This window comes from Agrobacterium sp. CNPSo 2736, assembly GCF_004005385.1.
In the GTDB taxonomy this organism is placed as follows: Bacteria; Pseudomonadota; Alphaproteobacteria; order Rhizobiales; family Rhizobiaceae; genus Agrobacterium; species Agrobacterium leguminum.
In genome coordinates, this window is sequence record NZ_RZTX01000001.1 from 1 (window position 1) to 57,671 (window position 57,671).

The 57,671-nt window shown below is 59.8% G+C and carries 47 protein-coding genes and 1 pseudogene (1 of these 48 running past the window's edge); 33 read left to right on the forward strand and 15 right to left on the reverse strand.

The window, feature by feature from the left end:
• Positions 1-479 precede the first annotated feature (479 nt).
• Both hutC and EM858_RS00015 read right to left on the reverse strand, forming a co-directional pair.
• The gene (gene hutC, locus EM858_RS00010) at positions 480-1,205 is read right to left on the reverse strand and encodes a histidine utilization repressor (RefSeq protein WP_080819735.1); all 726 of its coding nucleotides are present in this window, start codon (positions 1,203-1,205) and stop codon (positions 480-482) included.
• Positions 1,206-1,256: 51 nt separating this feature from the next.
• Positions 1,257-2,603: a formimidoylglutamate deiminase gene (locus EM858_RS00015; protein WP_127755399.1), complete on the reverse strand. Its 1,347-nt coding sequence runs from the start codon at positions 2,601-2,603 to the stop codon at positions 1,257-1,259.
• A gap of 114 nt (positions 2,604-2,717) precedes the next feature.
• Here EM858_RS00015 and hutI point away from each other — a divergent pair, with 114 nt between their 5' ends.
• The gene (hutI, locus tag EM858_RS00020) at positions 2,718-3,977 is read left to right on the forward strand and encodes an imidazolonepropionase (RefSeq protein WP_127755400.1); all 1,260 of its coding nucleotides are present in this window, start codon (positions 2,718-2,720) and stop codon (positions 3,975-3,977) included.
• Complete coding sequence (gene hutH / locus EM858_RS00025; RefSeq protein WP_127755401.1) at positions 3,974-5,518, forward strand: histidine ammonia-lyase; 1,545 nt, start codon at positions 3,974-3,976, stop codon at positions 5,516-5,518. Before hutI ends, hutH begins: the two co-directional genes overlap by 4 nt.
• A 30-nt stretch (positions 5,519-5,548) precedes the next feature.
• Here hutH and EM858_RS27670 read toward each other — a convergent pair.
• Positions 5,549-5,704, reverse strand: a pseudogene (locus EM858_RS27670) (riboflavin biosynthesis protein RibD); the annotation flags it as partial.
• Positions 5,705-5,728: 24 nt separating this feature from the next.
• Between EM858_RS27670 and hutG the strand changes: the two are divergent.
• The 3 genes from hutG (at position 5,729) to EM858_RS00045 (ending at position 8,850) form a co-directional block, all read left to right on the forward strand.
• Positions 5,729-6,532, forward strand: coding sequence for an N-formylglutamate deformylase (hutG, locus tag EM858_RS00035; protein ID WP_127755402.1), 804 nt, complete (start codon positions 5,729-5,731; stop codon positions 6,530-6,532).
• Positions 6,533-6,543: 11 nt separating this feature from the next.
• Positions 6,544-8,217 (forward strand): urocanate hydratase, encoded by a 1,674-nt coding sequence (gene hutU / locus EM858_RS00040; protein ID WP_065656680.1) that lies wholly within the window; start codon positions 6,544-6,546, stop codon positions 8,215-8,217.
• Positions 8,218-8,280: 63 nt separating this feature from the next.
• A complete protein-coding gene (locus EM858_RS00045; protein ID WP_127755403.1) occupies positions 8,281-8,850 on the forward strand; it encodes a HutD family protein in 570 nt (189 codons plus the stop codon).
• 58 nt (positions 8,851-8,908) lie between these two features.
• On the opposite strand, the gene EM858_RS00050 is transcribed toward EM858_RS00045, so the two are convergent.
• From EM858_RS00050 to EM858_RS00065, 4 genes are all read right to left on the reverse strand, one after another.
• On the reverse strand, positions 8,909-10,387 hold the full coding sequence (locus EM858_RS00050; protein WP_127755404.1) for a M81 family metallopeptidase: 1,479 nt from the start codon (positions 10,385-10,387) through the stop codon (positions 8,909-8,911).
• A gap of 71 nt (positions 10,388-10,458) precedes the next feature.
• Positions 10,459-11,547 carry a D-TA family PLP-dependent enzyme gene (locus EM858_RS00055; protein WP_127755878.1) on the reverse strand — a complete coding sequence of 363 codons (1,089 nt, stop codon included), beginning with the start codon at positions 11,545-11,547 and terminating at the stop codon, positions 10,459-10,461.
• A gap of 31 nt (positions 11,548-11,578) precedes the next feature.
• Positions 11,579-11,974 (reverse strand): RidA family protein, encoded by a 396-nt coding sequence (locus EM858_RS00060; RefSeq protein ID WP_059758295.1) that lies wholly within the window; start codon positions 11,972-11,974, stop codon positions 11,579-11,581.
• A 379-nt stretch (positions 11,975-12,353) separates the two neighbouring features.
• The gene (locus EM858_RS00065; protein ID WP_127755405.1) at positions 12,354-13,739 is read right to left on the reverse strand and encodes an FAD/NAD(P)-binding protein; all 1,386 of its coding nucleotides are present in this window, start codon (positions 13,737-13,739) and stop codon (positions 12,354-12,356) included.
• Positions 13,740-14,173: 434 nt separating this feature from the next.
• Here EM858_RS00065 and repA point away from each other — a divergent pair, with 434 nt between their 5' ends.
• The 6 genes from repA (at position 14,174) to EM858_RS00095 (ending at position 20,119) form a co-directional block, all read left to right on the forward strand.
• On the forward strand, positions 14,174-15,388 hold the full coding sequence (gene repA, locus EM858_RS00070) for a plasmid partitioning protein RepA (protein WP_080819719.1): 1,215 nt from the start codon (positions 14,174-14,176) through the stop codon (positions 15,386-15,388).
• Entirely contained in the window at positions 15,385-16,398 is a 1,014-nt protein-coding gene (gene repB / locus EM858_RS00075; RefSeq protein ID WP_080854050.1) for a plasmid partitioning protein RepB, read from the forward strand. The genes repA and repB overlap by 4 nt, the downstream gene beginning before the upstream one ends.
• A gap of 227 nt (positions 16,399-16,625) precedes the next feature.
• A complete protein-coding gene (repC, locus tag EM858_RS00080; protein ID WP_348628174.1) occupies positions 16,626-17,861 on the forward strand; it encodes a plasmid replication protein RepC in 1,236 nt (411 codons plus the stop codon).
• 458 nt (positions 17,862-18,319) lie between these two features.
• Positions 18,320-18,532: a hypothetical protein gene (locus EM858_RS00085; protein WP_127755407.1), complete on the forward strand. Its 213-nt coding sequence runs from the start codon at positions 18,320-18,322 to the stop codon at positions 18,530-18,532.
• Between the two features lie 68 nt (positions 18,533-18,600).
• Positions 18,601-18,885 carry a hypothetical protein gene (locus tag EM858_RS00090; RefSeq protein WP_127755408.1) on the forward strand — a complete coding sequence of 95 codons (285 nt, stop codon included), beginning with the start codon at positions 18,601-18,603 and terminating at the stop codon, positions 18,883-18,885.
• A 46-nt stretch (positions 18,886-18,931) separates the two neighbouring features.
• Positions 18,932-20,119: a low temperature requirement protein A gene (locus EM858_RS00095; protein WP_127755409.1), complete on the forward strand. Its 1,188-nt coding sequence runs from the start codon at positions 18,932-18,934 to the stop codon at positions 20,117-20,119.
• A 7-nt stretch (positions 20,120-20,126) separates the two neighbouring features.
• On the opposite strand, the gene EM858_RS00100 is transcribed toward EM858_RS00095, so the two are convergent.
• Complete coding sequence (locus EM858_RS00100) at positions 20,127-21,596, reverse strand: glycosyl transferase family protein (RefSeq protein WP_127755410.1); 1,470 nt, start codon at positions 21,594-21,596, stop codon at positions 20,127-20,129.
• 147 nt (positions 21,597-21,743) lie between these two features.
• On the opposite strand from EM858_RS00100, the gene EM858_RS00105 reads away from it, so the two are divergent.
• Complete coding sequence (locus EM858_RS00105; protein ID WP_127755411.1) at positions 21,744-23,852, forward strand: TonB-dependent siderophore receptor; 2,109 nt, start codon at positions 21,744-21,746, stop codon at positions 23,850-23,852.
• 160 nt (positions 23,853-24,012) lie between these two features.
• On the forward strand, positions 24,013-24,468 hold the full coding sequence (soxR, locus tag EM858_RS00110) for a redox-sensitive transcriptional activator SoxR (protein WP_080819708.1): 456 nt from the start codon (positions 24,013-24,015) through the stop codon (positions 24,466-24,468).
• Between the two features lie 30 nt (positions 24,469-24,498).
• Here soxR and amyA read toward each other — a convergent pair whose 3' ends face one another.
• From amyA to EM858_RS00140, 6 genes are all read right to left on the reverse strand, one after another.
• Positions 24,499-25,986, reverse strand: coding sequence for an alpha-amylase (gene amyA / locus EM858_RS00115; protein ID WP_080819706.1), 1,488 nt, complete (start codon positions 25,984-25,986; stop codon positions 24,499-24,501).
• 110 nt (positions 25,987-26,096) lie between these two features.
• Positions 26,097-27,830, reverse strand: coding sequence for a biotin carboxylase N-terminal domain-containing protein (locus EM858_RS00120; protein ID WP_127755412.1), 1,734 nt, complete (start codon positions 27,828-27,830; stop codon positions 26,097-26,099).
• Positions 27,827-29,443: a 5-oxoprolinase/urea amidolyase family protein gene (locus EM858_RS00125; RefSeq protein WP_127755879.1), complete on the reverse strand. Its 1,617-nt coding sequence runs from the start codon at positions 29,441-29,443 to the stop codon at positions 27,827-27,829. Before EM858_RS00125 ends, EM858_RS00120 begins: the two co-directional genes overlap by 4 nt.
• Before the next feature lie 7 nt (positions 29,444-29,450).
• Complete coding sequence (locus EM858_RS00130; RefSeq protein ID WP_112766851.1) at positions 29,451-30,260, reverse strand: putative hydro-lyase; 810 nt, start codon at positions 30,258-30,260, stop codon at positions 29,451-29,453.
• An 11-nt stretch (positions 30,261-30,271) separates the two neighbouring features.
• Complete coding sequence (locus tag EM858_RS00135; protein ID WP_127755413.1) at positions 30,272-31,039, reverse strand: 5-oxoprolinase subunit PxpA; 768 nt, start codon at positions 31,037-31,039, stop codon at positions 30,272-30,274.
• A 21-nt stretch (positions 31,040-31,060) separates the two neighbouring features.
• On the reverse strand, positions 31,061-32,317 hold the full coding sequence (locus tag EM858_RS00140) for an NRAMP family divalent metal transporter (RefSeq protein ID WP_080819701.1): 1,257 nt from the start codon (positions 32,315-32,317) through the stop codon (positions 31,061-31,063).
• Positions 32,318-32,684: 367 nt separating this feature from the next.
• On the opposite strand from EM858_RS00140, the gene EM858_RS00145 reads away from it, so the two are divergent.
• The 19 genes from EM858_RS00145 (at position 32,685) to glpK (ending at position 56,187) form a co-directional block, all read left to right on the forward strand.
• The gene (locus EM858_RS00145) at positions 32,685-33,350 is read left to right on the forward strand and encodes a GntR family transcriptional regulator (protein WP_080819699.1); all 666 of its coding nucleotides are present in this window, start codon (positions 32,685-32,687) and stop codon (positions 33,348-33,350) included.
• A 101-nt stretch (positions 33,351-33,451) separates the two neighbouring features.
• The gene (locus EM858_RS00150) at positions 33,452-34,039 is read left to right on the forward strand and encodes an ANTAR domain-containing response regulator (protein WP_003519752.1); all 588 of its coding nucleotides are present in this window, start codon (positions 33,452-33,454) and stop codon (positions 34,037-34,039) included.
• A 35-nt stretch (positions 34,040-34,074) separates the two neighbouring features.
• Positions 34,075-35,361: a CmpA/NrtA family ABC transporter substrate-binding protein gene (locus EM858_RS00155; protein WP_127755414.1), complete on the forward strand. Its 1,287-nt coding sequence runs from the start codon at positions 34,075-34,077 to the stop codon at positions 35,359-35,361.
• 380 nt (positions 35,362-35,741) lie between these two features.
• Positions 35,742-37,034 (forward strand): CmpA/NrtA family ABC transporter substrate-binding protein, encoded by a 1,293-nt coding sequence (locus EM858_RS00160; protein ID WP_127755415.1) that lies wholly within the window; start codon positions 35,742-35,744, stop codon positions 37,032-37,034.
• A 114-nt stretch (positions 37,035-37,148) separates the two neighbouring features.
• Positions 37,149-38,042 carry a nitrate ABC transporter permease gene (gene ntrB, locus EM858_RS00165; RefSeq protein WP_127755416.1) on the forward strand — a complete coding sequence of 298 codons (894 nt, stop codon included), beginning with the start codon at positions 37,149-37,151 and terminating at the stop codon, positions 38,040-38,042.
• A 70-nt stretch (positions 38,043-38,112) separates the two neighbouring features.
• Positions 38,113-38,910, forward strand: coding sequence for an ABC transporter ATP-binding protein (locus tag EM858_RS00170; protein ID WP_127755417.1), 798 nt, complete (start codon positions 38,113-38,115; stop codon positions 38,908-38,910).
• A 5-nt stretch (positions 38,911-38,915) separates the two neighbouring features.
• The gene (gene nirB, locus EM858_RS00175) at positions 38,916-41,363 is read left to right on the forward strand and encodes a nitrite reductase large subunit NirB (RefSeq protein WP_127755418.1); all 2,448 of its coding nucleotides are present in this window, start codon (positions 38,916-38,918) and stop codon (positions 41,361-41,363) included.
• 5 nt (positions 41,364-41,368) lie between these two features.
• Positions 41,369-41,704 carry a nitrite reductase small subunit NirD gene (nirD, locus tag EM858_RS00180; RefSeq protein ID WP_003519747.1) on the forward strand — a complete coding sequence of 112 codons (336 nt, stop codon included), beginning with the start codon at positions 41,369-41,371 and terminating at the stop codon, positions 41,702-41,704.
• Positions 41,705-41,918: 214 nt separating this feature from the next.
• Positions 41,919-44,567, forward strand: a complete 2,649-nt coding sequence (locus tag EM858_RS00190) for a nitrate reductase (RefSeq protein ID WP_127755419.1) — start codon at positions 41,919-41,921, stop codon at positions 44,565-44,567.
• Positions 44,539-46,017, forward strand: a complete 1,479-nt coding sequence (gene cysG / locus EM858_RS00195; protein WP_164865259.1) for a siroheme synthase CysG — start codon at positions 44,539-44,541, stop codon at positions 46,015-46,017. Before EM858_RS00190 ends, cysG begins: the two co-directional genes overlap by 29 nt.
• A 119-nt stretch (positions 46,018-46,136) precedes the next feature.
• Positions 46,137-46,910: a DeoR/GlpR family DNA-binding transcription regulator gene (locus tag EM858_RS00200; RefSeq protein WP_127755421.1), complete on the forward strand. Its 774-nt coding sequence runs from the start codon at positions 46,137-46,139 to the stop codon at positions 46,908-46,910.
• Between the two features lie 108 nt (positions 46,911-47,018).
• Entirely contained in the window at positions 47,019-48,542 is a 1,524-nt protein-coding gene (locus EM858_RS00205; RefSeq protein ID WP_127755422.1) for a glycerol-3-phosphate dehydrogenase, read from the forward strand.
• A gap of 36 nt (positions 48,543-48,578) precedes the next feature.
• On the forward strand, positions 48,579-49,649 hold the full coding sequence (locus EM858_RS00210; RefSeq protein WP_127755423.1) for an ABC transporter ATP-binding protein: 1,071 nt from the start codon (positions 48,579-48,581) through the stop codon (positions 49,647-49,649).
• 12 nt (positions 49,650-49,661) lie between these two features.
• Positions 49,662-50,732: an ABC transporter ATP-binding protein gene (locus tag EM858_RS00215; RefSeq protein ID WP_059758107.1), complete on the forward strand. Its 1,071-nt coding sequence runs from the start codon at positions 49,662-49,664 to the stop codon at positions 50,730-50,732.
• Between the two features lie 2 nt (positions 50,733-50,734).
• Positions 50,735-51,601 (forward strand): sugar ABC transporter permease, encoded by an 867-nt coding sequence (locus tag EM858_RS00220; RefSeq protein ID WP_003519739.1) that lies wholly within the window; start codon positions 50,735-50,737, stop codon positions 51,599-51,601.
• Between the two features lie 3 nt (positions 51,602-51,604).
• Positions 51,605-52,525, forward strand: coding sequence for a carbohydrate ABC transporter permease (locus EM858_RS00225; RefSeq protein ID WP_003519737.1), 921 nt, complete (start codon positions 51,605-51,607; stop codon positions 52,523-52,525).
• A 2-nt stretch (positions 52,526-52,527) separates the two neighbouring features.
• On the forward strand, positions 52,528-52,821 hold the full coding sequence (locus EM858_RS00230) for a DUF2160 domain-containing protein (RefSeq protein ID WP_003519736.1): 294 nt from the start codon (positions 52,528-52,530) through the stop codon (positions 52,819-52,821).
• A gap of 75 nt (positions 52,822-52,896) precedes the next feature.
• A complete protein-coding gene (locus EM858_RS00235) occupies positions 52,897-54,618 on the forward strand; it encodes an ABC transporter substrate-binding protein (protein WP_003519735.1) in 1,722 nt (573 codons plus the stop codon).
• 69 nt (positions 54,619-54,687) lie between these two features.
• Positions 54,688-56,187 (forward strand): glycerol kinase GlpK, encoded by a 1,500-nt coding sequence (gene glpK / locus EM858_RS00240; protein ID WP_127755424.1) that lies wholly within the window; start codon positions 54,688-54,690, stop codon positions 56,185-56,187.
• 5 nt (positions 56,188-56,192) lie between these two features.
• Here glpK and EM858_RS00245 read toward each other — a convergent pair whose 3' ends face one another.
• A complete protein-coding gene (locus tag EM858_RS00245) occupies positions 56,193-57,053 on the reverse strand; it encodes a LysR family transcriptional regulator (protein WP_127755425.1) in 861 nt (286 codons plus the stop codon).
• Between the two features lie 98 nt (positions 57,054-57,151).
• Between EM858_RS00245 and EM858_RS00250 the strand changes: the two genes are divergently transcribed.
• Positions 57,152-57,671 carry the 5' portion of a bile acid:sodium symporter family protein gene (locus EM858_RS00250; RefSeq protein ID WP_127755426.1) on the forward strand. Its footprint extends 500 nt past the window's final position, so the window shows 520 of its 1,020 coding nt (coding positions 1-520); its start codon is at positions 57,152-57,154; its stop codon lies beyond the right edge, outside the window.

Consider the following 57,671-nt stretch of genomic DNA (forward strand, 5'->3'; position numbering starts at 1 on the left):
GGTGTATTCTCTTGTTCAAAACGTGACCGTCAAAGTCTATTCCTGAGATCCAAATTCCTTCAGACCCCGCAAGCTTCGCCGCCCACGTTTCTCTTTCTTCTCATATTCAATTGTCAAATAACAGACCGCCCAAAGCAGTCACAAAATCAATCGCCCCAAAGCCATAAGCCCCGAAACCCAACAAGCAATCCGCTCATCAACTTGATTTCTTGAGAACGAAAGTCGCCGTCGCCAGCAGCGCCGCTCGCCCTCGTTCAGTGAGCGGACTTATAAATCCACACCCTCAAACAAGTCAACACAGCAAAATCAAAAAAAACAAGAAATGTGATATGTTGCTGATTGTAAAAGGGAATTTGAAAATTATCGTATAAATGAACGACTTTTAACGGTTTTCCTGTCGGTGTCCGTCAAGCCTGATGGGCCTTCCTTTATATAGGGGCTCAGTATCGCAATAACAGGGGGCGAAGGCCTTGCCGATATCAGTCGGAAGACGGGCTGAAGCGGGCGACCAGCGCATGCGCATTGCCGGGATAGGTGAAGCGCACATAGGTGACAGCGCCCGAATTGCTCCAGGTACGGCGCTCCACGACAAGACACGCCTGCCTGTCGGAAATGCCGAGCAGGCGCGCGATCTCCTTCGACGGTGTTTCGGCACTGATCCGGTGTTCGGCAGTGCTCCACGGAACATGGCCGAGCAGCCAGGGGCCTGGCGCAATTTCGGTAAAGTCGGTTTCAGCCGCTTCCGGCACGGCCGTCAGATTGATGAGGCGCTGTTCGACACAGAATTCGCGCGCACCGGCGAAATGGATGCAGAGAATGTCGAGCAAAGGTGTCCCGACCGAAACGTCGAGCCGCTCACGATCCGCGCCTTTCGCGCTGCGCCTTTTGCGCTCCAGGATTTTGAAGCCATAGTCGAGGCCAAGGGATTCGACCTCGGCCCCGATATCGTGAATTTGAAGAACGGCGGACTGGATCTGCGGCTGGCGGACGAAACTGCCGGATTTCTTGCGGCGCTCGATCAAACCGGCCTTGGCGAGCTGGCCCATGACCTTGTTCACCGTCATGCGCGAACAGTGATATTGATCGGCGAGGTCGACCTCGAAAGGCAATCGATGGCCCGGCGGCCATTCTCCCGAAACGATCCGCCCCTCGATCTCACTGAGGATACGCTGGTGCAGGGTCTGCCCGGCTGATGCTTTCGTCACGTCCGCAATGCCTTTCCCCGCTGGCTTTTTCCCGTTTCTGCCGAGCCCATATCAGCTATCGAGAAGTTCAGCCATGACCTTGTTGAAACGATCGGATATTTCACGGCGATGGGTATGCCGGCCGGCCTGCACACACTTTTTGCCGCGCACCCAAACGGAATCGACAGAAACGCCACCCGCGAATATCCACTGATCGAGAATCTGGGGTATCGGAAGATAAGAAACGGCGGAAACATCAAGAGCGACGAAATCGGCGCTTTTTCCACTTTCCAGACCGTTTCGCGACGCCAGAGCCCTGCCGCCGCCTTCGAGCGCCTGCCGGAAGAGTTTTTCGCCCGTGGAATGACCGGCATCGGCGATGACATTGCGTGCGCGGTGAGAGAGTCGCTGCGAATATTCGAGCGTTCGCAATTCTTCCGGTACGGAAATCAGAATGTTGGAATCGGATCCGACGCCATAATGACCGTTTTCAGCGAGAAACGCCGGAGCCGGGAAGATGCCGTCGCCGAGATTGGCTTCGGTGATCGGGCAGAGGCCGGCAACAGCACCGCTTTTTGCCATGCCTCGCGTTTCGGTTTCCGTCATGTGTGTTGCATGGATAAGGCACCAGCGGCCATCGACCGGCGCGTTTTCAAGCAGCCATTCCACCGGTCTCGCACCGGAAAAGGCGAGCGAATCTTCCACTTCTTTCGTCTGTTCCGCCACATGAATATGGATCGGCCCGCCTTTTGCCAGCGGCTCGATGGCTGCCAGCTCGTCGCCGGTCACCGCACGCAGGCTGTGCGGCGCTATGCCAAGGGTGGCGCCCGGCAGCCTGTCCACAACGGCCTGCGCCCCCTGCATCAGCTTTCCGTAGCTGTCGAGCGAATGGATGAAGCGCTTCTGCCCGTCGATTGGCGTCTGGCCACCGAAACCGGAATGGGCGTAAAAGACCGGCAGCAATGTGAGGCCGATACCCGTCTGCGAGGCGGCCGCGCCGATACGTTCAGCCATTTCGGCGATATTACCGTAATGCGAGCCATCCCTGTCATTATGCAGATAATGAAATTCTCCAACCCGCCCAAAACCGGCCTCGAGCATTTCCATATAAAGCTGGGCGGCAACGGCCTCGACATGGTCAGGCGTCATGGAGAGCGCGAATTTATACATGACGGTGCGCCAGCTCCAGAAACTGTCATCGCCGGGACCACGGATTTCGGCAAGCCCCGCCATGGCACGCTGAAAGGCGTGGCTGTGAAGATTGGGCATGGCCGGGACAATGACGGCATGTCGCTCATCCTGCGGCTGCGGGGAAACGCCGGTTTCCACGGATAAAATAGCGCCTTCATCGCAGACGATGCGAACATCCTTCGCCCATCCATCCGCCAGAAGCGCTGCGCCCGCGTGAATTGCCGTCATGCCACCCTCTCCTTTGGTTCTGTCCGGCAAGGCCATTTCAAACACGAAATTGCGGCTTGCCAAGCCGATTATTATGTATATACATTTAACTCACAAAGGAAAGGCGAAAAGCAAATGCCAGGGAACAAATCTGCAAACGGAACGGCGACTGGGAACGCCACGGCTTTGTGGCGCAACGCCCGGCTGACAACCTTCGATCCCGCCATGGAAGGCATCGGCGCCGTCGAAAACGCCGTCATTGCCGTGCGTAACGGCCGCATCGCCTTTGCCGGCCCTGAAAGCGATCTGCCCACCGATCTGGCGAAAGCCGACGAGACCAACGATTGCGGCGGCCGCTGGATCACCCCTGCCCTGATTGACTGCCACACCCATCTTGTCTTCGGCGGCAACCGCGCCATGGAATTCGAGATGCGGCTGAATGGGGCGACCTATGAAGAGATCGCCAAGGCGGGCGGCGGCATTGTTTCTTCGGTGCGCGACACGCGTGCGCTTTCGGAAGATGCTCTGGTGGCGCAGGCTTTGCCGCGCCTCGACACGCTTCTTTCCGAAGGCGTTTCCACGGTTGAAATCAAATCCGGTTACGGTCTCGACATTGAAACCGAGCTGAAAATGCTGCGCGTCGCCCGCAGGCTCGAGACGTTGCGGCCGGTGCGCATCGTCACCAGCTATCTCGCCGCACATGCGACACCTGCAGACTATAAGGGGCGCAACGCCGATTATATTGGCGATGTCGTTCTGCCGGGGCTGGAAAAAGCCCGTGCGGAAGGGCTGGCGGATGCGGTTGACGGTTTTTGCGAAGGCATCGCCTTTTCCGTCGAGGAGATCGACCGGGTTTTCAAGGCTGCAAAACAGTATGGCCTTCCGGTCAAACTGCATGCCGAGCAGCTTTCCAACCTTGGCGGTTCCGAGCTTGCGGCATCCTATAACGCGCTTTCGGCCGATCATCTGGAATATCTTGATGAGGCCGGTGCGACGGCGCTGGCGAAAGCGGGAACCGTGGCCGTGCTTCTTCCCGGCGCTTTCTATGCGCTCAGGGAAAAACAATTGCCGCCGGTGCAGGCCCTGCGCGATGCCGGGGCCGACATTGCGCTGGCAACGGACTGCAACCCCGGCACTTCGCCGCTCACCTCCCTGCTGCTGACCATGAATATGGGCGCAACACTTTTCCGCATGACCGTGGAAGAGTGCCTGACGGCAACGACACGCAACGCGGCAAAGGCGCTCGGCCTGCTTACGGAAACCGGCACGCTGGAGGCTGGAAAATCCGCTGATTTCGCCATCTGGGATATCGAGCGTCCGGCAGAACTCGTCTACCGCATCGGTTTCAATCCGCTCCACGCCCGCATTTTCAAGGGAGAGAAGGTTTGCCCATGACCATGAAGACCATCACGCTTCACCCCGGCGATGTGAGCTTAGCCGATCTCGCCGAGATATACTGGGAGAACGGCAGCGCCAAACTCGACTGCAGCTTCGATAAAGGCATTGAAAAGGCGGCGGCCCGCATCGCCGAGATCGCTGCCGGCAATGCGCCGGTCTATGGCATCAATACCGGTTTCGGCAAGCTCGCTTCCATCAAGATCGACGCGGCCGATGTGGCGACGTTGCAGCGCAATCTCATCCTGTCGCATTGCTGCGGAGTCGGCGCACCGCTTCCTGAAAATGTCGTGCGGCTGATCATGGCGCTGAAGCTGGTTTCGCTCGGTCGCGGCGCATCCGGCGTGCGGCTGCAGCTGGTGCGGCTGATCGAAGCCATGTTGGAGAAGGGCGTCATCCCCGTCATTCCCGAAAAGGGTTCGGTCGGAGCTTCCGGCGATCTTGCGCCGCTTGCCCATATGGCCGCGGTGATGATGGGCGAAGGCGAGGCCTTTTATGCGGGTGCGCTTCTGCCAGCTGGCGAAGCGCTTGCGAAAGCCGGACTGACCCCGGTGGTGCTTGCCGCCAAGGAAGGGCTGGCGCTGATCAACGGCACACAGACCTCGACGGCGCTGGCGCTCGCCGGTCTTTTCCGCGCCCATCGCGCGGCGCAGGCGGCGCTGATTACCGGAGCGCTTTCCACCGATGCCGCCATGGGCTCATCTGCACCTTTCCATCCCGATATTCACAGCCTGCGCGGCCATAAGGGCCAGATCGACGCGGGAGCGGCGCTTCGTAATCTGCTGGAAGGTTCGGAAATCCGCGTCAGCCATATCGAGGGCGATGAGCGGGTGCAGGATCCCTATTGCATTCGTTGCCAGCCGCAGGTGGATGGCGCCTGCCTCGATCTTCTGCGGCAGGTGGCCCGCACGCTGGAAATCGAAGCCAATGCCGTGACCGACAATCCGCTGGTGCTTTCAGACAATTCCGTCGTCTCCGGCGGCAATTTCCACGCCGAACCGGTGGCCTTTGCCGCCGACCAGACGGCGCTTGCCATTTGCGAGATCGGCGCGATCGCCCAGCGCCGTGTGGCGCTGCTGGTCGATCCGGCCCTTTCTTATGGTCTTCCGGCCTTTCTTTCGAAGAAGCCGGGCCTGAATTCCGGTTTGATGATCGCCGAAGTCACCTCCGCCGCGCTGATGAGCGAGAACAAGCAGATGGCGCATCCGGCCTCGGTCGATTCGACGCCGACTTCCGCCAACCAGGAAGATCATGTCTCCATGGCCTGCCATGGCGCGCGCCGTCTGCTGCCGATGACGGACAATCTCTTCGCCATTCTCGGCATCGAGGCACTTTCGGCCGTACAGGGCGTGGAACTGCGTGGGCCGCTGAAAACGAGCCCCGAACTGCAAAAGGTGATTGCGGCATTGCGCGCCGCGGTCCCTTCGCTGGAGGAAGACCGCTATATGGCGCCGGACCTGAAGGCTGCGGCGGAATTGATTGCCTCCGGCGCGCTGGTGGCGGCAATTTCGGATGGCATCCTGCCGAAGCTGGAGGTTTGAGATGATGAGTACTCTATCCTCCACTGTCGTGGGGTTACCCCCCTCTGCCCTGCCGGGCATCTCCCCCTCAAGGGGGGAGATCAGATGCCGCACCCGCTCGTTCCCAGATATTGTGGCGCAAGGTATTCGCCGCTTGCCGATCTCCCCCCTTGAGGGGGAGATGCCCGGCAGGGCAGAGGGGGGTAACCCCACGGCAGAAGAGGCCGATCGATGAACAGACCCTTCACGCTTCACCAGGGCGCCTCGCCCATCATTCTCGGCCTGCCCCACACCGGCACGGATGTGCCGGCGGATATCTGGCAACGCCTGAACGATAACGGCAAGATTCTCGCCGATACGGACTGGCATATCCATGAGCTCTATGCCGGCCTTCTCGAGAATGCGACAACCGTAAGGGCGACCTTCCACCGTTATGTGATCGATGCCAACCGCGACCCGGCCGGGGTCAGCCTTTATCCGGGCCAGAACACGACAGGCCTCGTTCCGGAGACCGATTTCGACGGTGAGCCGATCTGGAATGAAGGACAGGAACCCGCGGCGGACGATATCGCCTATCGTCTGGAAAACTTCCACGCGCCCTATCACGCGGCCCTTGCGGCGGAAATCGAGCGGGTCAAATCCATCCACGGCATCGCCATTCTCTATGATTGCCATTCGATCCGTTCGCATATTCCCTTCCTGTTCGAAGGCAAGCTGCCGGATTTCAACATCGGCACGGATATGGGCAAGACCTGCGATCCGGCCATCGAAAAAATCGCCGTCGAGGTGACCGCCGCAGCGGAGGGCTGCGACAGCATCCTGAACGGTCGTTTCAAGGGCGGCTGGACGACGCGCCATTACGGAAAACCGCAGAGCGGCGTGCACGCCATTCAGATGGAGCTGGCGCAATCCACCCATCTTCAAAGCGAGACGCCGCCTTTTGCCTATGACACGGGCAAGGCCGAACGGCTTCGCTCCCATCTCAAAACCATTCTCACGCGCATGGAAAAATTTGCGCTCGACACGAAACGATAAGGGGAAAACACATGAACAATCCACGCCACAATATTCGCGATGTCCGCTCGCCGCAGGGCACTGACCTCAATGCCAAAAGCTGGATGACGGAAGCGCCGCTGCGCATGCTGATGAACAATCTCGACCCTGATGTGGCCGAGCGCCCGCATGAGCTGGTGGTTTATGGCGGCATCGGCCGTGCCGCCCGCACCTGGGACGATTTCGACCGTATCGTCGCGACGCTGAAGGATCTGAACGAGGATGAAACCCTCGTCGTGCAGTCCGGCAAGCCGGTCGGCGTGTTCCGCACCCACAAGGACGCGCCGCGCGTGCTGATCGCCAATTCCAACCTCGTGCCGCACTGGGCGAACTGGGATCATTTCAACGAGCTGGATAAGAAGGGCCTTGCCATGTACGGCCAGATGACGGCCGGTTCGTGGATTTATATCGGCACGCAGGGCATCGTGCAGGGCACCTATGAAACCTTTGTCGAGGCCGGCCGCCAGCATTACGACGGCAACCTGAAGGGCAAGTGGATTCTTACCGGCGGTCTCGGCGGCATGGGCGGCGCACAGCCGCTCGCCGCCGTCATGGCCGGCGCCTGCTGCCTCGCCGTCGAATGCGATGAAACCCGCGTCGACTTCCGCCTGCGCACCCGTTATGTCGATGCGAAGGCGCATACGCTCGATGAGGCGCTGGCGCTGATCGACCAATGGACCAAGGCGGGCGAAGCGAAATCCGTCGGCCTGATCGGCAATGCGGCGGAAATCTTCCCGGAACTCGTCCGTCGCGGCGTTCGTCCCGATATCGTTACCGACCAGACCTCGGCGCATGATCCCGTCCATGGTTACCTTCCGGCCGGATGGACCGTTGCCGAATGGCGCGCCAAGCAGGAAAGCGACCCGAAGGCCGTTGCTGCTGCCGCTCGCGCCTCAATGAAGGTGCATGTGCAGGCCATGGTCGATTTCTGGAATGCCGGCGTTCCGACGCTCGATTACGGCAACAATATCCGCCAGGTCGCCAAGGATGAGGGCCTGGAAAACGCCTTCGCCTTTCCGGGCTTCGTGCCGGCCTATATCCGCCCGCTATTTTGCCGCGGCATCGGCCCGTTCCGCTGGGCGGCCCTTTCCGGCGATCCGGAAGACATCTACAAGACCGACGCCAAGGTGAAGGAACTGCTGCCAGACAACAAGCACCTGCACAACTGGCTGGACATGGCGCGCGAGCGCATCGCTTTTCAGGGCCTGCCCGCGCGTATTTGCTGGGTCGGCCTTGGCGACCGCCACCGTCTGGGCCTTGCCTTCAACGAAATGGTCAGGAACGGCGAGCTGAAGGCGCCGATCGTCATCGGCCGCGACCATCTGGATTCCGGCTCCGTCGCCTCGCCCAACCGCGAGACCGAGGCCATGAAGGATGGCTCGGACGCCGTTTCCGACTGGCCGCTTCTCAATGCGCTGCTCAACACCGCATCCGGCGCGACCTGGGTGTCGTTGCATCACGGCGGCGGCGTCGGCATGGGCTTCTCGCAACATTCCGGCATGGTCATCTGCGCCGATGGCACCGACGATGCCGCTCGCCGGCTGGAGCGCGTGCTGTGGAATGACCCGGCAACCGGCGTCATGCGCCATGCCGATGCCGGTTACGACATCGCCGTGGAATGCGCCAAGGAACAGGGCCTGCGCCTGCCCGGCATTCTCGGCAATTGATCCTCTTTCGGCCGGACAGAGAAACACCTCTTTCCGGCCGATCCCTCTCAAAAGTGGAAAACCATGACCCTGCTGCGCGCAAGCGACTACAAGCGAATGCCCTGGAAAAACGGCGGCGGCGAGACGGTGGAAATCGCCATCTTTCCACCCGCGTCTTCCGTTGAGAATTTCGACTGGCGCATCAGCATGGCGACGGTGGCGAGCGACGGGCCGTTTTCGATCTTCCCGGGCATAGACCGCACCCTCTCCATTCTTGAGGGAAACGGCATGGCGCTGGCAATTGCGACGGACGATCCGCTGTTGCTGACAATGGAAAGCCCACCCCTGCCCTTTCCGGCCGATGTTCCCGTGAATGCGACCCTGCCCGATGGCGCGATCACCGATCTGAACGTCATGACCCGCCGCTCGCGCTTTCGTCATGTCGTTAAAAGGCATTCCGGCCCGTTCTCGGGAAAAGCCGCCGGAAACACGTCGCTTGTTCTGGCGCTCGACCCGCTGACGATTTTAACCGGTGAAGGCAAGGACCGATTGGGGAAGCTGGATGGTCTGCTGATCGAAGGCGGTTTACCGTTCACCGTCGAAGGAGATCAAAGCGAAAGCACGTTTTTCCTGATCACCCTCGAGCGTCTCTGAAGCCTTCCGGAAAAGGCTTCACAAATTCCGTCCAGATAACGCTCAAACCGCTGCCGCCTCAGTCCAGGCCCAGCGGATCGGCCACCCGTGGCCAAAGCTCAAGGCTCGCCTTGCGATAGGGCGTTTTCGCCGGATCGGTCGGATAAGATGTCGGGGCCGCGATATAAACGATCTCGGAGGCGACCGGCGCAAATCCCGCATGGAAATGGTTGGTGGACTTGACCAGCAGCACGTCTTTTTTCGCGAAATCGACTCCGAGATTGGAAAAGATATCCGGCTCATAAGTTTGCGTGCGGCTGGTGATGAGGATGATATCGATCTGCGTACGGAGCGGCCGAACGACGGCGGCGCGGCCGAGCGTTACGCGGCTGTTGCGGAAACTCTGCCAGCCGGCCTCGGCCGTGCGCATCACCTTTATGCGGAAATCGAGCGGCTCGCCGCCTTCCGGGCTGGATTTGCCGCCGATACGCAGATCGATCTCGGCCCCCTCGCCCGCCGCGTGACAGAAAGACACCGCAATCGGGTCCCAGATCGTCGCGACGGCGATGTTGTCCATGCCGCGCTCCACTATGCGCCGCAGAATATGGGTGGCGTCACCGGCGACACCGCCGCCCGGATTGTCCCAGATATCGGAGACGACGACCGGCCTGTCCGGATTGTTGCTGCGAATTGCAAGAACCTGGTCGAGGCCTGATTCCGTATCCAGCATCGGCATGGCGGTCAGTTTGCGCATGGCATAAAGCTCATGGCCGAGCTTTTCAGCCAGCGCATCGCCCTTTGCCCTGTCATTATCGGTCACGACAACAATGCGCGTTCCCATATCCGGCACATCGCCCGCCATGAAACCGTGAATGACGGAAATCGAAAGGATGCCATCCTTGCCTTCCATCGCCTTCAGCCGGTCGACATAGGAGCGCATCGGCTCACGGCTGGTGGGATAAATGGTGATCATGCGGCAATCGAAGGTGGAGATGACCGGTTTGATCTCCCCCCGAAGCGTGCGCAGTGCCATTTCCACCACATGCTCGCCACGCTCTTCGAAATCCGTATGCGGAAATTCCAGAAACGTCGCCATGATATCGAGATTTTTGACCCGAAGCGCGGTCAGATGGCTGTGCGGATCGAATTCCGCCGCGACCAGTACATCCGGTCCGACCAATGCGCGGACGCGTGACAGGAAATCCCCTTCCGGATCGTCATAACCCTGCGCCACCATGGCGCCGTGCAGACCGAGCACCACGGCATCGACCGGCAGGGCCGCACCGAGTTCGGCGAGAATCGTATCCCGCAGCGTTTCATAGGTCTGGCGCTGGATAAGGCCCGCCGGTTCCGCCCAGCAGGAAGTTCCCTCTATTACCGTGAACCCTTCCGCCTTACCACGACGGCGCAAGATCGGCACTGGCGACGAGCAAAGCGTCGGCGTTTCGGGATGCTCCCCCGGCCCGGCATAAAAAGCCGCACGAAAGGCGTCCATATCCGTCGGGACTGGTGAAAACGTGTTGGTTTCGGTGGCGAGTGACGCCGTGAAGATGCGCATGTCTCTAGATTCTCGTTACCGCAATCTGCCCTTCGGCAGCTTTATTTCAGAATTTAATTAGCCGGGTAATCTTACCAGACGGTGCCGCGCGCCGCCACCTGCTCAACCCTCGTTACAACGCCGTTTCGATGAAAAACCATCCTGTCGAAAAGATTGCTGACGACACAGGTGTGGTTCGGAACGACCTTGACCACGTCGCCGATTTCAGGCCGGCCCGAAGCACAGCCGGATAGATCGACAACCGCATGTTCCTCCGAAAGCGAGATGATTTTCGCGCCTTCGTAGCCTTCGAGCAGCCCGTAATCGCTGAAACCCAGAAGATCCGAGGTCAGGGCCTTGGAGCCGCAATCCAGCACGGCCCGATCGGCTGTCGGTCGCGATACGACGGTGGCAAGAACATGCATGGCGAGATCGCCCGCCGTGCAATGTCCGGCGCGCAGCATGGCGCGATCATTATAGACATAGGTGCCGGCCCGATGTTCGGTGGCGGAAGGAACGAGATGGGCGGCGTAAAAATCTGGAGAACCGCCGCTGGACCGCACCGGGCATTCCATGCCCTTTGCCGCCAGCAACGCCATGGTCTCGCGAAGGAAGTTCTCCACCGTCGCGGCTCCGCCCGGTGCCGGATAGGTCAAAATGCCCTTGAATGTGAGGCCCGGAGCCGCAGCGATCTTTTCCGCAAGCGCCAGTGCCGCTTCCGGCGTCTGCACACCGCAGCGCTTGCCGCCCGTGTCGCATTCGACCAGTACGGCAAGCGGCCTTGCCGCGTCGAATGTATCGGTAAGGCCTGCAATCGTGACCGCACTATCGGCAACCACGCTCAGCCGGCCGATGCGCGCATTCAACGCCTTCAGCCGCGACAGCTTTGCTGCACCGAGAATATTGTAGGTGATTAGAATGTCATCGAAACCGGCATCCGCAAAGACCTCCGCCTCACTGACTTTCTGGCAATTAATGCCGATGGCGCCGGCCTGAAGCTGCTGTTTGGCGACGGCGGGTATCTTGTGCGTCTTGATATGCGGCCGAAAGGCCTTGCCGTGGTCATCCAGATAGGATTGCGCCCTGAGGATATTGGCAGCGAGCCTGTCCTCGTCGATGACAGGCATCGGCGTCGAAATCGCATTGAGGGGTGTGCCCGCATCAGGCCAGGGATAGGTCATCATCTACTCTCAAACATCGAAAACTTGGGCTTCAGGCCAGCGGCTTATAGGCGATAACGTCCATTTCCACCTTGGCATCGACCATCAGCGGCGATTGCACGGTGGAGCGTGCCGGCGGATGATCGATGAAATATTTCTGGAAGACGGCGTTGAAGCTCGAAAAATCCCGGGCATCGTCCAGCCAGACATTGACCTTGACCACATCCGCAAGCGTGCAATCGGCAAGCGCCAGAACATCCTTGATATTCGCAACCACCTGCTCGGTCTGCGCCACGATCCCGCCGGTCACCACCTCACCATCGACGGTCGGCACCTGCCCGGAAACATACACGAAATCTCCGGCCCGGACGGCTTTGGCAAATGGTCGCCGCTGTCCGCCAGCCTGATTGTCCGCCGCCTCATATCGTATCAGTTTCGGCTTTTGCATAAATCCTCGCAAATTATTTTCATAATTTCAGAAATTTTCGCGATTTGTAGCCGATTTTATGACGCATATCCATAAGCAATGTAAATTATTTAGCAATCGCGCACATTACGCGCGAAATCCGCTGCCGTGCTTGCCGCCCATGATTATTGGGAAATATATGGCTCAGGGTCGATATATGGTGTGATTCATGGGGAGCTGCATGCCCATAATGCGGCCCCCTGTGGGCATTCGCGCTGCGTTACACTGGCCAAATTCGGCATCCATGGAGTTTCCAGCACATTATTCAGAGAACAAGTTTGCCGCGGCTAACCTCGGAGAAGAGGTACTAAAAACGATGGAAATAAAGATGTGTCTCGCATCGGCCGATCCTTCAACCAACTCAACCCCGTGCGGAAAGCCTGTCGCTCGCCGTCACTCTGTCCGTGATCTCTTGCGCGATCTTCTGCGCCTGCACACGAATATCCGGAACGGCGGTAATTTCCCAGAAGCGGCCCGCAGTCAGCGCACCGGCAGCGAAAAGACCGGGCCAGCTTCGTCCGTCCGTCCGCAGCAAACGGGACTGGCCATCGACTTCCACCCCGAGCCCGAAAGGATCGAGTAAAATAACGCCATCGCCGCGCATCGTTTCAAGAAGCCGCGAATGGCCGATGCCGGCCCGCTCCATGCCCGTGCAATTGACGACCCAATCGACCTGGAGCTCCTTCAATATCCGCGTATGCCTGCGGCGGTAACGCACGGCGATCCCCTCCTCTCTCTCTTCTATGGAGCGAAGGTAACCCGCATGAATTTCAAGAACACCATCTGAAAGCAACGTCCCGAAAGCGCCAGACACTTCGGGTGCGATACGGTGCCGGTGGATGTTCCACCAGGGCAAAGCATGCCGAAGGAACCGGCTCCGCTGGGAAGGTGTAAGACGTTGCCAAAGCGATTGAGTTTGCGGCCGCAAGCCATCCATGACGGTGCGCCACGGCGCGCCATCGCGCACCTGCTTGCGCAGAGAGTGCAGCAACCAGCTGATCTCCGTCGAGCCTTCAGGTAGATTCGGCCCCACGGGCGGTGATTGGGGGCTGACATGCGGATGCGGCACCAGGCCACGACGGGACAGAACATGGATTGGCCCTTGATGTCCTTTTCCCCGCAGAGTCAAAACCTGATCGATCATCGTCAGGCCCGAACCCAAAATACAGATGCGATTCCCGGCTTTTATTTTTGACAACCATCCCGGCTGCCAGCAGTGGCCAATGATACGTTGCGGACCCTCTTCTTCCTTCGCGACAGTTTGCACCGGCAAACTCGCAGCGCCGACACCCAGACACAGAACGACATTCTGCGCGCGCAGCTGCTCACCATTTTCCAGCGTAAAAGAAAATCCGCCTGTGCCATCCGGTTGGCAGGCCGAAGCCTTGGCCCGAACGAAGTCCACCCGGGCTCGTTGCTCCCTGCTTCTAAGCAGGCCGGCCAGTCTGTCGCGAAGATAAAGACCATAGTCACCGCGCGATGCGAACAGCAGGGGATTGTTCGCGATCCCGTTTTCCGCCAACCAGTCGACAAAGTCATCCGGCTTGTCAGGGAAGACACTCATTCGCCCGGCTGGCACATTGAGACGATGATAGGGCAGTTCCGTGCGATAGGCGGTGCCGCGCCCGAAATCCGACTCATCGCCGACGATAGCGATAGAGGCTTCCGCCGGCAGGGACGATAGAAGATGGGCGGCGGTACAGATGGCCGAAAAACCCGACCCGACGAGAGCGACATCATAGGACATTCATTCCTCCAACCTGCGACAGCTTGAACAGCCAGACGACGGGTGTCGAACCCAACGATACTCTAGTCAACGAGTAGAGATTAAACAGATGTGAATGTCTACCCTTCACTTTCTGGCGCCGGGATTATCGGAGGCATAGAAGATCAACCTCAAAAGTTAGCCGCGGCAAACTCCGGCACAGGGCAGATATTCCGCGCATCAAAAGACGCGACAACGCCCTTCATTATGATCGACAACGAGAAGTTAGCCGCGGCTAACCGTCAAAGCGTCACAAAAAGCAAATGTGATTCTTCCACAATGCTTTAGCGGCACTTTCCAACCTGAGAAAAAAGCCTATTGCGCCAAAAAGAGAATCGGCGCTTATATCTCAGTTGCGGAAAAAACCGCCTTTTTCGAAAAAAACCGCTACTGCAATTTCGAGCGAAAGAAGACCGATGACACAGAGTGCCGATTTAAGACGTGCCGCAGGAGCACCCGACCTGACGAGTCTTATACAACAGCATTCGGCTGCGTTGTCAGCCCAATTGCAGGCTCATAATGCAAATACATTTTCCCCGCACACCGAAAAGAGCATGCGCCATTTTTCACCGGCGGAAACCGCACGGTTGATCGGCATCGGCGAGGCCTATCTTCGCCAGATCGCCGCCGAGCGTCCGGAGCTCGATGCGGCGCAGGCTTCCGGTCGTCGTTCCTATTCTGTCGAGGATATGGACGAGATCAGAAAATTCCTCGATCAGGGCGCGCGTGGCGCACGCCGCTATCTGCCGCATCGCCGTGACGGCGAAGAGTTGCAGGTCATCGCGGTCATGAACTTCAAGGGCGGTTCAGGAAAAACCACGACATCGGCGCATCTGGCGCAATATCTGGCGCTGCGCGGGTACCGGGTGCTTGCCATCGATCTCGATCCGCAGGCCAGTCTGTCCGCTCTCTTCGGTCATCAGCCGGAGATCGATGTAGGTCCGAATGAAACGCTTTATGGCGCGATCCGTTACGACGACGAACGCCGGCCGATCGCCGAGATCGTTCGTGGCACCTATATTCCCAATCTCCATATCGTCCCGGGCAATCTGGAGCTTATGGAATTCGAACACGACACGCCCCGCGCGCTGATGCGTCGCGCGCCAGGCGATACGTTGTTTTTTGCCCGCATCGGCCAGGCGATAGCCCAGGCGCAGAACTTCTATGACGTCGTGGTCATCGATTGCCCGCCGCAGCTTGGTTACCTGACGCTTTCGGCGTTGACGGCTGCCACATCGGTTCTCGTCACCGTTCATCCGCAAATGCTTGATGTGATGTCGATGAACCAGTTCCTTGCCATGACCGGCGATCTTCTCGCCGAAATCGGCAGGGCGGGAGCGCGGTCCGACTATAACTGGATGCGTTACCTGATCACCCGTTTTGAACCGAGCGATGGGCCGCAGAACCAGATGGTCGCCTTCCTGCGCTCGATTTTTGGCGAGAACGTCCTCATCCATCCGATGCTGAAGAGCACGGCCGTCTCGGATGCCGGACTGACCAACCAGACACTTTTCGAAGTGGAAAGAACCCAGTTCACTCGGTCCACCTATGACCGCGCGCTGGAAGCCATGAACAACGTAAACGCTGAAATCGAAGGACTGATTAAAAAAGCGTGGGGTAGGGCAGCATGAGCAGAAAACAGATCTTCGCCAATCTCGGCACGCCGGGCACCGACAGCAACGAGACTGCCACCGAGCGGTCGCGTCCGCGTATCCGGCCCATCCTCGGTTCTCCGGAACTCGTGACGGATGTTCTGAATTCCCCGGTCGGCATGATCGGCCAGTCGCTCAATGAAGTATCGGAACGCGCCAAGCGGGCAGAAGAGATCGAAAAGCAGCTCGCGGAAGGTCTTACGATCGTTTCGCTCAGCCCTGCCGATATCGACCCCTCTTTCATACCGGATCGCATGCCAGCCTCTGAAGAGGCGGATGCAGGTCTGGTAGAGGCCATTCGTGAACAGGGCCAGCAGGTTCCCATTCTGGTGCGCCCGCATCCCGAATTCCCCGGCCGTTATCAGGTCGCCTTCGGCCATCGTCGCCTGCGCGCCGTTTCCAGCCTCGGTATTCCGGTCAAGGCGGTCGTTCGTGATCTCAGCGACGAGCAGCTGGTGGTCGCCCAGGGACAGGAAAACAACGAGCGTCGCGACCTCACCTATATCGAAAAGGCGCGTTTTGCCCAGAAACTGCAGATGCGGTTTCCTCGGGATACGATCATGGCCGCCATGTCGCTGCACAAGGGCGATCTCTCCAACATGCTTTCGGTTGTCGGCCGCATTCCCGAGGATCTGGTCGATCTGATTGGCCCGGCCCCGACTGTCGGCCGTCGTAACTGGATGGATCTTGCCGATCAGCTTTCCTCCTCGCAGGTCAAGGAAGCAGCCCGTGCCTATGTCAAGGATGCATCGGTTGCCGCCTTGCCATCGGAAGAACGTTTCAAGTCGCTCCTGGATTTCCTGAAGCCCAAGGCGCAGGCGAAAAAAACCGGCGTCTGGTCATCGCAAACCGGCGGCCGGCTGGCGAAGGTGGTCGAGAGCGACCGCAAGCTGGATATCTCCATCGACAAGAACGAAGCCCCGGAATTTGCCGAGTTCGTTCTCGAACATCTTCAGACGCTGTTTGCCGAATACCGGTCCAAGCAGTGATTTTTAACTCGAACGACTAACAGGAGACGCATCACAAAAGAAAAAAGCCCCCGAACGTTGCCGCGCGGAAGCCTTTCTTTGATTTAAGCACCCGAAGAATCTCATTTCCGCGAATCATAGTCAAGAGTCTTGGCATCGAATTTTTCGGTGAGCGATTTTCTTTTGCCTTGTGAAAGGTGAAAGACATGGACAGCACATGTGTAACGACGCCCTTTGGGCGGCGAGCGATGTCGTTTGGCGTCCTCGCGACCCAGTTCGCCGCGCAGAAAAACAAGAAAATCGAAGCGGTCGATAAATGGAAACTCTATCGTTCGGTCTGCGAAGCCAGGCCATTGCTCGGCGTGACTGATCGCTCGCTTGCGGTCCTGAACGCGCTTTTGAGTTTTTATCCGAAAAACGAGCTTTCCAGCGAAGCCGGATTGGTCGTCTTCCCGTCGAACACGCAATTGTCGCTCAGGGCCCATGGCATGGCCGAGCAGACATTGCGCCGGCACCTTTCGGCTCTTGTCGAGGCCGGTCTCATCATTCGCAAGGACAGCCCGAACGGAAAACGATACGCCCGCAAGCACAGGGGAGGGGAAATCAGCGAGGCTTATGGTTTTTCGCTGGCGCCGCTTCTCGCCCGCAAAGCGGAAATCGAGGAACTGGCCGAACGCATTGTCAGCGAACGGCTCGATCTTCAGCGGCTTCGTGAAAACATCAGCCTTTGCCGCCGCGATATTCAGAAACTCTGCGAGATGATTGCCGCGAGCGGTGAAGTCGAGACCTTCGAAGGGTTTCAGACCCGCTACAATGCCATTGCCCGCTCTCTCGGCCGCAATTCCAAGCCTGCGGAACTTCGGGAAATCGCCGGATTTTTGGCCTCTTTGCGCGCGGAAGTGACCAACTATCTGGAAAATATTGAAAAATCGGAAAAAACGGGCGGCAATGACTGCCAAAATGAGCGCCTCATAAAGAATTCAGAATCCGAATCCATATCTGAACGGCAAGATTTGCGCGAACCGGCAACCGTTGCACCTGCCAGCACGGCATGCACCCAGCCGGCATATGTGGCACCCGTCAGTGCAAAAGCTTCGCCGCAGTCAGCAAAGCCTGTTCCTCATAAGCAATTTTTTGTTCCTGATATTGTTTTGGTTTTGAAGGCTTGCCCGGATATCTCGCTCTATGCCCCAGGCGGAGCGGTTACCGGATGGCGCGATCTCGAAGTGGCGACATCCGTCATCAAAACCATGTTCAAGATCAGCCAGTCGGCGTATCAGGATGCGCTTGTCACATTCGGCCGACAGGGAACGGCAGCCATTCTCGCATGCCTTTTGCAGAAAGCAGACCAGATAAGCTCGCTCGGCGGATATCTGCGTAATCTGACCCGTAAGGCGCAGGAAGGCGGCTTTGATGTGCAGACAATGCTTCTGGCGCAATTGCGAGGGCATAAGGACGCCGTGGAGGCGAACATGCTTTCGTGAGTTCACACGGCCGTGGAAATGGTCATCGCTTGCGGAAAAAGCAGACGGAAGTTACATTAACGCCGTTTCCGCAAGCAGAAAGAGATTCGCATGAGGCTGCTGCAGCAACAGTGCAGCCGGTGGATTTCTATGGTTAATGCAAGGTAATGAAAACTAAGTCCGATTTAGCTTTCGTTTGCGTTTTTCCATGATTGGTTTCAATCGCTTGAGTCGAGGGTATTTTTCGTCGAAATTGCGACGAGAAGAGCGGAAAAGCGTAATCTGTATGCGCGGAGCAGCTGGCAAACAGGCGTGCGATACTGAATAGAAGCGCATGCCGGGGCGCCGCAAAACCGGGATATGGCCCATCGGAAGTAAATGCACGGTCGACAGACAAAGCCTCGCGCCAAAACAGCGAGGTTGAACTTTCTGCAAGGTCCTGCGTTTGCGCTTGATTGCTTGAACGGATGGCTGAGCTTATGAATTTTCCGAATGATATGGAACTGGCCGTCGCCCTCTACATGGCGGACAACGCCTTGCCCCGGGAAAGGGCGATCGAAAAGCTCCTGAGAGCGGAGCTCGAAAATACTGGCCATCTGCCCGGTGGCGAAGGTCGGCCGCCGGAGATCGTCGATGGGCAACCGAGCGCGGACTATGTTCAATATAGCTCCTACCTCGATGCGGATAGCTGACGAGCGGCGGAACCAAAGCGGGCGAGGGCTGTTTATGGCGCAGATAATTATGCCAGGATATGCGTCCCATGTTTCCCAGATCATTTTTTATCTCAGCCGCACTCGCCGCGATGACGAGCCTGCCGGCAATTGCCCAGCCTCTTGAGGTCAGCACGCTTGCGGTTTCCAGCGCCGGCGGCATTCCACATTCGCCAGAGGCCGCGACCCCCAACTACATTACCGACGTGTCTGGGAAGAAAGTCCGTCTGGTTGGGCCGCGCTTTTATCCCGACAGTGCGCGGGCGCTGGAGTTTCCCGGCCGAAGGTCGAACCCGATTGCATCGGATAGCGAAGAGACTTTGTCGCAACGGTGAGGGGGCGTGGTGAGAAGACCAGTCGAAATATTGCGGCGGAGGTGGAATGAGAACCGGGGGTGAGCTTCAAGGACGAAAAGCGGGTGCGGAAAGCTGGATAAGGCAGGAGGGGCAGGACGCCGGCAAGGCGAGTTTCCCCGAATTGTTCTTCGATCTGGTTTTTGTCTTCGCGCTGATCCAGCTCTCCCACGCGCTGGCCAAGGATTTTGGGCCGACGGCGGCGCTTGAGGCCGGCATCCTGATATTGTCGCTCTGGTGGCTATGGATACACACCACCTGGATCACAAACCTGCTGAACACGGAAAAGGACCTGCTGTTCGTGCTGATGTTCGGCGGCGTTCTGCTGGCCATCGCGCTGCCGGAGGCTTTTGCGGAACAGGGCCTTGTCTTCACCCTGATCTACAGCGTGATGCAGGTCGGTCGAAGCCTGTTCGCCCTCTATGCGTTCAGGGGTGAAGACCGGCAGTCTTTTCTGGTCTTCGTGCGCGTGACGATCTGGCTCGTGGTATCGAGCCTGTTCTGGCTGGCCGGTGGGTTCGTCGATCTGGCGGATCGCATTCTCCTGTGGGGCATCGCACTTGCAATTGAATATGCCGGCCCCGCCTGCCGTTATGTCGTGCCGGGTGTGTCCTCGAGCGACGAGGACAGGCTGCATCTTTCCGGCGAGCATCTGGCGGAGCGATGCGCGCTTTTCGTCATCATCTGCCTTGGTGAAACGATCCTGACCACGGGACGCACGGCCACCGAATATATGAATTCGGGCCTGACATTCATCGTCTTCTGCTCCGCTTTCGTCAGTACCGTGGCGATGTGGTGGATTTATTTCCATCACGGGCAGGAGGAGGCTTCGAGAAAAGCCGAGAATGCCGAAGAAAAGGCGAAGATCGCTCATAATCTTTTTAACTACGGACATTTGCCCATCGTAGCCGGTATCATCCTGACGGCGGTGGGTGAGGATTTCAGCCTCTCCCATGCGCGGGATGGCGCAACGATGCGCGAGGCGCTCGCCATTCTCGGCGGTCCGGTCCTGTTTCTGGCCGGCAATATCGGCGTCAAGATCGCCGTCGCCTATCAGCGACCGGTGTCGCATTTTGCCGGCGTGGCGGCGCTCTGCCTGCTTTTGCCGGTGCCGGGTATTCCGCTTTTCGTGCTGCAACTGGCGAGCACGGCAATTCTTCTGCTTGTCGCCCTTTGGGAATATCTGGCGCTGAAAAGGGCGGTCGCCAATGCCTGATCGCTGATCAGGCGTTGACGAGATTGCGCGCCCTGTCGTTCCAGAGCCGAAGGCTGCGGGCATAGGCTTCCTCGAAGGGCAGAGCCATATCGTTGACCAGCATCAGCGCGATGGCGGTCGTGGAGATGATAATGGTTTCTGCCCTTTCGTCCCTTGCGGCACCCGTCCAGACCGCCCGCCAATATTCGAAGGTTGTGAACATGGTCGGCATTTCGGCGGGCGGCGTTTCGCGTGCGGGAACGATGAATTCCACATCCTCGCCCTTCGAAAGACCGAAAATCCGAGTGCTGCGAAACGGCGTGAATTGCGCGAAATCCCGCGTATTGCCGAGAATGGCGAGGTTTTCCACCGAAAGCAATCGTGCCGTGTCCCGATGAAGTTCCTGATAGGACGGGCGGGCGACGCCAATGATCGTGCTTCTGGCGCGAAGCGGATTGAGAAGATGCACGACCGTGTTGAGCGGCAGGCGCATCTCCAGAATGCCGTACAGGCCGAGCAGGCTTTGAAACTGCAGGGACAGACCGCCGATCGGGAGGTAAGCGATGCGTTCCGAGGCTGTGGCTTTCGCCGCCTGCGAAAGCGAGTGGCAAAGGGGGATGCCGCAGGCCTGTGCTGCGAGTTCAAGCTTGCCGCCGTTTTCTCCCTGTCCCACATGCCCGTGCAGCAGGACGCTGTATCCCGCCATGGCGACAAGACGCGCGGAATGGAGGAACCATGGCGCATCGCGATGTTTCGGCGACATATAAGCGGGCCAGTCGAGATCCACCGATGCAGGACCTTGCTGGTCCCTTTCTATATGTCTCCACATGGCTTCGATGAAACCGGCAAGCTCCGCCGCGGTCACGCCGCGATATTGCGTGGTGGCGAGCAGCGCGCCTATCTGTATCGGGTCGGCATCGCCATCGAGAATGATCGACAGCGCATCCATCGCTTCCGCCTGGCTGAGCGGGCGGCTGTTGCCGATACCCATCGCCGAGGTTGCGATATATTTGGCAAGCCTCTGCTGCGGATCGGCATTGTGGCCGATGCGCGCGAGACGGTCGGCGATGTTTTCCGGTGTCGGCTGACCTTCCAGAAGAACGCTGGGGCGAAGCGAAAGCGGCGGCGCCTTCATCAGCACCGGCCGCTCCCAGCCGCTTGCACTGGCGTTGGCCGGGGCGGCGGGTTTTTCCTGCGAATAGTCGATCAGGTTCTCGGCCTCCGCCGCCAGCGAACGAATGCGCAGCCGCATGTTTTCGGCAAAGGGGGTGGGACGCAGGCCCTGACCGGTGCGCAGAAAAAGCTGGTCGCCGTATCTTTCGCGCAGTTGCTGCAAGATGCGGCTCATGGAAGATGTCGGCAGTCCCATGCCCGCCGCCGCGCGGCTGACGCTGCCTTCCCGCAACAACGCATCGAAAGCGACAAGTAGTTTCAGCTGCCCAAGCCTGTCGGGTTTTGTCGTGGAGGCTGGTTCATCTTTTCTCTTGCCGGTTGTCATCTTGCGATTTTTTTACTCCACCGCTTGTCCGGGGAGCCCTTTTTGCAATTTCTGGAATTTAGAACTGTTCGAAAACAAACGCGTTGCGCCCGCACTCCCTCCTAAATAAGTGGGGTTAAATTCTCAAGTTAAATGCGGGGGCATAACATGGAATTGAAGTACCGCGGCCGCGAAAAGTCCGCGACGATAATAAAGGCCGGTCTTTCGGCAGCAATGGCGGGAACGGCGCTTGGCATTGCTCTGCCCGTTTTTGCGCAGCAGGCGTCTGAGGGGAACACGGTTCTTCAGCAGATCGTCGTCACCGCATCCGGTTTCGAGCAGAATGTGAAGGACGCTCCGGCCAGCATCACGGTTGTGACGCGGGAAGATCTGGAAAAGGGATCCTATCGCGATCTGACCGATGCCCTGCGGGAAGTTCAGGGCGTATCCGTCACCGGCATTGCCAATGAAAAGGATATTTTCATTCGCGGTCTGCCCGGCGCTTACACGCTGGTTCTGGTTGACGGCAAGCGGCAGAGCACGCGTGATGCCCGCACCAATGGCAATTCCGGCTTCGAACAGAGTTTTGTGCCGCCGGTTTCGGCGATCGAGCGTATCGAAGTGGTGCGCGGGCCGATGTCCTCGCTTTATGGTTCGGATGCCATGGGCGGTGTCATCAACATCATCACCCGCAAGGTCGGCGATGTCTGGTCAGGTTCCGTCACCACCGAAGGCACGGTTCAGCAGCATTCCAAATTCGGCAATAGCGGCCAGGTCTCCTGGTACGCCAACGGACCGATCTTGAAGGACCAGCTCGGTCTGCAGCTCTGGGGCAGGGGTTTCACACGCGGCGAAGACCGTATTCTGAGCGGCACCACGGGCGCCAAGGAATATGATTTCAACGGTCGTCTGACGTTTACACCCAACGAAGATCACGACATCTATCTCGAAGGCGGCAAGACGCGGCTGCGCCGCAGCGCCGAGCCCGGCGACACGCTGGCGGCGACCGACGCCAACGGCACCTACAATACCAATACGCGCGACCATTGGTCATTGTCGCATACCGGCCGCTGGGGGCCGACCACATCCGAATTCTCGTTCCAGCAGGAATGGGCGGAGCGCACCAACTTCACCAGAAATATCCGCACCGGCCGCGTGACAGAAAACCCGCGCTCGCCGGAAGTGCGCAACACCGTTCTCGATGGCAAGTTCACCACGCCGTTCGAATTGTTCGGCAACCACACGCTGGTCACGGGCGGACAATATTTCGAGGCGCGGCTGACGGACCAGAACCCGGGACGCCGCACCGGCCGCGACGAAACATTTTCGGCGACGCAATGGGCGCTCTTCCTTGAGGATGAATGGCGCATTGTCGATAATTTCGCGCTGACGGGCGGTCTTCGTCTCGATAATCACGAGAAATACGGCAATCATTTCAGCCCGCGTCTTTACGGCGTCTGGAGCGCGACCGAGGAACTGACGATCAAGGGCGGCATCTCTACCGGTTTCCGCGCCCCAGAAATCCGCCAGATTGCGCCGGGTTACGCCTATACGACGGGCGGCGGCGGTTGCACCTATGGCCCGAGCGGCACCTGCGGCGTGATCATCGGCGATCCCAACCTCGAAGCGGAAAAGAGCACGAGCTATGAAGTGGCCGCGCTTTGGGACAATGGCGACGTCGCTCTCGGCGCCACCTATTTCTACACCGATTTCAAGGACAAGATTTCCAACGCGCTGGTGCTCAATCCGGATGGGACGCCGGCCCGCTGGAGCGAAGACCGCAACTATCGTCTCTGGTACAATTACAACATCGACGATGCGGTCATTCAGGGTGTGGAACTGACGGCGACATGGTATGCGACGCCGGACCTGACGCTGCGCGGCAACTATACCTATACGCATTCCGAACAGAAAACCGGCGACTATGAAGGCTTCCCGCTGGCGCGCACGCCGGAACATATGGCCAATCTGCGCGGCGACTGGGTAACCCCAATCGACGGTCTGGAAGCCTGGGCCTCGCTGAATTACCACGGATCGGAAATCAATGCCGGCCCGCGCATCGGCACCAACGGCACGCCGGTAACGATCAACGGCAAGGCGGGGCGTAAATATGACGCCTACACCACGCTGGATATCGGCGCGAAATATGCGGTTGCCGAAAATGTCGATCTGAATGCCGCCATTTACAATGTCTTCGACAAGGATGTCGGCACCGACGATTTCAACACCGTCATGGAAGGCCGCCGTTTCTGGATCAGCATGACAGCGAAATTCTGATCCGTGGTCAACATTCACGAAATTTGGAGGCGCCTTTGGGCGCCTCTTTTTTTGGGCCATCCCCTATTGACCTCAACTATGGTTGAGGAATTATACCGGCTGCTCTTCACTATGTTTCCGCGTTTTCCGAGCGGAAATCGTTACGGAAGCAGGAGCCAGAATGGAAAATACCCTATTCAAGCACAGCCTGACGGTTGGGGAGGTTGCCCGCCGCAGCGGCATCGCCGTGTCCACCATCCATTTTTACGAGGCGAAGGGGCTGATTGAAGGTTGGCGAACCGCCGGTAACCAGCGTCGTTATCATCGCGCCGTCCTGCGGCGTATCGCCATCATCCGCATCGCGCAGCGAGCGGGTATACAGCTCAGCATCATCAGGGATGCGATGGCCGACCTGCCGCAGGATCGGGTGGCGACGACGGCCGATTGGCGCAGGTTTTCCCAATCCTGGCGGGAAATGCTTCAGCTTCGCATCAACAGCCTGATCATGCTGCGCGATCAGCTTACCGGCTGTATCGGTTGCGGGTGTCTTTCGCTGGATGATTGTCCGTTGCGCAATCCGAACGATGTTCTGGCCGATGACGGCGCAGGTCCGCGCCGCCTCGTTTCTGCGGAATGAACGGGATTTCCGAACCGGAACGGTTGTTCCTCACTCGGAATCGGCTGCAACCCAGACGCTGACGCTGCCGCCATTGGTGGGAAAGACGCCCTTGCCGCTCTCATCGAGAGTAATCCGTTCTTCACGATGCCCGAGAAAGTCGCGCCAGACCGCCCCGGCGCGATCGGGACCGAGATCGATCTGCTTTTCCGCCGGCTCGCCATTCGACATCACCACCACGCAGCCCGGCGCATCGGCGGTGCCGTGGCGAATAAAGGCGATGCAGCTTGCATCGTCGAGAATATCCGTCTGGGCTCCGTTGGCGAAACGGCTGCGGGCTTCGATGAGCTTCGGCAGGCATTCAATGGCGGGCATATCGATTTTATATTCGTTGCCGTCATTGCCGGTGTCGGTATAGCTCGTGCCGAACAGATCGGGATAAAAGACGCAGGGCACACCCTCTTCGCGCAGCAGGATGATCGCATAGGCAAGAGGTTTGAACCATGGTTCCACCGGCGCTTCCAGCGATTGCAGCGGCTGCGTGTCGTGATTGTCGACCAGCGTGACGGCATGGTCTGGAACGGCGGAGACAAGCGAACCATCGAAGATGCTGCGCATATCGAACTCGCCGCCCTGTTTCGAGGCGTCATGGAAGCTGTGGTGAAGGGCGACATCGAAGAGCATCAGCTGCTTGTCGACGAGTTCGAGATAGCTTTTCAGCGCCTCGAGATCGGGGTGCCAATATTCCGCCACGACGAAGAGATCGGGATCGACCTTTTCGCGCATATGGCCGACCCAGTCGCGGAAGAACCAGGCCGGAATATGTTTGGCGGCATCGAGACGGAAGCCATCGACCTGCACCTGCTCGGAGAGCCAGCGGCCCCAATATTTGAGTTCCTCATAAACCGCCCGGTTCCTGAACTCGACATCGGCACCCATCAGATAATCGAAATTGCCGTTTTCCTGATCGACTTCCTCATTCCATTCCCCATCGCCATACTCATTGACGAGGCGGAATATGCCGTCTTCGGTCGGCTCTTCGATGTGGTCGACACCGCTGAAGCACTTCAGGTCCCAGATGAATTTGGAGTGTTTTCCGTTGCGGCCGGGAAAGGTGAAGCGGGTAAAGGCCAGCGCCTGAAAGTCTTCATCGTCGATCTCGGTACGGTCTTCGGGATTGACACGGCGAACCCGCACCTTCTCTTTTTCATCCGCACCCATCTTGTGGTTGAGAACCACGTCATGAATGACGCGGATACCGTTTTCCTTCAGCGTTCTTCCGGCATGTTCGAGGGCGGCGCGATCGCCATATTTGGTGGCGACGGTGCCCTTCTGGTCGAATTCGCCAAGGTCGAAGAGATCGTAGGTATCGTAACCGACTGAATAGCCGCCGGCAGCACCCTTATAAGCCGGTGGCAACCAGATATCGGTGATGCCCATTTTGGCAAGGCTTGTCGCCTTTTCGGCCACCTCGCTCCATAATTTCCCTCCGTCCGGATAATACCAATGGAAGAATTGAAGCAAGGTGCGTCCGGCCATATTTCCCTCACAGTCGTTAACAGGTCGCGCCATAAACGGCCCGGCGGCGAAAGGGTTCCGCCGCCGGCCATACGCGATCTGCGATTGTGAGGCCGGCTGGCCTTCGTATATTAGCCGGCTATGTCGAGGAGGGCAGCGCCCGCCTGCAGATAGTCGCCTTCCTTGACGATCAGGCGAACTTTGCCGGCCTTGGTGGCGACAATTTGCGTCTCCATCTTCATGGCCTCCATAACGGCCAGAAGATCGCCTTGCGAAACCGTGTCCCCGTCTTTCACCTTGAAGGATTGAAGCGTGCCGGAAACCGGGGCGGTGATTTCGCCTTCCTTTTCCTTGGGCGTGGCGGCGCCGGGAACCGCCGCGCTGCTGCCGCTAACCGCACCGAGGCTGGAGAGCAGCAGGCTGGGCAGACCGACCGATACACGCTTGCCGTCGATTTCCAGGAAAGTGCGGGTGACGGAAGGGTCTTCGGCCGGTGCCGGGCGCTCCATGGCATCCGGCATGGCGGCGAAATCGGTCTCGATCCAGCGGGTGTGAACCTTGAAACCGTCCGTGCCGATGAAGTCTTCGGTTTCAATCGCCGCCCGATGGAAAGGCAGCACCGTGGCGATGCCTTCGATGCGGAATTCCTTGAGCGCGCGGCGGGCGCGGCGCAGGACCTGATCGCGGTCGGCACCCGTGACGATCAGCTTCGCCATCAGCGAGTCGAATACGCCCGGCACGCTGGAGCCGCTGACGACGCCGCTGTCCACGCGAATGCCGGGACCGGAGGGGGCGTCGAAAAGCGAGATCGAACCGGGGGTCGGCAGGAAGCCTCGACCGGGATCTTCGGCATTGATGCGGAATTCCATCGAATGGCCACGCGGTTCCGGCGTTTCGAGAACCCGCAGCTTATGGCCTTCGGCGATGCGGAACTGCTCGATAACGAGATCGATACCGGTGGTTTCTTCGGTAACGGGATGTTCCACCTGCAGGCGCGTATTGACCTCGAGGAAGGAAATCGTGCCATCGACGCCGAGCAGGAATTCCACGGTGCCGGCGCCGGAATAACCGGCAGCGGCGCAGATAGCCTTGGCAGCCGCATGGATTTTCTGCCGCTGTTCGTCGGAGAGGAACGGGGCAGGAGCCTCCTCGATCAGCTTCTGGTTCCGGCGCTGCAGCGAACAATCGCGGGTGCCGAGGACGAGCACATTGCCATGCTTGTCGGCCAGAACCTGCGCTTCGATATGGCGCGGCCGGTCGAGGAAACGCTCAAGGAAACATTCGCCACGGCCGAAGGCGGCCGTTGCCTCGCGCACGGCGGATTCGTAGAGATCGGCGATCTCTTCCATCTTCCACGCAACCTTCAGGCCGCGTCCGCCACCGCCATGGGCCGCCTTGATGGCGACGGGCAGGCCGTGTTGTTCCGCAAAGGCGGTGACTTCGGCGGCGGAAGCGACGGGGCCGTCACTGCCGGCGACCAGCGGTGCGCCGACGCCGGTGGCAATGCGCCGCGCCTCTACCTTGTCGCCCAGTGCCTCGATGACATGCGGATCGGGGCCGATCCAGATGAGACCGGCATCGAGAACGGCACGCGCAAATTCGGCGCGCTCGGACAGGAAACCGTAACCGGGATGCACGGCATCCGCACCGGCGCGTTTGGCAATCGCAATCAGCTTGGCGATATCGAGATAGGTTTCGGCGGGACGCACGCCCTCCAGCGCATAGGCCTCATCCGCGAGCCGGACGAAGAGCGCATCCTGATCGGGATCGGCATAAACGGCGACCGATTGCAGGCCGTAATCGCGACATGCGCGGATGATGCGCACCGCGATCTCGCCGCGATTGGCAATCAGCACTTTTTTCATCGCTCTTCTCCTCCGAATTCTGTGTTCTTGGCCGCGATTTCGGCGAAGAGGCCGATCGGGCGGAATTTGATTTTGGCGTTGACGGGGATTTGTCCCGCAAGATCGAGATGATATTCGGCGACTGCGCCGATGACGGGATAACCGCCGGTCAGGGGGTGATCGGCAAGGAAGAGAACCGGCTGGCCGCTATGGGGAATCTGGATCGCACCGGTCGCCGTGCCTTCGCTCGGCAATTCGGCGCTGTCCTTACGTTCCACCGGCACTTCGCCGGCAAGGCGGATGCCCACGCGGTTCGATTGCGGGGTGACCTGCCAGAGCTGGCCGGTCAGGGTCTCGATGCCCTTCTGCGTGAACCAGTCGGTGCGGGGGCCGAGAACAACGTCCAGCGTGACGACCTCGCCGGTTGCAGGCGCTTCGAAGGCCTGAATCTCATCGATCGATACGCTGGAAAGGCCAGTCTTCTCGCCCTTGAGGGAAAGGATGGCGCCCGCGCCCACCGGCTCGGGACCGACGACAGCCAGTGTATCCGTTGCGAAACTGCCCAGCACCGGCTCGACATCGAAGCCGCCGCGTACAGCAAGATAACAGCGCATACCCTTCGGCGGCTGACCGAAAGTGACCACATCACCGGGTTCGAGAGACACCGGGCCATGGGTCTTAGCCGCGAAGCTGCTATCCGTCGTGGTGATCGTGACGGGGCAGGGTGCACCTGCAATGCCAATGACGGCACGGTTCGTGCTTTTAAAGGAAAATCCGCCGAGTGTCAGTTCGAGACAGGGCGTGTTGACGGGGTTGCCGACGATGCGGTTTGCGGCATTGAATGCGCCGCGATCCAGTGCGCCGGAGGCCGACACGCCCTGTCCCGTCTGGCCGAAGCGGCCGAGATCCTGGAAGATGGCGGGCATGGGGGCGGCGAGCACCTCGAAATGCGGGCCTGCTTTTGCCCGGTCTTTCCCGGCGCTGCGCGGTGCCGAGATGGGGATGTCGACCGTTTTGCCGGCCTTGTCCATGTCGAAGAAACGCACCCGGTAACCCGGCTGAAAAAGCGCGCCGGGATCGCGGTCTATATCCCACATCTTCACCGGCGTGGTGCCGATGATCTGCCAGCCGCCGGGGCTGTTTTGCGGATAGACGCCGCTGAAGGCGCCGGCCAGCGCCACTGAACCAGCCGGAATGCGGGTGCGCGGGCTTTGCCGGCGCGGCACATGCAGCGCCGGATCGCCGCCGACCAGATAACCGAAGCCGGGAGCGAAGCCGCAAAAGGCCACGGTGAATTCACTTTCGGTGTGGCGGCGTATCACTTCTTCGATGCTCATGCCGGTCAATTCGGCAACATCGGCAAGGTCCTCACCATTATAGTGGACGGGGATTTCAACGAGATTGTCCGAAGGTGCGATTTTTGCGGAAAGATCGCGGCTTGCCAGCCGCGCGGCCAGCGCTTCGGCACCGATCTTTTCAGGACGAAAGCGGATCATCAGGGTGCGGGCAGCCGGCACCGTCTCTTCGATGCCCTCGACCGGATCGTTCTGAAGCGAGGCGAAAAGCGCCAGCGTTTCATCGAGATCGGCCAGTTCGACAAGAATTGTGGTGAGGCTGACGGGGAGAAAACGCATCATATCCTCACGCGTGATAGGCGGAATCGGGAATATCGGTGATGAACATGTGTCCCGGCGCATGGGTGATCGCAAAGGGTACGCCCGACGCCATCACGGCGGCCTGAGGTGTGACGCCGCAGGCCCAGAACACCGGAACTTCGCCCGGCTCGATCCGCACCGCATCGCCGAAATCAGGCTTTGCAAGATCCGTAATGCCGATCTCTTCCGGTGCGCCGACATGCACGGGTGACCCGTGCACGGCCGGAAAACGTCCTGAAATGGTCGCAGCATCGGCGACGCGTGAGGCCGGGATCGGCCGCATGGAAACGACCATATTGCCCTTCAGCCGACCGGCCGGGCGGCAGGGCCGGTTGGTGAGATACATCGGCACATTGCTCTTGTCGGTCATGTGGCGGATTTCGATGCCCGCTTCCACCATCGGCGTTTCGAAGGTGAAGCTGCAGCCGATCAGGAAGGCGACGAGATCGTCACGCTCGGCCCAGGCGGCGGTGGCGTCGGCCGTTTCCTCGACGAGCTTGCCGTCCCGCCAGATGCGGTAGAGTGGCAGGTCGGTTCTCAGATCGGCACCGGGCGCCAGAAGCGTGGTGGGCGAACCGGGATCGGAAACATCCAGCACCGGGCAGGGTTTCGGATTGCGCTGTGCATAAAGCAGGAAATCGAAGGCCCAGTCGCGCGGCAGCACGATCATGTTCGCCTGCGTGAAGCCGGGTGCAATGCCGGAGGTCGGGGCGACGAGGCCACCGCGATAGGTCGCGCGGGCCTTTCGTGCGGCGTCGGCGTCCGTGTGATTGAGATAGGATGTCGGTATCGTCATCGGCTATCCTTTCAGCGATTGGATGCGAAGGAGCGGATGTCGATGCCATCAGCCTCGAAACGGCGGCGGATTTCCTGGGCAATGGCGACGGCACCGGGGCTGTCGCCGTGCACGCAGATGGATTGCGCCTCGATCTTTATGATGCTGCCATCGATCGCCTCCAGCGTGCCTTCGCGGGCAAGCTGTACCATGCGGTCGGCGATTTTCGCCGCGTCATGCAGCACGGCACCGGCCTCGCGGCGGGAGACGAGCTGGCCCTGAGGCGTATAGGCGCGATCCGCGAAAGCTTCGGCGACAACGGCAAGACCTGCCTTGCGGGCAAGATCGAGGATAGGTGCATTCGCGAGACCCATCAGCACCAGCGAAGGATCGATGGCTCTGATGCCGTCGATCACGGCCTGCCCTTGTTTCGCGTCGTTGGCGATGCGGTTGTAAAGCGCGCCATGCGGCTTGACGTAACGCACCGTGGTACCGGCAGCGGCGGCAACGCCTTTCAGCGCGCCGATCTGGTAGATGACATCGGCGATCAGTTCTTCCGAGGTCGCGTCCAGATCGCGGCGGCCGAAGCCGACGCGGTCCGGATAGGAAACATGGGCGCCGACGACCACGCCTTTTTCGGTGGCCGCCTTGACGGTGCGGTAGATGCCGGCCGGATCGCCGGCATGAAATCCGCAGGCGATGTTGGCGCTGGAAACGATGGCGAGCATCGCCTCATCGTCTCCCATGCGCCATGCGCCGTAACTTTCGCCAAGATCGCTGTTGAGATCGATAGCGGCCATGTTTGCCTCCCTCTAATTCTATCAGTAGCCGAGCAGTGCAAAGATCGCGCCCGCCGACTTATAGGCCATATACCAGGTGAGTGCGCAGGTCAGCACGCCAAGCACCAGCAGCCAGCGCGGATAATGATATCCATGCATCAGATCCGCGCGTTTCCACGCGGCATACATGAAGATCGAAAGGCCGATCGGTAGAACGAGACCGTTGAGGCCGCCGACGAAGACGAGCATGGCTGCAGGCGGTGTGGTGATGATGATATAGGCGATCAGCGAGATGGCAATGAAGCCAACCGTTGCCAGATTACGCTGGCGCTCCGTTATGTCAGGCTTGAAAGCGGTCAGGAACGACACGGAGGTATAGGCCGCACCGATGATGCTGGTCATGGCCGAGGCGAGGAAAACCGCGCCGAAGAGGCGGAAGCCGATATCGCCGGCAGCGGCATGGAAGGCCTGGCCCGCAGGGTTTGCCGCCTTGCCGGACAGATCGATGACCACGCCGCTGGCGACCACACCGAGGATGGCAAGGAACAGGATATAGCGCAATACGCCGGTGATGGCGATGCCGCTCAACGCCGCGCGATTGACCGCGCTGATATTTTCAACGCCCACCATTCCCTTGTCCAGCAGGCGATGCGCGCCGGCATAAGTGATATAGCCGCCGACCGTGCCGCCGACGATGGTGGTGATGGTAACGAAATCGATCGTGTCGGGCAGGAAGGTCTGGCGAAAGGCTTCCGCTACCGGCGGTCCGGAGACATATGCCGCATAAAGGATCAGCGCCAGTTTGACGAAGGCCGCGACGAAAACCACGCGGTCCATCGCGATGCCTGCGCGACGGGACAGGAAGATGCCGATGGCTGCCAGTGCGCCGATCGCGCCGCCGATCTTCGGATCGAGATCGATCATGGCGTTGAAGCCCAGACCGGCGCCGCCGATATTGCCGATGTTGAAGAACAGGCCGCCGATGATGACAAGAATGGCGAGTAGATAACCCGAGCCCGGAATGGCGGCATTGGCAATCGCCGGTGCCCGCATGCGGGTGATGGTAACGATGCGCCAGATATTGGCCTGTACGACGAAGTCGATCAGGATGGAAATAATGATGGCGAATGCGAAGGCGGCGCCCAGTTTCACCGTGAAATTCGCAGTCTGCGTGATGAAGCCGGGCCCGACGGCCGACATCGACATCAGGAACATTGCCGAAAGCAAGGCATAACGTTGATTTTTCGCCTTGCGCGCAACCTCATTCGGGTCGGCGGGCGAGAGCTTGTTCTGCTCCATGGATTTTCTCCGCTCCTGTCGCAATCCGCCCCTCGCGGATGCTTTATGCGGACGATCTTGTCCTGTTCCGTGAAATTGTCAACATTGTTCAACAATAAATAATAATCGTTCTCTTATTCTGTCTATTTGTTGGACGTTATGCGCGGGAATTCATCACGTTTTTTTCGTGCTTTGCTAATGCTTTGTGCTAAAGCATGTCGCGCAAAGTGTGCAGCGGTTTGCGATAACGACATGCGCCAACAATGGCTTAAAGCGTAAGGAGCTGGTCTGAAAGCTCCGCGACACGCTTTAAGGGCAATCATGCCGTGTCCGAACATGCCTGTCACGGAATTCCCGATGCTGCATTGCTCTTAAGGAAAGGAGCGCCATGACCGAAACGATAGAGGGTCTGCCGCTTGCGGATCGATTGGCCAAGGGCATTCGCACCCTGCTGATCTCCGGCGAGTTGATGCCGGGACAGCGCCTTTCAGAGGCAGCCTTCAGTGAACGTTTCGACGTCTCGCGCAATTCGCTGCGCGAAGCCTTCCGGCTGCTGACCAAGGACGGGCTTCTGCGCCATGAGGCAAATCGCGGCGTGTTCGTCGCCGTTCCCACCATGTCCTCGGTCATCGATATTTATCGGGTGCGACGCATGGTGGAATGCGGAGCACTTCGCCAGGCCTGGCACAAGCATACCGCAATCAAGACGATGCGGGCAGCGGTCGAGGACGCCAAGGTCAAGCGCGAAGATGCCGACTGGCTGGGTGTGGGCAGCGCCAACATGAAATTTCACGCCGCCGTCGTCGATCTTCTCGACAGCGCCCGCCTCAGCGATTTTTACGAGCGTATCGCCGCTGAACTCAGGCTTTGTTTCGGCTTGCTGAAAGATCCCGAACAGCTTCATTCCCCCTTTGTGGACATGAACAGCAAGATCCTGTCGCTGATGGAAGAGGGCAAGGCGCAAGAGGCCGGCGATGAGATGGAAATCTATCTCAATCTGTCCGAGCGCACGGTTCTGAAGGCGCTTGAACGCGCCGTCGAACACGCTTCCTGACATGACGCGCGGCAGGGGAGGAAACGACCCTTGCCGCTCCCGCCATTTTTTGCATCCGCAGCCGATTGCCAAGTTTGCTGCGCTGCGTCATCAATGCTGACATGACGCTTCGCGACCTGACCATTCTCGTTATCGACGAAAACGCGATCCGCGCCTCCATCATCGAGGAGGGGCTGCGCGAGGCCGGCTATCATCGCGTCACGGTCATTCATGAGGTTAACGGTGTGGCGCGCACCATCGAGACGCTGCAGCCCGATGTCATCTTCATCGATCTTGAGAATCCCAATCGTGACATGATGGAGCATCTGTTCCAGCTTACCCGCACGGTCGGCCGGCCTATCGCCATGTTTGTCGATCGTTCCGACACCGCGTCCATCGAGGCGGCCGTCGAGGCGGGCGTTTCCGCCTATGTGGTGGACGGGCTGAAGAAGGAGCGGGTCAAGCCCATTCTCGATATGGCGGTCAGCCGTTTCAATGCGTTCAGCCGTCTGCAGCGGGAACTTGCCGAAGCGAAATCGGCGCTTGAGGAACGCAAGGTCATCGAGCGCGCCAAGGGCATTTTGATGAAGATGCGCGGCCTTTCCGAAGAGGAGGCCTTTGCGCTTTTGCGGCAAACCGCGATGAACGAGAAAAAGAAGATTTCCGAGATCGCGCAAAGCGTGGTCACCGCGGCCGGTCTGTTGATGTGACGAACCGCCGGTCGGACAGTCAGGGAGTGGATGATATGGCGGCACCGGAAAAAACGGCCGGATCAGACAGCGGCGTAACGCAAGCACCGGCAATCGTCGGCAGCGACCGGCAGAAAATCCTGCGCGCCGGCTTTATTCCCCTTGTCGACGCGTCCGTCCTGATTGCTGCGGCCGAATTCGGTTTCGCGGAACGCGAAGGCCTTTCGCTCGATCTCGTCAAGGATGTTTCCTGGGCGAATGTGCGCGACCGGCTGGCGTTTCGGCAATTCGATATCGCCCACATGCTGTCGCCGATGCCCGTCGCTTCCATGCTTGGGCTCGGCTCCAACCCGTCGCCGACCATCACGCCCTTTTCACTCGGACGCGGCGGCAATGCGATCACGCTTTCGACCCGGCTGTTTGCGCGGATGAAGGCTTTGACCGGGCTTTCCGAAACGGCGGGAGCGCTCGAAAATGCCGAGGCGTTGAAGCGGGTGCTCGATGATATGCGCGCCCGCGGCGAGCCGCCGCCGACGCTCGGCATGACCTATCCGTTTTCATCGCATAATTACGAATTTCGCTACTGGCTTGCCGCCGGCGGCATTCACCCCGATCACGATGTCAAGCTTGTGGTGGTGCCACCGCCATTGACCTCGGATGCGCTTGCCGCAGGGGCCATTGACGGTTTCTGCGTCGGAGCGCCGTGGAACATCGTCGCCGCCGAGCGCGGTGTCGGCCGGATCGTTGCGGCCAAGCAGGATTTGTGGCCTTCCGCACCGGAAAAGGTCATCGGCATGCGACCCGAATGGGCGGAAAACCAGCAGGAAACGGTGGGACGGCTGCTGACGGCGCTCGATGCCGCCGCGCGCTGGTGCGACCTTGCCGAAAATCACGATGATCTCAGCGCAGCCCTTGCCGATCCCCGCTATATCGGCGCACCGGAAGGCATCATCCGCCGTGTGCTTGCCGGTGAATTCAGCATCGACAGCCAGGGCAACCGCCGGGTGATCGACAATTATTTCATCTTCCACGGCGGTCACGCCAATTATCCGCGCCAGAGCCAGGCATTGTGGATCTACAGCCAGATGATACGCTGGGGGCAGGCCGAGTTTTCACAGACCGGTGTGGAGGCCGCCCTGTCTGCCTACCGGCCGGATATTTATCGGGCGGCGCTGGGCGACGCCAATGCACCTGATGATGCCGATATCCGCATCGAAGGGCAGGAAGAGCAGGACCGTTTCGTGGATGGCCTCGTATTCGATCCCGCCGACATTACCGGCTACGTAAACGCCTTTTCCGTGCGCACCGCCGCGCCGTTTTCTCCGATTTCAGGCGAGACGTAAGCGGCGTCGTGCCTTTGGGGCTGCGCAAATTTCAAGCGCAGGATTCTTCTCTTTGCACAAATGGAAGACAAAAAACATGCTGATTAAAATTTAATCAGTAGATCGATTTGCAAAAATACTCTTTTATTTTCAATAATATAATCTTGTTTTTATAAACTGGCACGCCTCTTGCTTCTTGTTTTTTGCACCGGTCAACGGCGATCGGGGCAAGCAAGGCGCGGCATAGGCGCTTTCAGAAGACACAGACGTCGCAAGGTTTTGCTGCCCGGAACCCCTCCCGTTCCGCAGGCGCAAACACCGAGCGGCGTTTTTTTATTTTCAGGTTTTTTCGCAAGCGAAAACGTCACCCGCAGAGGTGGCCCAATAAGGGGAACATGCGAATGAAAAAGATATTCTCCGGCGATGTCAGCCGCCGCACGATACTGAAGACGACAGCCGCCGCGGCCCTTGTCAGCGCCGTGCGCGTGGCCTTTCCGTCCGGTGCTTTCGCAGCCACCGCCGAGCCCGAAGTGAAAGGCGCGAAAATCGGTTTTATCGCGCTCACCGATGCCGCCCCGCTCATCATTGCGGCGGAAAAGGGCCTGTTCGCCAAACATGGCATGCCGGATGTCGAGGTTCTGAAACAGGCCTCCTGGGGTGCGACGCGCGACAATCTCGTGCTCGGCGGCGCATCGAACGGCATCGATGGCGCGCATATTCTGACACCGATGCCCTATCTCATGCATACCGGGAAGGTGACCCAGAACAATGTGCCGGTGCCGATGACCATCCTCGCCCGCCTCAACCTCGACAGCCAGGGCATTTCCGTCGCCAAGGAATATGCAGATACCGGCGTTCAGCTCGATGCTTCCAAATTGAAGGCGGCTTTCGAGAAGAAGAAGGCCGAAGGCAAGGAAATCAAGGCTGCCATGACCTTCCCCGGCGGCACGCATGATCTCTGGATCCGCTACTGGCTTGCCGCCGGCGGCATCGATCCGGACAAGGACGTCTCCACCATCGTCGTTCCGCCGCCGCAGATGGTCGCCAATATGAAGGTCGGCAACATGGACGTCTTCTGTGTGGGCGAGCCCTGGAACGAGCAGCTCGTCAATCAGGGCATCGGTTTTACGGCCTGTACCACCGGCGAACTCTGGAAGGGCCATCCGGAAAAGGCGCTCGGCATGCGCGCCGACTGGGTGGAAAAGAACCCCAACGCCACCAAGGCGCTGCTGATGGCCGTGATGGAGGCGCAGCAATGGTGCGATGAAATGGCGAACAAGGAGGAAATGTCCACCATCCTCGGCAAACGCCAATGGTTCAACGTGCCGCCGAAGGATGTGCTTGGCCGCCTGAAGGGCAATATCAATTACGGCAACGGCCGCGTGCTCGAAAATACCGGCCTGCAGATGAAGTTCTGGCAGGACCATGCCTCCTATCCCTTCCGCAGCCATGACAGCTGGTTCATCGCGGAAAACATCCGCTGGGGCAAATTCGCACCCGACACGGATGTGAAGGCGCTGGTCGAGAAGGTGAACCGCGAGGATATCTGGCGCGCGGCGGCCAAGGATCTGGGCGTCGCCGATCTTCCCGCCTCCACCTCGCGCGGCAAGGAAACCTTCTTCGATGGCAAGGTCTTCGACCCGGAAAATCCGTCGGCCTATCTCGAAAGCCTGTCCATCAAGGCGGCCTCCTGAGGAGGAGACCCGGGTATCGCCCCTCATCCGCCAGGTGCGCCGCCCAACCGGCGCGACTGAAGACCGGATGAGGGGCGAGCCCCAGACCGCAACCGAAATCAAGAGGAAATGCCCATGTCCGCATTGGCCCGAAAATTCAACGAAGAGCCGCAGCAGCCGGTAGCGCAGAAGGCAAACGTCGTAGCACTTGCGCCGAAATCCGCCTCGCGGATCGATCTGCGCAAATGGGGTGCTGCGGCGGCCCGCAATATCATACCGCCGTTCATCGTCCTCGCCATTCTGCTGGGCGTCTGGCAATTGCTCTGTTCCGCCCCCGGCTCATCGCTGCCGCCGCCGAGCCAGGTTTTTGAGGAGAGCTACGATCTCATCGTATCGCCGTTCTTCCATAACGGTTCGCAGGATATCGGCCTCGGTCTGCGCGTGCTGGTCTCGCTGGAGCGGGTGGCCTATGGTTTCGGCCTTGCCGCCATTGCCGGCATCATCCTCGGCGCGGTGATCGGCCAGTCGGTCTGGGCCATGCGCGGTCTCGATCCGATCTTTCAGGTGCTGCGCACCGTGCCGCCCCTTGCCTGGCTGCCGCTTTCGCTGGCCGCCTTTCAGGACAGCAACCCATCGGCCATTTTCGTGATCTTCATCACCTCCATCTGGCCGGTCATCATCAATACCGCAGTCGGCGTGCGCAATATTCCGCAGGACTACCGCAACGTGGCGCAGGTGCTGCGGCTGAACCAGCTGGAATTCTTCTTCAAGATCATGCTGCCTTCGGCGGCACCCTACATCTTCACCGGCCTGCGCATCGGTGTCGGCCTTTCGTGGCTCGCGATTGTCGCGGCGGAAATGCTGACCGGCGGCGTCGGCATCGGCTTCTTCATCTGGGATGCGTGGAACTCCTCGCGCCTGCCCGACATCATCGTGGCGCTCGTTTACATCGGCGTCGTCGGCTTCGTGCTCGACAAGCTGGTGGCGGCGCTCGGCAAGGTCATCACCCGCGGCGCTGCGGCAAATTAAGAGACAAGCAATTCCAGGAAAAGTGGGAACCGGTTTTCCGTCCGGAATTGCGCCAGAGGAGAAATCAATCATGAGCGCTTATCTGAAGCTCGATCACATCGACAAATATTTCGACAAGAGCGGCTCGCGCGCCGAGGTGCTGAAAGGCATCAATCTCACCATCGAAAAAGGCGAATTCGTCTCCGTCATCGGCCATTCCGGCTGCGGCAAGTCCACCATGCTCAACCTCATTGCCGGGCTGACGAAAGTGTCTGCCGGCGCCGTTCTGCTCGAAAACCGCGAAGTCAACGAGCCGGGTCCGGAGCGCGCCGTGGTGTTCCAGAACCACAGCCTGCTGCCCTGGCTTTCGGTTTATGAAAACGTCAACCTCGCTGTCGAGAAGGTCTTCCGCAATACCAAGACCCGGGCCGAGCGGCATGACTGGGTCATGCGCAATCTCGATCTCGTGCAGATGGCCCATGCGAAAGACAAGAAACCGTCTGAAATTTCCGGCGGCATGAAGCAGCGTGTCGGCATTGCCCGCGCGCTCGCCATGGAGCCGAAGATCCTGCTGCTGGACGAGCCCTTCGGTGCGCTGGACGCGCTGACCCGTGCCCATCTCCAGGATGCGGTGATGGAAATCCACGCCCGGCTCGGCAACACCATGGTCATGATTACCCATGATGTCGACGAGGCGGTGCTGCTCTCCGACCGTATCGTGATGATGACCAACGGTCCCGCCGCCCATATCGGCGAAGTGCTGGAGGTGCCGCTGGCACGCCCGCGCAACCGCATCGAGCTCGCATCCGACAAGACCTATCTCAAATGCCGCGAGGCCGTGCTGAAGTTCCTCTACGAACGTCACCGCTTCGTCGAAGCCGCGGAGTAACGACCATGACGCAAAAACTCGTCATCATCGGCAATGGCATGGCGCCGGGGCGCATGCTGGAGAACCTGTTCGAAACCGCCCCCGGCCTTTACGACGTCACCATTTTCAACGCCGAGCCGCGCGTCAATTACGACCGCATCATGCTCTCGCCGGTGCTCTCAGGCGAAAAGAGCTATGAAGACATCGTCATCCACGATGACGAATGGTATGCGGCTAACAATGTCACGCTGCACAAGGGCGCAAAGGTCACCGGCATCGACCGCGACAGGAAGACCGTGAGCAGCGAAAACGGCATAACGGTTTCCTACGACAAGCTGGTGATCGCCACCGGTTCGTCGCCCTTCATCATTCCCGTCCCCGGCCATCAATTGCCGGGCGTGCTCGCCTACCGCGATCTCGACGATGTGACGAAGATGCTGGCGATCGCCGAGGGCAAGGGCCGTGCCATCGTCATCGGCGCTGGTCTTCTCGGGCTGGAGGCCGCCTATGGCCTGAAGCGTCAGGGCATGGATGTCACCGTCATCCACCTGATGCCGACGATCATGGAGCGTCAGCTCGACCCGGCAGCGGCCTATCTTCTCGAAAAAGCGCTCAATGAGCGCGGCATCGACATCATCACCAAGGCCAATACCAAATGCATTCTCGGCGAGGAGAAGGTCGAAGGCATCGAGCTGGAAGACGGCCGGGTCATCAAGGGCGATATGGTGGTAATGGCTGTCGGCATCCGTCCTGCCTCGGGTCTTGCCAAGGAGGCCGGCATCGCCGTCAATCGCGGCATCGTGGTGGATGACGGCATGATGACGTCGGACGCCTCGATCTATGCGCTTGGCGAATGCGCCGAGCATCGCGGCATGTGTTATGGCCTCGTTGCGCCGCTTTATGAATCGGCGCGGGTGCTGGCAGACCGGCTGTGCGGCGGTTCGGCCGAATATCATGGCTCCGTTACCAATACCAAGCTGAAGGTCACCGGCATCAACCTGTTTTCCGCCGGCGATTTCGCAGAAGGCGACGACCGCGAGGAAATCGTGCTGCGCGACGCCACCGCAGGCGTCTATAAGCGCCTGATCCTCAAGGAAAACCGCATCATCGGCGCGGTTCTCTATGGCGAGACGGCGGATGGGTCGTGGTTCTTCGATCTGATGAAGAAATCGACCGATATTTCCGCCATGCGCGAAACCCTGATCTTCGGCCAGGCCTATCAGGGAGGGTCGCCGCTGGACCCTATGGCGGCCGTTGCAGCCTTGCCGGATGATGCGGAAATCTGCGGCTGCAACGGCGTCTGCAAGGGCAAGATCACCTCGGCCATCACTTCCAAGGGGCTGACGTCGCTGGATGATGTGCGCGCCCACACGAAGGCATCCGCCTCCTGCGGCAATTGCACCGGCCTTGTCGAGCAGCTGATGACGATAACGCTCGGCGACAGCTATAATCCCGCTGCCGTGCAGCCCATGTGCAAATGCACCGATCTCGGCCACGACGATGTGCGCCGTCTGATCAAGGCCAAGGGGCTGAAGACCATCCCAGCCGTAATGCAGGAGCTGGAATGGAAGACCTCCTGCGGCTGCGCCAAATGCCGGCCGGCGCTCAATTATTACCTCGTCTGCGACTGGCCGGATGAATATGCCGACGATTACCAGTCCCGTTTCATCAATGAGCGCGTCCACGCCAATATCCAGAAGGACGGCACCTATTCTGTCGTACCGCGCATGTGGGGCGGCGTTACCTCTTCCTCCGAGCTCCGGGCGATTGCGGACGTGGTCGACAAGTTCGAAATCCCGATGGTGAAGGTAACGGGCGGCCAGCGCATCGATCTTCTCGGCATCGAGAAGGAGGATTTGCCGGCGGTCTGGGCCGATCTCGGCAAGGCCGGCTTCATTTCCGGTCAGGCCTACGCCAAAGGTTTGCGCACGGTCAAAACCTGCGTCGGCCAGCAATGGTGCCGCTTCGGCACGCAGGATTCCACTGGGCTTGGCATTCGCATCGAAAAATTCATGTGGGGCTCGTGGACACCCGCCAAGCTGAAACTTGCCGTTTCCGGCTGTCCGCGCAACTGCGCGGAGGCCACCTGCAAGGATATCGGAGTGATCTGCGTCGATTCCGGTTTCGAGATCCATTTCGCCGGCGCCGCCGGTCTCGATATCAAGGGCACGGAAGTTCTGGGTCTTGTCAAAACCGAAGATGAGGCGCTGGAGCACATCGTGGCGCTGACGCAGATGTATCGCGAACAGGCGCGCTATCTCGAGCGCATCTACAAATGGGCAAAGCGCATCGGTTACGACGAAATCCGCCGCCAGATCATGGACGATGCGGAAAAGCGCAAGGCCTATTTCGATCGCTTCGTCTTCAGCCAGAAATTCGCGCAGGTCGATCCCTGGTCGGAACGCGTATCCGGCCACGACAAGCACGAATTCAGGCCGATGGCGGCAATCGGTTTCAGTGAGGCGGCGGAGTGAGAACGATGGACAGCAACTGGATCGATATTGGCGATATCTCCGACATTCCCCTGCGCGGCGCGCGTTGCGTCAAAACGCCGATGGGCAAGATCGCCGTGTTCCGCACGGCGGAAAATCAGGTCTTCGCCATCGAGGACCATTGCCCGCACAAGGGCGGGCCGCTGAGCCAGGGCATCGTGCATGGCGCTTCGGTGACCTGTCCGCTGCACAACTGGGTCATTTCGCTGGAGACCGGCAAGGCGCTTGGGGCGGATGAGGGCGAGGTGCGGACCATTCCGGTGCGTAATCTGGATGGAAGGCTTTCGATAGCGCTCGAAACCCTGATGATTGCGGCGGAGTGAATTGCGATGGCGGTGGCTTTACCCCCCTCTGCCCTGCCGGACATCTCCCCCTCAAGGGGGGAGATCGACAAGCGGAAGGCTCCTCGTTCCCTCTCCACCGGCGACGACGCCAGTTGTGAATGGAAGTTTGTGCCGCGATTGATCTCCCCCCTTGAGGGGGAGATGTCCGGCAGGACAGAGGGGGGTAACCGCCGCAGACTGAGAGGGCAAACCCATGCCCGTTGAGACAAAAACCACCTGTCCCTATTGCGGCGTCGGCTGCGGCGTCATCGCCACTGTCAAAGACGATGGCGCGGTGTCCGTCAGAGGCGATCAGGACCACCCCGCCAATTTCGGCCGGTTGTGCTCCAAAGGTTCGGCTCTGGCTGAAACCATCGACCTCGACGGTCGCCTGCTCCACCCCGAAATCAGCGGCAGACGGGCGGCATGGAACGAAGCGCTTGATCTCGTCGCTTCCCGGTTCTCTCAAGCCATCGCCGAACACGGCCCGGATTCGGTTGCCTTTTACGTCTCCGGCCAATTGCTGACCGAGGATTATTACCTCGCCAACAAGCTGATGAAGGGTTTTATCGGCTCGGCCAATATCGATACCAATTCAAGGCTCTGCATGTCGTCTTCCGTCGCCGGCCATCGCCGTGCCTTCGGGGCCGATACGGTGCCGGGCACCTATGAGGATATGGAGCTTGCCGATCTGGTGATCCTCACCGGTTCCAATCTCGCCTGGTGCCATCCGGTGCTTTACCAAAGGCTTGCGGCGGCAAAGGCGGCGCGGCCGGAAATGAAGGTCGTCGTTATCGATCCGCGCCGGACGATGAGCGCCGATATTGCCGACATGCACCTCGCCATCCGCCCGGATGGAGACGTGGCGCTGTTTACCGGCCTGCTGGCGCATCTTTCCGACAGCAGCGCAATCGATCGCGATTATGTGGAAAGTCACACGGCCGGTTTTGATGCAGCGATGCAGGCCGCAAGCGAGCATAGTCTGCCGGAGATCGCCGAGGCCACCGGCCTGACAGTCGCCGAACTGATTTCCTTTTACGAATTGTTCGAAGGCACCGAAAAAACCGTCACCTGTTACAGTCAGGGCGTCAACCAGTCGCAGAGCGGTACGGACAAGGTTAACGCGATCATCAATTGCCACCTTGCCACCCGCCGCATCGGCAGGCCGGGCATGGGGCCGTTTTCGCTGACCGGCCAGCCGAACGCCATGGGCGGGCGTGAGGTCGGCGGGCTGGCCAATATGCTGGCCGCCCATATGGCCATTGAAAATGTTGAGGATCGCGACCGCGTGCAGCGTTTCTGGTCCTCACCCGCCATTGCGCAAAGGCCCGGCCTGAAGGCGGTGGATATGTTCCGTGCGGTGGCCGATGGCCGCATCAAGGCGCTCTGGATCATGGCGACCAACCCTGTCGTTTCCATGCCGGATGCCGGTGCCGTCGAGGCGGCCATCAGGGCCTGTCCTTTCGTCGTCGTGTCCGATATCATGGCGAGTACCGATACGGCCCGTCATGCCCATGTGCTTCTGCCATCACTCGGCTGGGGGGAAAAGGATGGCACCGTCACGAATTCCGAGCGGCGCATTTCCCGCCAGCGCGGTTTTCTCGCGGCACCCGGCGAAGCAAAAGCGGACTGGTGGCAAATGGCGGAAGTGGGCCGGCGCATGGGGTTCGGCACGGCCTTCGCCTATGGCCAGCCATCGGAGATTTTTGCCGAACATGCCGCTCTTTCCGGCTTTGAGAACGCGGGGAGTCGCGATTTCGATATCAGCGGTGTCGAGCGGAATTCCTACGATGCGATGACGCCGTTTCAATGGCCGAAGGCCGGACCGGGCGACGCCGTCGTTACCCGCTTTTTCGCCGATGGGCGGTTTTACCATGCCGATGGCAAGGCGCGGTTCATCGCCACCGCTTTGCCGGAGACGGGCAGAACATCGGCGGATTATCCGCTGACGCTGAATACCGGCCGTATCCGCGATCAATGGCACACCATGACCCGCACGGGCAAAAGTGCGCGCCTTACTGCACATATCGCCGAACCCTTCGCCGAGCTTCACCCGCACGATGCGCAGACGCTGGGTGTCGAAAGCGCCGATCTTGTGGAGCTGGAAAGCCCCCATGGCAAGGTTCTGCTGCGGGCGCTGGTCAGTGAAAGGCAGGCGCGCGGCTCGGTATTTGCGCCGATGCACTGGAACGATCAGTTCGCGTCGCAGGCGCGCATCGATGTCGTGGTTGCCCCGGTGACGGACCCGCATTCCGGCCAGCCCGCCTCGAAAAACGTGGCGGTGAAGGCACGGCGCTTCGAAGCGAAAGCCTATGGTTTCGCCATCTCCCGCATCCGGCCGGGTGCGCCGGATTGTGCCTATTGGGCCACGGCCAAAGCCGATGGCGGCTATCGCATGGAGCTTGCCTTTGTCGAGGAGCCGCAGGACTGGACACTCTGGGCGCGGCAGGTCTTCGGCATAGAGGCCAGGATCGAGCCGCTGGGTTACAGCGACCGGCAGACGGGCGACCTGCGCCTTGCCTTCTTCGACGGCGATATCCTGCTGGCGGCCCTGTTCATCGCCAGGGAGCCGGTGGCCGTTGCCCGCAACTGGGCGATCTCGCAACTTGCCGAGCGCCATGAGGATCTGCGCATGCGTTTTGCGCTGGTCGCTGGTCGCCCCGGTGCCGGCCGCGCCGATCCGGGCGCCACCGTCTGCTCCTGCTTTAATGTGGGGGTGAACCAGATAACGGCTGCGATCCGCGACGGCTGCCATAGCGTCGAAGCCATCGGCAAGGCGTTGAATGCCGGAACCAATTGCGGCTCCTGCCGCGCCGAAATCAGGGGGATCATCGATGGATGCCTTAAAACCGCAGCGGAATGAACCGGCTCGCATGGAAAGGCTCGCCAAGTTGCCGGTCTTCTGGGGGCTTGAGGGTAAACGCGTGGTGCTGGCGGGCGGATCGGATGGGGCCGCCTGGAAGGCGGAGCTGCTGCTGGCCTGCGGGGCGGAATTGCATCTTTATTGCGAGGCAAGCGAGCTGTCGGAAAGCTTTGCAGCGCTTGTCGCAAAAGGCCAGATGCTGAGATGGCATGACCGTCCGTGGGGGCCGGATATTTTCGAGGGTGCGGAACTGGCGCTGGCGGATTGCGAGACCGATGCGGAAGCCGCGAGCTTCTGCGATGCCGCGCGGGCGGCCGGCGTTCCCGTCAATATCATCGACAAGCCGGAATTCTGCCAGTTCCAGTTCGGCTCCATCGTCAATCGCTCGCCGGTGGTGGTGTCTATCTCCACCGATGGCGCAGCACCCATTCTGGCGCAGGCCATCCGCCGGCGCATCGAGACATTGCTGCCGCTTTCGCTGAAGGACTGGGGCGCGCTTGCCCAGACAATCCGCGAGCGCGTCAATCTGCGGCTCGCTCCGGGTGCGTCGCGGCGTTCTTTCTGGGAAAAATTCGTCGATCGCGCCTTTACCGAGAGGTTGGATGAGGGCAGCGAGGAACGGCTGCTTGCGGATATCGGAATGCAGGTTGCGCGGGCAGGATCGGGGCGCGGCCTTGTAACGCTTGTGGGCGCCGGACCGGGCGATGCCGAACTACTGACGCTGAAAGCGGTGCGCGCTTTGCAGGCCGCCGATGTCATCCTGTTCGATGATCTCGTTTCAGCCGAGGTGCTGGAAATGGCGCGGCGGGAGGCGAAGCGCATGCTGGTGGGCAAGCGCGGCGGCCGGGAAAGCTGCAGGCAGGAAGATATCAATGACATGATGATCCGCCTCGCCAAGGCCGGCAAACGGGTGGTGCGGTTGAAATCCGGCGATCCAATGATTTTCGGGCGCGCCGGCGAGGAGATCGCCGCGCTGGAGGCTGAAAATATCCCGGTCGAGATCGTCCCCGGCATCACCGCCGCAAGCGCCATGGCCTCGCGCCTGGGTGTTTCCCTGACCCATCGCGACCATGCCCAGTCGGTTCGCTTCGTCACCGGCCATTCCCGGCAGGGAAAGCTGCCGGAGAATATCGACTGGCAATCCCTGTCGAACCCCTCCGTGACCACCGTTTTTTATATGGGTGGGCGAACCGCGGGCGATATCCAGTCCTGCCTGCTCGCCCACGGAATGCCCGCTTCGACGCCCGTCGTCGTGATGATTTCCGTCAGCCGCGCCAATGAGCAACGATGGTGCGGTTCGCTTGCGCAACTGGCTGTCGCGGTAGAGAGACTGGGTGTGAACGAACCTGTGTTGATCGGCATCGGGGATACGTTCCATGCCGCTTCCGCGGCATTTTCGGTTACCGGCAGTGAGGAAGCCTATTCTGTCTCTGTACAAAAAGCGGGCTAACAAGATTTTTGACAGTTTCCGCTAACCGGCGATCCTTCCCGCCGTACACCCTCCCTTGACATTGGTTTTTCGTTCGCTCTTCAATAAAACGAAAAAATTGAAAGAGGAGGGAGGGTGAAATGCTGCTCACACCGCGTCAGGATGAAATCGTTGCGCTGGCGAAAGCGAACGGGCGGGTGCTGGTCGACGAGCTGGCGGCGCGGTTCTCAGTCACTCCCCAGACGATCCGCAAGGACCTGAACGATCTCTGCGATACGCGGGTTCTGACCCGCATCCACGGCGGCGCGCTTTTCCCAAGCGGCAATGAAAACGTCAAATACGAGGCGCGTCGGGCGATCGCCTCTTCCGAAAAGCAGGCGATCGGCGCCGCCGCTGCCGCCCTCATCCCCAACAACTCGTCACTCTTCATCAATATCGGCACGACGACCGAAGCCGTGGGCGAAGCGCTGGCGGATCATCACGAGTTGATGGTCATTACCAACAACATCAATGTTGCCAACAGGTTGAGGGTCTTTCCCGGTATCGAGGTGGTGATTGCCGGCGGTGTCGTGCGCGGTTCCGATGGCGGTATCGTCGGCGAGGCGGCGGTGGATTTCATCCGCCAGTTCAAGGTGGATTTTGCCGTCATCGGCGTTTCGGCCATCGATGAGGATGGTGCTTTGCTGGATTTCGACTTTCGTGAGGTCAAGGTCGCGCAGGCAATCATCTCCAATGCGCGCCATGTCATTCTGGTGTCGGATTCGCTCAAATTCGAGCGCACGGCTCCGGTTCGTATCGGCCATCTTTCCCAGGTGCATACTTTCATCACCGATCATTGTCCGGTGGATTCGATCCGGTCCATCTGTGCCGATCATGACGTCCGGTTGATCGAAACCGAGATGGCCGAGTCCTGATCGGGACGGCCCATGAATTTCGTTTGACATTCGTTTTGTCTTCGAATTAGATGTCCATGCTTTCAGTATATCGATGAGGAGAGCGTCGATGAAAGCGCGGGAGGATCCATGTCTGACGAGGCAATCCACGATATTTTCGTGATCGGCGGCGGTATCAATGGCTGCGGCATCGCGCGTGACGCCGTCGGCAGGGGCTATTCCGTCGCACTTGCGGAAATGAACGATTTCGCCTCCGGCACCTCGTCCGCCGCCACCAAGCTTATCCATGGCGGTTTACGTTATCTCGAACATTACGAGTTTCGTCTGGTGCGCGAAGCGCTGATGGAACGTGAGGTGCTGTGGGCCATGGCGCCGCACATCATCTGGCCCATGCGCTTCGTACTGCCGTTCCAGAAAGGTGGCGTGCGCCCGGCCTGGCTCGTGCGCCTCGGGCTATTTCTTTACGACCATCTCGGCGGCCGCAAGCTTCTGCCCGCGACCCGCTCGCTCGATCTGCGCCGCGATCCCGCCGGGAAACCTTTGAAACCGATTTTTGCCCGCGCCTTCGAATATTCGGATGGCTGGGTGGACGATGCCCGCCTGGTGGTGCTGAATGCCCGCGACGCCGCCAATCGCGGCGCGCTCATCCTCAACCGCACGCAGGTGGTTTCAGCCCGGCGCGAAGGCGCCTTCTGGCGGGTCGAAACGAAAAATGCCGCCGGAGAGGCCAAGACCTATCGGGCGCGCATGCTGGTAAATGCCGCGGGTCCCTGGGTGGACAAGGTGCTGTCCTCGGCATTCGGCAAAAACAACGTCCATAATGTCCGCCTGGTGCAGGGCAGCCACATCATCGTGCGCAGGAAATTTTCCGATCCGCGTGCCTATTTTTTCCAGAATCCGGACGGGCGGATCATCTTCGCCATTCCCTATGAACAGGACTTTACGCTGATCGGCACGACGGATCGCGACTATACCGCCGACCCCCGGGCTGTTAAGATCAGCGGCGAGGAGATCAGCTATCTTTGCAATGCGGCGAGCGAATATTTCGCTGAACCGGTGGAGCCGGCGGATATCGTCTGGACCTATTCCGGCGTGCGCCCGCTGTTCGATGACGGGGCATCGAAGGCGCAGGAAGCGACCCGCGATTATGTGCTGAAAACCGAAGGGGCGGAAGGCGAAGCGCCGCTTCTCAATATTTTCGGCGGCAAGCTCACCACCTATCGGCGGCTTGCCGAACATGCTCTTGAAAAAATCGGCGATGCGCTGGGTGAAAAGGGCGCGCCATGGACGGCGGGCTCGCATTTGCCGGGTGGAAATTTTGGCGCCGAGGCCTACACCGCGGAAGTTTCGGCGCTGCGGTCGCGTTATCCCTTTCTTGAAGAGCGTCATGCGGAGCGGCTTGTGCGCTGCTACGGAACGGATGCGGCGGTGCTGATCGGCAATGCGACAGAGGCGGCGGCGCTGGGGCGGTATTTCGGCGGTACGCTCTACGAGGCTGAGGTTCGCTGGCTGATGGCGCGGGAGTGGGCGCTGACGGCGGAGGATATTCTGTGGCGCCGCACCAAGCAGGGGCTCTTTTTTACCCCGGAAGAGGTGCGTGGGCTGGAGGATTATGTCGAAGACATTGCAGGTGGGCGCTTAAGGGCAATCTGACGATCCGGATAAAAGCGGAGGAGGCTTTGGATCACCATGCTTGAATTGCGAAACGTCTCTAAGATGGTGGGCGGTGAATATCATATTCACCCGACCGATCTGACGTTGCAGCGCGGAAGCCTGAACGTCCTGCTTGGACCGACACTTTCGGGCAAGACGACGCTGATGCGGCTGATGGCCGGGCTGGACAAGCCGAGCGCCGGCTCGATCTTTTTCAATGGCGAAGATGTGACGGGATGGCCGGTGCAGAAGCGCAACGTCGCCATGGTCTATCAGCAGTTCATCAACTATCCGGCGCTCAGCGTTTACGAAAACATCGCCTCGCCCATGCGTGTTGCCGGCAAGGACCAGGGGACCATCGACAGGGAAGTGAGGAAAGCCGCCGAGCTTTTGAAGCTGACACCCTATCTAGACCGTACGCCGCTCAATCTTTCCGGCGGTCAGCAGCAGCGCACAGCACTCGCCCGCGCCATCGTCAAGAACGCCAATCTGGTGCTGCTCGATGAGCCGCTGGCCAATCTCGATTACAAGCTGCGCGAAGAGTTGCGCGAGGAACTGCCGCGCATTTTCGCCGAATCCGGTGCCATCTTCGTTTATGCCACCACCGAACCTTCCGAGGCGCTGCTTTTGGGCGGCAATACCGCAACGCTCAACGAGGGCAGGGTAACACAGTTCAGCCGTACCATCGAGGTTTACCGGCGTCCGGTGGATATCGTCACCGCGGAAATTTTTGCAGACCCGCCGCTCAACACCATCGAGGTCGTCAAGGCGGGCGGTGCATTCACCCGTGCCGACCAGGCGGTGATTGCGGTGCCGGCGCATCTTGCCGCCGTGCCGGATGGACCTTTGACCATCGCTTTCCAGCCGCATCATCTTTTCCCGCAGGCGAAGGGCGAGGCCCGCCAGTCGATCCGGGCGCGGACGCTGATTTCGGAAATCGCCGGATCGGAAAGCTTCGTGCATGTGGAATTTTCGGGCCGGCGCTGGGTCATGCTGGCGCATGGCATTCACGACATCGAGCCGGACAGGGACATAGAGCTGTTTCTCGATACTAAACACTTGATGGCCTTTGACGCGAATGGCCGCGCCATCGGCGAAGCGGCTTGAGGGAGATCGGTCATGGCACGCATCACGCTCGATCACATCCGCCACGCCTATAACGCAAAGGCGCAGGCTGCCGGCGACTATGCGCTGAAGGAAGTCCACCATGAATGGGAGGACGGTGGCGCCTATGCGCTGCTCGGCCCTTCAGGCTGCGGCAAGACCACGCTGCTCAACATCATTTCCGGGCTGCTGCGCCCCTCCGAAGGCCGCATCGCCTTTGACGGAACGGACGTCACGGATTTCGCCACTGAAGACCGCAATATTGCGCAGGTATTCCAGTTCCCGGTCGTCTACGACACGATGACGGTCTATGACAATCTGGCCTTTCCGCTGCGCAACCGGCATGTGCCGGAAGCCGAGGTGGACCGTCGGGTGCGGGAAATCCTCGAAATGACCGATCTTTCCGGCATGGCCAAACGCCATGCGCGTGGTCTGACGGCGGATCAGAAACAGAAGATTTCGCTGGCGCGCGGTCTGGTGCGGTCCGATGTCAACGCCATCCTCTTCGACGAGCCGCTGACGGTGATCGACCCGCATATGAAATGGGTGCTGCGCTCGCAGCTGAAACGGCTGCACCGCCAGTCCGGTTTCACCATGGTTTATGTCACCCATGACCAGACCGAAGCGCTGACCTTCGCCGACAAGGTTGTGGTCATGTATGACGGGCAGATCGTCCAGATCGGCACGCCGGCTGAGCTTTTCGAACGGCCGGGACATACCTTTGTCGGTTATTTCATCGGCTCGCCGGGCATGAATGTGCTGCCCGCCAGTATCGACGGCGCGACCGCAATGGTCGGCGGCCTTGGTGTTCCGCTGGCCGGTGCGCCAAAGGTTGACGGAGCGCAACGCATCGAGATCGGCATCCGCCCGGAATTTGTCCGGCTGGAACGGGGCGGCATGCCCATCACTGTCGACAAGGTCGAGGATATCGGCCGGCAGAAGATCGTGCGCGCCCGGTTCGCCGGCCAGAAACTCGCGATCGTCGTTGCCGAAGACGAGGAAATCCCGGCGGAAGCGGGTGTTCGCTTCGATCCGGCCGCCATCGGCGTCTTCGCCGACTCGTGGCGTGTAAAGATGGGGGCCTGACCATGGAAAAGAGCTGGAACAACAAGGCGTGGTTCATGGTGCTGCCGGTGCTGGTGCTGGTCGCCTTTTCCGCCGTCATTCCGCTGATGACCGTCGTGAATTATTCCGTGCAGGATACGTTCGGCAATAACCAGTTCTTCTGGGCGGGAACACAATGGTTCGAGGAAATTCTGGCCTCGGACCGTTTCTGGGATGCGCTGGGGCGCAACCTGCTGTTCTCCGGCATCATTCTGGCGATAGAAATTCCGCTCGGCATCTTCATCGCGCTCAAGATGCCGAAATCCGGCATCGGTGTGCCGATCTGCCTCGTCACCATGGCGCTGCCGCTGCTGGTGCCATGGAATGTCGTCGGCACAATCTGGCAGGTTTTCGGCCGCAGCGATATCGGCCTGCTCGGTTATTACGCCAATCAGCTCGGGCTCGATTACAACTATGTCAACGATCCGGTCGATGCGTGGATCACCGTCGTCATCATGGATGTCTGGCACTGGACGAGCCTTGTCGTGCTTTTGTGCTATGCCAGCCTCGTTTCCATTCCGGATGCCTATTATCAGGCAGCCAGGATCGATGGCGCGTCACGTTTTGCGGTGTTCCGTTACATCCAGCTGCCGAAGATGAAGCGGGTGCTGCTGATCGCTTTCCTGCTGCGCTTCATGGACAGTTTCATGATCTATACCGAGCCTTTCGTCGTCACCGGCGGCGGCCCGGGCAATTCCACCACCTTCCTGTCCATCGATCTCGTGAAGATGGCGCTCGGCCAGTTCGACCTCGGGCCGGCGGCGGCCATGTCGCTGATCTACTTCCTCATCATCCTGCTGCTGTCCTGGGTGTTCTACACCGTCATGACCAGCCACGACGCGGAGACTTGAGACATGAGCGCCTCGAATGTCACCACAAGCGTGGAGCGCAACGGCATCGGTAGTTCGCCGGTGAGAGCCACTGCGACGGGACGATCCGGGCTTGCCGTCAATGCGCGGCGTCGCCACCATGGGCCGTCGCGTTTTTCCTGGCTGGTGCCGACGATCTACATCCTGCTGCTGCTTGTTCCGATCTACTGGCTCGTCAATATGAGCTTCAAGACGAACACGGAAATCGTCTCCTCTATGACGCTTTATCCGCATCAGCCGACGTTGCAGAACTACCGGACGATCTTCACCGATTCATCCTGGTATTCGGGCTATATCAATTCGATCATCTATGTCGTGATGAACATGGTGATCTCGGTCGCAGCGGCGCTGCCGGCGGCCTACGCTTTCTCGCGTTATCGTTTTCTGGGCGACAAGCACCTGTTCTTCTGGCTGCTAACCAACCGCATGGCGCCGCCCGCCGTCTTCGCGCTGCCCTTCTTCCAGCTCTATTCGGCTTTCGGGCTGATCGACACGCATATCGCCGTGGCGCTGGCGCATTGCCTGTTCAACGTGCCGCTGGCGGTGTGGATTCTCGAAGGTTTCATGTCCGGCGTGCCGAAGGAAATCGACGAGACCGCCTATATTGACGGCTATTCCTTCCCGAAATTCTTCGTGAAGATTTTCATGCCGCTCATCGCTTCCGGCATCGGTGTCGCCTGCTTCTTCAGCTTCATGTTCTCGTGGGTGGAGCTTCTGATCGCCCGCACGCTGACGACAACGGACGCCAAGCCGATTGCCGCGACCATGACGCGCACCGTCTCTGCCGCCGGCATGGACTGGGGCCTGCTTGCCGCCGCCGGCGTGCTGACACTGATCCCCGGCGCGCTGGTGATCTGGTTCGTGCGCAATTACATCGCCAAGGGCTTCGCGCTCGGGAGGGTTTGACCATGACGAAGATGCCCGATTTTACCTGGATGGCGTGGACTTGGCAGACGGCGGCCTTTTTCGGCGCCATCGCGCTGCTGCTCGTCGGCATGTGGTTCTGGGAATATCTCTCGCCCGGCGGAAATCCCCGCTTCGGCCTCTTGCGCTTCGAGACCACGCGCGGCGACAGGCTGTTCATCTCGCTGCTCGGCAGCGCCTTCATTCATCTCGCATGGCTCGGGCTGGTCGGCCCGAACCTGTGGTGGGCTCTCGCTCTATCCTTGGTTTACGCCATCGGCGTTTTCCGTTTTGTCTAGAGCAGGAAAACGGTGCGGCGGAGGAAAACCGCACCCGCAGACTTCATGCAATCGCAAACCCCTGGGAGGACTGATATGCGACGGCATCTGATGACGACGACGGCGGCCATGCTGCTGGCAATGACGGGTTCCGCTTTCGCCGGAATGGAGGAAGCAAAGCAGTTTCTGGACAAGGAAATCGGCGATCTTTCGTCGCTTTCGCGTGGCGATCAGGAAAAGGAGCTGCAATGGTTTGTCGATGCCGCGAAACCCTTCGCGGGCATGGAAATCAAGGTCGTTTCCGAATCTCTGACGACCCATGAATATGAATCCAAGGTTCTGGCTCCGGCCTTCACCGCCATTACCGGCATCAAGGTCACGCACGACCTGATCCAGGAAGGTGACGTCGTCGAAAAAATCCAGACCCAGATGCAGACCGGCCAGAACCTTTATGACGGCTGGGTCAACGACAGCGACCTTATCGGCACGCATTGGCGCTACCAGCAGGTGCGCAACCTGACCGACTTCATGGCCAATGAAGGCAAGGACGTCACCAATCCCGGCCTCGACCTCAAGGACTTCATCGGCAGCGCCTTTACGACGGCGCCGGACAAGAAGCTCTACCAGCTTCCCGACCAGCAATTCGCGAACCTCTACTGGTTCCGTTACGACTGGTTCAACAACGAAAAGAACAAGGCCGATTTCAAGGCCAAATACGGTTATGACCTCGGCGTGCCGGTCAACTGGTCGGCCTATGAGGATATTGCCGAATTCTTCACCGGCCGCGATGTCGACGGCAAGAAGGTCTTCGGCCATATGGATTACGGCAAGAAGGATCCGTCGCTCGGCTGGCGCTTCACCGATGCCTGGCTCTCCATGGCCGGCAACGGCGACAAGGGCCTGCCGAACGGTCTGCCGGTCGACGAATGGGGCATCAAGGTCAACGACAAGTCGCAGCCGGTCGGCTCCTGCGTGGCGCGCGGCGGCGATACCAACGGTCCGGCTTCGGTCTATTCCATCGAGAAATATCTCGAATGGCTGAAGAAATATGCGCCGCCCGAAGCACAGGGCATGACCTTCTCCGAATCCGGTCCGGTGCCGGCGCAGGGCAATATCGCCCAGCAGATCTTCTGGTACACGGCGTTTACCGCCGATATGGCCAAGCCCGGCCTGCCTGTCGTGAACGAGGACGGTTCGCCGAAATGGCGTGTCGCACCTTCGCCTCATGGCGTCTACTGGAAGGACGGCATGAAGCTCGGTTATCAGGATGTGGGTTCGTGGACGCTGATGAAATCCACCCCCGACGACCGCGCCAAGGCCGCCTGGCTCTACGCGCAGTTCGTGACCTCCAAGACCGTGGATGTGAAGAAGAGCCATGTGGGCCTGACCTTCATTCGCGACACCACCATCCACCACAAGAGCTTCACGGATCGCGCGTCCAAACTCGGCGGTCTCATCGAGTTCTATCGTTCGCCGGCCCGCGTGCAATGGTCGCCGACCGGCACCAACGTTCCGGATTATCCGAAGCTGGCGCAGCTGTGGTGGCAGGCGATCGGCGATGCTTCGTCGGGTGCGAAAACCGCGCAAGCCGCGATGGACTCTCTTTGCGCCGAGCAGGAAAAGGTCATGAGCCGTCTGGAACGCGCCGGCGTGCAGGGCGATATCGGCCCGAAACTGGCGGAAGAGCACGATATCGAATACTGGAACAAGGATGCCGTTTCGAAGGGCAATCTGGCGCCGCAGCTGAAGATTGCCAACGAAAAGGAAAAGCCGGTCACCGTCAATTACGACGAACTGGTCAAAAGCTGGCAGAAGTGATGTCTGCGTAAAATCTGAAACCGGGGCGGCTTGCCGCCCCGGTCAATGCGTCTGAAAGGGAGTGGCATGATGGGCGGTTATATTCTGGCGATCGATCAGGGAACGACATCGACACGGTCGATGGTCTTTGATCGCGACATGCGGGTCATCGGTGTCGGACAGCGAGAATTTCCGCAACATTTTCCGGCCTCCGGCTGGGTCGAACACGATGCCGAGGATATCTGGAAAAGCGTGCTCGAAACCATCCGGCTCGCACTTGCCGATGCCGGCATCGCCGCCTCCGATATCGAGGCGATCGGCATTACCAACCAGCGCGAAACGACGGTGCTGTGGGACCGGAACACGGGCGAGGCCGTGCATCGGGCGGTGGTCTGGCAGGATCGCCGTGCCGCTCCCGTCTGCGAGGATTTGAAAAGAAGGGGGCTGGAGCCGCTTTTTTCGAAAAAGACCGGTCTGCTGCTCGATCCCTATTTTTCCGGCACCAAGTTGAAATGGCTTCTCGATAGTGTCAGCGGCCTTCGCGAAAAAGCTGTGAAGGGCGAAATCTGCTTCGGCACCGTCGACAGTTTCCTGATCTATCGACTCACCGGCGGCCGTCGCCATGTGACCGACGCCACCAATGCCTCGCGAACGCTGATCTACAATATCGAAGACAACGCCTGGGATGATGAACTCCTGTCGATCCTCGACATTCCCCGCGTCATGCTGCCGGAGGTGCTGGATTGCGCCGCCGATTTCGGTGTGACGGATAAATCGCTGCTGGGCGCGGAGATTCCGATCCTCGGTGTGGCTGGAGATCAGCAGGCAGCCGTGATCGGCAATGCCTGCTTCGAACCGGGCATGATGAAATCCACCTACGGCACGGGCTGCTTTGCGCTGCTCAATACCGGCACGGATCGCGTCGCTTCCACCAACCGGCTGCTGACAACCATCGCTTACCGTCTCGACGGTGTAACCACCTATGCGCTGGAGGGCTCGATCTTCATTGCCGGTGCCGCCGTGCAATGGCTGCGCGATGAGCTCGGTTTCATCTCGGTCGCTTCCGAGGTCAGCGCGCTTGCGGAAAAGGCCGACGCCAATCAGCGCGTCTATCTGGTTCCGGCCTTCACCGGCCTTGGCGCACCCTATTGGGACGCGGAAGCGCGTGGCGCGATTTTCGGGCTGACGCGTGGCACTGGTCCGGCGGAATTCGCCCGCGCGGCGCTGGAAAGCGTCGCCTATCAGACCTTCGACCTGCTGGACGCCATGCGCAAGGACTGGGCGGGTGACAATGGCAAGACGGTGCTCCGGGTCGATGGCGGCATGGTCGCTTCCGATTGGACCATGCAGCGGCTGGCGGATATTCTTGCGGCGCCGGTCGACCGGCCGGTCTTCCTGGAAACAACCATTCTCGGGGCGGCCTGGCTTGCCGCCTCGCGCGCCGGCATCTGGCCGGACCGCAAGGCCTTTGCTGAACATTGGCGGCGTGACCGCCGTTTCAGCCCCGCAATGGAAGAGGCCGAACGGAAAGACGCCATTGCCGGCTGGCGCGACAGCGTCGGCCGCTGCCTGTCGCGACGGGAGAATTGAACAGGCTATACGAAACTGCCGGGTGCGATGCTCTTGCTGGAAACGAGATCGGAAAGGGCGCGCACCAGCTTCGCATCCGCGCCCTTGCTCGGTTGAAGCACGAATTCCACGTCCTCCAGCGGCGGTAGCACGCCTGCGGCAATCTCCTTCAGGCCTGCCGGCGCCATGCTGCGCGGCTGCACCAGAATTCCCATGCCCGCCCTTGCTGCGGCGGTCAACCCGCTGAGACTGCCGCAGGTGCAGACGATTCGCCAGGCGAGGCCGGCCCGGTCTAGTGCCTCCTGCGCCGCCTTTCGGGTAATGCTCGGCGGCGGAAAGGCGATCAGCGGCAGGGCGTCCGGCTGGTTCAGCATCCGCTCCGGGTCCCGCGCCAGCCACACCAGCGGCTCGCGGTAGAGGAAATGCCCGAGCTTGTCGCCGAGACGGCGTTTGGCGAGCACCACATCCAGTTCGCCATTGTCCTGCATCTGGTAAAGCACGCCGCTCAGCGAAACCGTCAGTTCCAGATCCACGAGGGGATAAAGCCGGATGAACTCTTCCAGAATGGCGGTCAGCCGACTGGCGACGAAATCTTCCGAAACGCCAAGTCTCAACCGCCCGCGCAGACGGTTCTCGCTGAACAGCGACGACACCTTGCTGTCGATTTCCAGCATGTTGCGGGCATAACCGAGCAGCGCCTCACCTTCACCCGTCAGTTTTACCTGATGGGTGCTGCGCGCGATCAGCCGGCGGCCAAGTGCGACCTCAAGCCTTTGAATATGCTGGCTGACAGTGGACTGGCCAATCCCCAGCCGTTCGGCCGCCAGCGTGAAGCTGCCGGTCTGCTGAAGCATCACGAAGCTCGCAAGATGTTGAAGGTTCAGCATTATCCTGAATCGCGATAACTGTTAATCTTTGCATCGGAATTCATGATGAGCGATAGTAGCGCGCGTTTCAAGCAAAACCGATGCCGGAAAGACCTCCCATGACCCGCTTCCTACCTGATCGCTTCACCATGATGCTGGTCGCCACCGTGATTTTGGCCTCCATTTTGCCGATCAGCGGTGAGCCGGCGGAATATTTCGGGCTGGCGACAAAACTCGCGATCGCGTTGTTGTTCTTCCTCCACGGCGCGCGGCTTTCCCGGGATGTGGTGATTGCCGGTATCCTGCACTGGCGCCTGCATCTGGCGATCCTTCTCGTCACCTTCGGCCTGTTCCCGCTGCTCGGCGTGGCAATCGGCTTCATTCCCGAGAATATTCTGCCTGCGCCGCTTTATATGGGTGTGTTGTTCCTCTGCGTCCTGCCATCCACCGTGCAGTCCTCCATTGCCTTCACCTCCATGGCGGGCGGAAACGTGCCGGCTGCGATCTGTTCGGCCTCGGCTTCGAATATTTTCGGCATGTTCCTGACCCCGCTGCTGGTCGGCCTGCTGTTTACGGTGGGCGGCCATGGCGGTGGATTTTCGCTGGATGCGTTCCTGCAAATCTTCCTGCAACTACTTT

Bases quoted from the DNA above. Each gene is read 5' to 3' on its own strand.
- EM858_RS00120 (WP_127755412.1), bottom strand. From the start codon at position 27,830: ATGAAAAAAGTGCTGATTGCCAATCGCGGCGAGATCGCGGTGCGCATC.
- EM858_RS00155 (WP_127755414.1), top strand. From the start codon at position 34,075: ATGGCGGCACCGGAAAAAACGGCCGGATCAGACAGCGGCGTAACGCAA.
- repA (WP_080819719.1), top strand. From the start codon at position 14,174: ATGACACAGAGTGCCGATTTAAGACGTGCCGCAGGAGCACCCGACCTG.
- EM858_RS00140 (WP_080819701.1), bottom strand. From the start codon at position 32,317: ATGGAGCAGAACAAGCTCTCGCCCGCCGACCCGAATGAGGTTGCGCGC.
- EM858_RS00145 (WP_080819699.1), top strand. From the start codon at position 32,685: ATGACCGAAACGATAGAGGGTCTGCCGCTTGCGGATCGATTGGCCAAG.
- nirB (WP_127755418.1), top strand. From the start codon at position 38,916: ATGACGCAAAAACTCGTCATCATCGGCAATGGCATGGCGCCGGGGCGC.
- cysG (WP_164865259.1), top strand. From the start codon at position 44,539: ATGGATGCCTTAAAACCGCAGCGGAATGAACCGGCTCGCATGGAAAGG.
- amyA (WP_080819706.1), bottom strand. From the start codon at position 25,986: ATGGCCGGACGCACCTTGCTTCAATTCTTCCATTGGTATTATCCGGAC.
- EM858_RS00130 (WP_112766851.1), bottom strand. From the start codon at position 30,260: ATGACGATACCGACATCCTATCTCAATCACACGGACGCCGACGCCGCA.
- EM858_RS00045 (WP_127755403.1), top strand. From the start codon at position 8,281: ATGACCCTGCTGCGCGCAAGCGACTACAAGCGAATGCCCTGGAAAAAC.
- repC (WP_348628174.1), top strand. From the start codon at position 16,626: ATGTCGTTTGGCGTCCTCGCGACCCAGTTCGCCGCGCAGAAAAACAAG.
- EM858_RS00095 (WP_127755409.1), top strand. From the start codon at position 18,932: ATGAGAACCGGGGGTGAGCTTCAAGGACGAAAAGCGGGTGCGGAAAGC.
- EM858_RS00200 (WP_127755421.1), top strand. From the start codon at position 46,137: ATGCTGCTCACACCGCGTCAGGATGAAATCGTTGCGCTGGCGAAAGCG.
- soxR (WP_080819708.1), top strand. From the start codon at position 24,013: ATGGAAAATACCCTATTCAAGCACAGCCTGACGGTTGGGGAGGTTGCC.
- EM858_RS00055 (WP_127755878.1), bottom strand. From the start codon at position 11,547: ATGACCTATCCCTGGCCTGATGCGGGCACACCCCTCAATGCGATTTCG.
- hutI (WP_127755400.1), top strand. From the start codon at position 2,718: ATGCCAGGGAACAAATCTGCAAACGGAACGGCGACTGGGAACGCCACG.
- EM858_RS00125 (WP_127755879.1), bottom strand. From the start codon at position 29,443: ATGCGTTTTCTCCCCGTCAGCCTCACCACAATTCTTGTCGAACTGGCC.
- EM858_RS00205 (WP_127755422.1), top strand. From the start codon at position 47,019: ATGTCTGACGAGGCAATCCACGATATTTTCGTGATCGGCGGCGGTATC.
- EM858_RS00050 (WP_127755404.1), bottom strand. From the start codon at position 10,387: ATGCGCATCTTCACGGCGTCACTCGCCACCGAAACCAACACGTTTTCA.
- EM858_RS00150 (WP_003519752.1), top strand. From the start codon at position 33,452: ATGACGCTTCGCGACCTGACCATTCTCGTTATCGACGAAAACGCGATC.
- repB (WP_080854050.1), top strand. From the start codon at position 15,385: ATGAGCAGAAAACAGATCTTCGCCAATCTCGGCACGCCGGGCACCGAC.
- EM858_RS00190 (WP_127755419.1), top strand. From the start codon at position 41,919: ATGCCCGTTGAGACAAAAACCACCTGTCCCTATTGCGGCGTCGGCTGC.
- EM858_RS00100 (WP_127755410.1), bottom strand. From the start codon at position 21,596: ATGACAACCGGCAAGAGAAAAGATGAACCAGCCTCCACGACAAAACCC.
- EM858_RS00215 (WP_059758107.1), top strand. From the start codon at position 49,662: ATGGCACGCATCACGCTCGATCACATCCGCCACGCCTATAACGCAAAG.
- glpK (WP_127755424.1), top strand. From the start codon at position 54,688: ATGGGCGGTTATATTCTGGCGATCGATCAGGGAACGACATCGACACGG.
- EM858_RS00105 (WP_127755411.1), top strand. From the start codon at position 21,744: ATGGAATTGAAGTACCGCGGCCGCGAAAAGTCCGCGACGATAATAAAG.
- hutH (WP_127755401.1), top strand. From the start codon at position 3,974: ATGACCATGAAGACCATCACGCTTCACCCCGGCGATGTGAGCTTAGCC.
- EM858_RS00210 (WP_127755423.1), top strand. From the start codon at position 48,579: ATGCTTGAATTGCGAAACGTCTCTAAGATGGTGGGCGGTGAATATCAT.
- EM858_RS00245 (WP_127755425.1), bottom strand. From the start codon at position 57,053: ATGCTGAACCTTCAACATCTTGCGAGCTTCGTGATGCTTCAGCAGACC.
- EM858_RS00170 (WP_127755417.1), top strand. From the start codon at position 38,113: ATGAGCGCTTATCTGAAGCTCGATCACATCGACAAATATTTCGACAAG.
- EM858_RS00160 (WP_127755415.1), top strand. From the start codon at position 35,742: ATGAAAAAGATATTCTCCGGCGATGTCAGCCGCCGCACGATACTGAAG.
- EM858_RS00225 (WP_003519737.1), top strand. From the start codon at position 51,605: ATGAGCGCCTCGAATGTCACCACAAGCGTGGAGCGCAACGGCATCGGT.
- EM858_RS00015 (WP_127755399.1), bottom strand. From the start codon at position 2,603: ATGACGGCAATTCACGCGGGCGCAGCGCTTCTGGCGGATGGATGGGCG.
- EM858_RS00235 (WP_003519735.1), top strand. From the start codon at position 52,897: ATGCGACGGCATCTGATGACGACGACGGCGGCCATGCTGCTGGCAATG.
- EM858_RS00065 (WP_127755405.1), bottom strand. From the start codon at position 13,739: ATGTCCTATGATGTCGCTCTCGTCGGGTCGGGTTTTTCGGCCATCTGT.
- EM858_RS00060 (WP_059758295.1), bottom strand. From the start codon at position 11,974: ATGCAAAAGCCGAAACTGATACGATATGAGGCGGCGGACAATCAGGCT.
- EM858_RS00220 (WP_003519739.1), top strand. From the start codon at position 50,735: ATGGAAAAGAGCTGGAACAACAAGGCGTGGTTCATGGTGCTGCCGGTG.
- hutG (WP_127755402.1), top strand. From the start codon at position 5,729: ATGAACAGACCCTTCACGCTTCACCAGGGCGCCTCGCCCATCATTCTC.
- EM858_RS00135 (WP_127755413.1), bottom strand. From the start codon at position 31,039: ATGGCCGCTATCGATCTCAACAGCGATCTTGGCGAAAGTTACGGCGCA.
- nirD (WP_003519747.1), top strand. From the start codon at position 41,369: ATGGACAGCAACTGGATCGATATTGGCGATATCTCCGACATTCCCCTG.
- EM858_RS00085 (WP_127755407.1), top strand. From the start codon at position 18,320: ATGAATTTTCCGAATGATATGGAACTGGCCGTCGCCCTCTACATGGCG.
- EM858_RS00230 (WP_003519736.1), top strand. From the start codon at position 52,528: ATGACGAAGATGCCCGATTTTACCTGGATGGCGTGGACTTGGCAGACG.
- EM858_RS00090 (WP_127755408.1), top strand. From the start codon at position 18,601: ATGTTTCCCAGATCATTTTTTATCTCAGCCGCACTCGCCGCGATGACG.
- ntrB (WP_127755416.1), top strand. From the start codon at position 37,149: ATGTCCGCATTGGCCCGAAAATTCAACGAAGAGCCGCAGCAGCCGGTA.
- hutU (WP_065656680.1), top strand. From the start codon at position 6,544: ATGAACAATCCACGCCACAATATTCGCGATGTCCGCTCGCCGCAGGGC.